This is a genomic window from Pseudomonas sp. G1002, assembly GCF_013385455.1.
Taxonomy (GTDB): Bacteria; Pseudomonadota; Gammaproteobacteria; order Pseudomonadales; family Pseudomonadaceae; genus Aquipseudomonas.
In genome coordinates, this window is sequence record NZ_JACAPY010000038.1 from 1 (window position 1) to 55,835 (window position 55,835).

Consider the following 55,835-nt stretch of genomic DNA (forward strand, 5'->3'; position numbering starts at 1 on the left):
GATGGCCCGTCGCGGCGGCCCGCGGAACCGGGCCGGAGTGCGGGCATGCCGAGCCTAAGCGAGGCACCGAGTGGTGGGGCAAAGACCTTTTGGTTACTTTTGGGGCGTTTGCCAAAAGTGACCCGCTGTAAGAGCGGAACCATAAGCGGCCGTTACCGCAGCAACGGATATGTACACGGTCCATTACAACCAACTCAAACCCCACACAACGAACGCAGCAACCCGGTATCCAGATGCCGCTCTACCAAGTCCGCCAACCGCTCAATATCCCGCTCCCGCAACCCGTGATAATCCACCTCCTGCACATCCTCCAACCCCGCCCACCGCAACAACGCACTACATGCAGCCGGCGTCTCAAACACCCCGTGCAGATAGGTCCCGAGAACCTGCCCATCCTCACTCTGAGCCCCATCCAGGCGCCCATCGTCCAACTGCACCGCAGCCCGCACCAAGCCAGCGCCACTGGTTACACCCGCGTGGATCTCATACCCACTCACCTCGGCCTCCTCCAGCAACAACCGCCCCCGCACGTTACGCAGCTGCTTCTCCTCCTCCAGGGTCGTACTGAACGCCAACAACCCCAGCCCAGCGCTAGAACCACAAGGCCCTTCCAACCCCAGCGGGTCGTGCACCTGCTCGCCGAGCATCTGCAACCCACCACAAATCCCCAGCACCTTCCCGCCATAACGCAGATGCCGAGCCACCGCCGTGTCCCACCCGTTGGCCCGCAAATACGCCAAATCACTGCGCACACTCTTCGAGCCCGGCAAAATAATCAGGTCCGCCGCAGGAATCGCCTGCCCCGGCCCCACAAACTGCAAATCCACCTGCGGGTGCAAGCGCAACGGATCAAAATCCGTGTGATTACTGATCCGCGGCAACACCGGCACCACCACCTTGAGCACCTGCGCCGCCTTGTCGATCTGGCGCTGGTCGATGCCGTCCTCGGCCTCCAGATGCAGATCCATCACATAGGGCAACACCCCCACCACCGGCTTGCCCGTGCGCGCTTCCAGCCAATCCAGCCCCGGCTGCAACAACGCAATATCCCCGCGAAACCGGTTGATGATGAAGCCTTTGACCCGCGCCTGCTCGGTCGGCGACAACAATTCCAGCGTACCCACCAGGTGCGCAAACACCCCGCCACGATTGATGTCGGCAATCAGCAGTACCGGGCAGTCCACTGCCTCGGCAAAGCCCATGTTGGCAATATCATTCGCCCGCAGGTTGATCTCGGCCGGTGAACCCGCACCCTCGACCATCACCACCGGATACGCCGCACTCAAGCGCGCATGGGAGGCAAGCACCGCCTGCATCGCGATGGCTTTGTAATCGTGATAGGCCACCGCATTCATGGTGGTCACGGCGCGCCCATGGATAATCACCTGGGAGCCCGTGTCACTGTTGGGCTTGAGCAATACCGGGTTCATGTCGGTATGGGGCGCCAAGTTCGCGGCCTGGGCCTGCACCGCCTGGGCCCGGCCGATCTCGCCGCCTTCGGCAGTCACGGCGCTGTTGAGCGCCATGTTCTGCGGTTTGAAGGGCACCACCGGTATGCCCTGGCGCACCAGCCAGCGGCAGAGTGCGGTCACCAGCGTGCTTTTGCCGGCGTCAGAGGTGGTGCCCTGCACCATCAAGGTACTCATGAGGCTTCCTTGTAGGCCTTCAGTGCCTGTTCCAGCCGCAACCAGTCGGCCTCGGTATCCGGCAGGCCGAAACGCAGGCTGCTGTTGTCGACAAACAAGCGCAGCAGAATGCCGCGCTGGGCCATGAATTCATGCAGCTGCTCAGCCCGGTCCGTGATCATCCACTGGAACAATGCGCAGCCGCCCTGGGGCCGCAAGTCGTGGCGTTCAAGCACATCAAACAGGCGCTGGCTGGCCGATTCGCAACGCAGCCGCTGTTGCGCATGGCCGGCCGTATCGCGCAGGCATACTTGCCCAAGCACCCGCGTCGGCCCGCTGACGGCCCACGGCCCCACCTGTTCGGCGAGCAGCTTGAGCAGCTTGCGCTCGGCCAGCACGAACCCCAGCCGCACTCCGGCCAGGCCGAAGAATTTGCCGAACGAGCGCAGCACGATCAGGCCGACTTGATGGGCCTGGCCCGCCAGGCTCAGTTGCGGGGTGATGTCCATGAAGGCTTCATCCACCACCAGCCAGCCGCCGCGTTGGGCCAGGCGAGCATGCCAGTCCAGCAGGCGTTGCGGCGTCAGGCTCAGGCCGGTGGGGTTGTTGGGGTTGACCACCACCAGCACGTCAAGGCTGTCGAGGAAGAAGTCAACTTCCTGCTCCAGCACTTCGCGCACGATGTAGCCGGCGCGACGCCAGGCTTCTGCGTGTTCGGCGTAACACGGCGACAGCACACCGACCTTGCCGGCCCGGCGCAGGCGCGGCAATAACTGGATCGCGGCCTGGGAGCCGGCCACCGGCAATACATGGGGCGTGCCGTAATATTCACAGGCAGCCTGCTCCAGGCCGTCATCGTTTTCAGGCAGGCGTGCCCAGGCCCGCAGCGGGATTTCCGGAATCGGAAACGGCCAGGGCGCCAGGCCGCTGGACAGGTCCAGCCAGTCTGCTTCTGGAATGCCGTACTGCATCGCCGCCTTGCGCAAGCGGCCACCGTGCTCAAGCATAAAACTCAGCCCCCACACACAGGATCAGCAACCACAGCCACACGCCGCGTTGCACCAGTTGCCAGCCACGCTCGATGGAATCCGCATCCGCCGGCGGGCCTTCGCCCAGTGGCGGGCGCTGGTGCAGCTCACCGTGATAAATCGCTGCACCGCCCAACTCCACGCCAAGGGCACCGGCACCCGCAGCCATCACCGGGCCGGCGTTGGGGCTGTCCCAGGTCGGGCCCTGGGTGCGCCAGCATTTGAGAGCCAGGCGGGTTTTGCCCAGCAGCGCGTAGGTCAACGCCACCAGGCGTGCCGGAATGTAGTTGAGCACGTCATCGATCTTTGCTGCGGCCCAGCCGAAACGCTCAAAGCGTTCATTGCGATAGCCCCACATGGCATCCAGGGTGTTGCTCAGGCGATAGAGCACCACGCCGGGCACGCCAGCGACCACAAACCAGAACAAGGCGGCAAATACCGCGTCGCTGCCGTTTTCCAGCACCGATTCGGTGGCTGCACGGGCGACTTCGGTGCGATCCAGCTCGCTGGTCTGGCGGCTCACCAGATAGCTGACACGCTTGCGGGCCTCGTCCAGATCATCACTGCGTAACGCTTGCGCCACCGGCAGCACGTGTTCGCCGAGGCTGCGCATGCCGAGGGCGCAATACAGCGCGAGGATTTCCAGGACCCAACCGATGTAAGGCGCCCACGAGAGGGCCGTGGCCAGCAGGGTCAGCGGCACCACCGCAATCACCCAGGCGGTAACGCCATGGCTGCGCCAGCCACGGCCGCCGGAGTTGAAACGCTGCTCGATACGCCCGGCAAAATTACCGAACGCCACCAGCGGATGCCAGCGCCTGGGCTCGCCCAGCAGCGCATCCAGCGCCACGGCAGCGACACTCAGCAAGGCCACACTCATTGACTCACTCCCCAAACATTCTCGTACAACATGTCACTCAGCGGCCGTGGTTCGGTCCAGCCTTCGAGCTGCAACATCGGTGCCGGGTAGAACTCGGCCACCGGGCCCAGGCACAACACGGCCAACGGCTTGGCACCGGGCGGCAGGCCCAGCAGATCGGCCAGGGCCTGGGGCTCGAACAGCGAGACCCAGCCCATGCCCAGCCCTTCGACACGAGCCGCCAGCCATAGATTCTGAATCGCACAGGACAACGATGCCATGTCCATTTCCGGCAAGGTGCGGCGCCCGAAGATATGCCGCTCGCGGTCGTCCATCAAGGCAGCCACCAGCACTTCGGCGCAGTCGTTGATGCCTTCGACCTTGAGCTTCATGAACTGGTCGGAGCGCTCGCCGAGAGCCTCGGCGGTGCGTACGCGTTCTTCTTCCACTAGCTGCTGGATCTGGCCGCGCAGGTTGCGGTCGCTGATGCGGATAAAACGCCAGGGCTGCATCAAGCCGACGCTCGGCGCCTGGTGCGCGGCTTGCAGCAGGCGATGGAGCAATTGCGGCGCCACGCTGCCACCGCTGAAGTGCCGCATGTCGCGGCGTTCGGCGATAGCGCGGTAGACGGCTTCGCGGTCGGCTTCCGGAAAGGCGTTGTCAGTCATGGCCTCTTCGCGAGCAAGCCCGCTCCCACATTGGATTGCGTTTCAACTCGGTCAAGTGTGGGAGCTGGCTTGCCTGCGATGGCGGTCTCAAGGCTTGGCGCAAACAAGGCAGCCACCGCCATCGGGTTGGACGGGAAGTAAAAGTGCACGTAGGAAGCCGTCATCCGGCCCTGACGATAAACCGCCTCGGCACCGCGCCCGCCATTCGGGCTCAGGCCCCGGGCAATCGGCTGCCACTCGGTGCTGGTCAGCGAGTGATGGTAGGTGTGACCGCGCAAGAGGCCTTCGGGCAGTTCGACGTTTTGCAGGGCCAGTGCCGCCAGACGCTTTTGCATCACGGCGTCGCCCTGGAGCAGGCCGACCAGTTCGGCACGGGTGCCGTCGACATCAGTGAGCGAGTCCAGCAGATAGAGCATGCCGCCGCATTCGGCCAGCAGTGGCTTGCCAGCAGCGTGGTGGGCGCGGATGGCGTCGAGCATCGCGGTATTTTCCGACAGCGCCTGGTGATGCAATTCCGGATAACCGCCGGGCAGGTAGAGGCTGTCAGCTTCGGGCAATGCGCGGTCACGAATCGGCGAGAAGAAGCGCAGCTCGGCGCCCATCGCTCGCAACAGGTCGAGGCTGGCGCCGTAGGTAAACGCGAAGGCTTCGTCGCGGGCCACGGCGATGCGCACGCCGGCCAGCAACGGTTGGGCCTCGATCACCTCGGGCGCAGCGAATTCCACCGGCGGTGGCAGCGCTACCTCACAGCTGCTGCCCAGGGCCTGGGCGGCGGCGTCGAGGCGCAGGTCGAGGTCGTTCAATTCGCTGGCCTGCACCAGGCCAAGGTGGCGGCTGGGCAATTCGATCCCGGTTTCCCGGGACAGTGCGCCGTACCAGCGCAGGCCTTCGGTCAGGCTGCCCTCAAGCAGTTGCGCATGGCGCAATGTGCCGACGCGGTTGGCCAGCACGCCGGCAAACGGCAGGTCCGGCTGGTAACGCGCCAGGCCCAATGCCAGGGCACCGAAGGTCTGGGCCATGGCCGTGCCATCGATGACCGCCAGTACCGGCACGCCAAAATGCCGCGCCAGGTCGGCGCTGGACGGCGTGCCGTCGAACAGGCCCATCACGCCTTCGATCAGGATCAGGTCGGCTTCCCCCGCCGCGTCCCACAGCAATCGGCGACTTTCCTGCTCGCCGACCATCCACATGTCCAATTGATAGACCGGCGCACCACTGGCGCGCTCGTGGATCATCGGGTCGAGAAAGTCCGGGCCGCATTTGAACACTCGCACCTTGCGCCCCAGGTTGCGGTGCAAACGGGCGAGCGCGGCGGTGACGGTGGTTTTGCCCTGGCCGGACGCCGGTGCGGCGATCAGCACAGCAGGACAGTGACGGGGCTGATTCAAAGTTCGATGCCTTTCTGCGCCTTGATACCCGCCTGGAACGCATGCTTGAGCATGCCCATTTCAGTTACGGTGTCGGCCATTTCGATCAATTCGGGTTTCGCGCCACGGCCGGTGACCAGCACGTGTTGCATCGGCGGGCGGGCCTGCAGGTCGCTGAGTACCTGGTCCAGGTCGAGGTAGCCGTGCTTGAGGGCGATATTCAGTTCATCCAGCACCACCAGGCCGATGGCCGGGTTCTGCAGCATTTCCCGGGAGACCGCCCAGGCGGCTTCGGCGGCCACGATGTCGCGGGCGCGGTCCTGGGTTTCCCAGGTAAAACCTTCGCCCATCACGTGGAAGCGCACCTGCTCGGGGAAACGGCGGAAGAACAGTTCTTCGCCAGTGCTGTTGCGGCCCTTGATGAACTGCACCACGCCACACTGCATGCCGTGGCCCATGGCCCGGGCCAGCATGCCAAAGGCCGAGCTGCTCTTGCCTTTGCCATTGCCGGTAAGCACCAGCAGCAACCCGCACTCGTTCGGTGAATTGGCAATGCGCTCGTCAATCACGGCTTTTTTGCGCAGCATGCGCGCCAGGTGGCGTTCGTCACGATCGGGGGATTCAGTCATGGCAGCTCTCCGTTGGGGCTGGACAAAAACGGCGGGCAGGAAAAAGACACATACAGACAGCCAAGCATCGCCCACCGTGATGCTGTTGGATGGATCAGGCCGGTCTCCGGGCTCATGAGTGGCATTGGATGCCGAAGGTGCGCCTTCCCATATCGCGGGCGATACAGTGGCTTAAGGCACCGTCTTGACTCATTTACCGTTGCGGGGGCAGCGCCGGGATCGTGGCAGCACTGTAGAAAAATGCGCTCACTCACCGGCTTCCCTGTTTCACTCAGTCGGCGCGTACGCCACAGAGCACCTGAAACAAGCCGCGAAGGTTAGTGGGTTGGGGGTGGAGCGTCAATTAAAGCCGGACATGCGCGTGAACCATCGGGCCGCTGCGTGCCTCTACCGCTACAGGTATTAAGGAGAAAACCATGCACAAGACCCGACTTGCCCTACTGATCATGCTCGCCGGCACCCTCGCCGCCTGCGGCGAAAGCTCTACCCTGCAAGTGTCCGACGGCACCGGGCCCTCGCCCAAACTGCCGGAACCGAATAAAACCCTGATCCCCACGGTGAATATCGCCCCGGCCATCGGCTGGCCCGAAGGCACCAAGCCAACGGCGGCGGCAGGCACTCAAGTAGCGGCGTTTGCCGAAGGCCTGGACCATCCGCGCTGGCTGTATGTGCTGCCCAATGGCGATGTGCTGGTGGCAGAAACCAATGCGCCGCCCAAACCGGACGATTCCAAGGGTATTCGTGGCTGGGTGATGGAGAAAGTCATGGGCCGCGCCGGGGCCGCCGTGCCGAGCCCCAACCGCATTACCCTGCTGCGGGACGCCGACCACGACGGCATAGCCGAAACCCGCACGGTGTTCCTGGAGAACCTGAACTCGCCGTTCGGCATGACACTGCTGGGCAGCGACCTGTATGTGGCCGATTCGGACAAGCTGCTGCGCTTCCCCTATCAGCCAGGCGAAACCTCGATCAAGGAAGCCGGAACCACGGTGACCGACTTGCCGGGCGGCAGCATCAACCATCACTGGACCAAGAACGTGGTCGCGAGCCAGGACGGCAGCAAGTTGTATGTCAGCGTGGGCTCCAACAGCAACGTCGCGGAAAACGGCCTGGAAGCCGAACAAGGCCGCGCCGCGATCTGGGAAGTGGACCGCGCCACCGGCCAGCACCGCATCTTCGCCTCCGGCCTGCGCAACCCCAACGGCATGGCCTGGGAACCGCAAAGCGGCAAGCTGTGGACGGCGGTCAATGAGCGCGATGAAATCGGCAGCGACCTGGTGCCGGACTACATCACCTCGGTCAAGGATGGCGCGTTCTATGGCTGGCCCTTCAGTTACTACGGGCAGCACGTGGATGTGCGGGTGAGTCCGCAGAACCCGGAACTGGTAGCCAAGGCGATTGCCCCGGACTACGCGGTGGGCCCGCACACAGCCTCCCTGGGACTGACCTTTGCCGAGGGCAGCAAGCTACCGGCACAATTCAGCAATGGCGCGTTTATCGGCCAGCATGGTTCGTGGAACCGCAAGCCACACAGTGGCTACAAGGTGATCTTCGTGCCGTTTGAAGGCGGCAAACCCAAAGGCCAGCCGGTGGATGTGCTGACCGGGTTCCTCAATAGCGATGAGAAAGCCATGGGCCGCCCGGTCGGCGTGGTGATCGACAAGCAGGGGGATTTGCTGGTGGCGGATGACGTGGGGAACAAGGTGTGGCGAGTGTCGGCGGCTAAATAGCCAGCTTCGCAAACACCGCAAAACAAATGTGGGAGCGGGCTTGCTCGCGAATGCAGTGTGTCAGTCAGCTTGTTGTCGACTGATCCACCGCATTCGCGAGCAAGCCCGCTCCCACATTTGGTTTCGTGTTTTCCTAGGGGTTTCGTGCCAGGTGCTCGGCTGGCAACACACGCTTGGCGCTCAGGTAGGCGTTTTGCCAATAGGCTTTGGACAGCGTGTCCAGCTTCACCGTACCGCCGGTTTGCGGCGCATGCACAAAGCGCCCTTCTCCCACGTAGATCCCGGCGTGGCTGACCTGCGAGCCGCCACCCGTGGCGAAGAAGATCAGGTCACCGGTCTGCAGGTTGTTTTCGCTCACGTCCTGGGCGCGCATCACGATCAGCTCGCGAGTGGTACGTGGCAAGGAGATGCCCGCCGCGTCACGGTAGACGAAACCGATCAAGCCACTGCAATCAAACCCCGAGTCCGGCGTATTGCCGCCCCAGCGATAAGGCGTGCCGACCAGGCCCAGCGCACGAAAAAGCACGTCTTCGGCCGCAGGCGAGAAACTTTGGGTGGCATAGGTGTTGAACACCGGCTTGGGCTTGACGGCCACGGGAGCAGGCGGAGGACGACTTGCGCAGGCGCTGAGCAGCGCGGCGCAAACGAGAAGAATTAGGCGGGCCGAGGTCGACATGGGCAGAACAATCCTGATCTGGATGCGGCTTTCGCTGCCGAACGTTGAAAAACAAAACGCGCAAGCAAAGCTCGCGCGATCAATTTACAACAATGTCCAGGGATTCTAGCGCTTACACGTCAAACTTCAAGTATCACTTTAACTTTACTTGCTAGCGGTAACGGTAGTCGGGGCCATCGCCAGGGCGCGCTTGGCTTCGATGAAGGTTTTGCTCCAGTAGCTGTCACCCAGGTTGTCGACTCGCACACCACCGCTGCGGCGGCTGCTGGAGTGGATAAACTGGTTGTCGCCCAGGTAGATACCGGCGTGGCTGACACGACCACGGCCAGCCGTACTAAAGAAAAGCAGATCACCGGGCTTGAGGTTGTTCCGCGCGACCAACGGTGCATCCACGTTGATCATTTCGCGGGTGGAACGCGGCAGGTTCATGCCGGCTTCTTCGCGGAACAGGTAGCCGATGAAACCGCTGCAGTCGAAACCGGCTTCAGAGGTACCGCCGAAACGGTAACGGGTACCGATCAGGGACATGCCGCGTTCGAGAATGCTGTCGGCCAGAACGGGAAGCTGGTAAGGCTTGGCGCCGGCGAAGTCGGCGAGTTCTTTTTCAGTTGCGATCTCTTCCTGATAAACAGTGGAAGACTGCGACGCAACGAATTTTGCCTGGGACTGCTGTACTGGTTTTTGCTGCTCAGCCACGTTTTGAGTGTGGGTGGCGCAACCAAACAACAGGGTAACGAGTGCGAGAGGCACGAGGGGTGCGAAGCGATTTAGCATGGGCACGACCGTGGCTGATGTGTAAAGAAGCCGAGACTATGCCTTCTATCACATCGATTTGCAAATTCAATCGTGATCTATGTGACTTCTTGTTTGGACTATGACATCTAAGCCCTTAACACCCTATGCCAGCCATTTGCGTGGCCAAAACGGCCCAAACGCAGGTTTTCTGGCGCCTGTAATTTGCCGAAAGCCCCGGTTTTAAAGGGCTGGCTACCAGCCCAGGGTTTCTTTGAGGAAGGGAATAGTCAGCTTGCGTTGGGCTTGCAAGGAAGCCTGGTCGAGCTGTTCGAGCAAGTCGAACAGTGCGCTCATGCTGCGTGTACCGCGAGTGAGAATAAAATGCCCGACTTCATCGGTCAGGTGCAACCCGCGGCGCGAAGCACGCAGTTGCAGGGCCCGCAGTTTGTCTTCGTCGGACAACGGGCGCATCTGGAAAATCAGCGCCAGGGTCAGCCGCGACTTCAAGTCCGCCAGCTTCACCGGCAGCTCACGTGGCGAGGTGGAGGCGGCAATCAACAAGCGCCGGCCGCTGTCACGCAAGCGGTTGAACAGATGGAACAGTGCCTCTTCCCAATCTGCCCGCCCCGCCACTGCCTGCAAATCGTCCAGGCAGACCAGTTCGTATTGTTCAAGGTTGTCGAGGATCTCGATACCGCGGTCCAGCAGCTCCGCCAGCGGCAGGTACACCGCCGGTTCACCCATCTGTTCGAAGCGCAGGCAAGCGGCCTGTAACAAGTGGGTACGCCCCACGCCGTGCTTGCCCCAGAGGTAGATCAAGCTTTCGGTCCACCCGGCGTCGGCTTCGCAGAGCCGCTCGACATAGCCGAGTGCAGCGGCATTGGCGCCTGGGTAGTAATTGATAAAGGTGGCGTCGTCACGCAGACGCACACCTAGGGGCAGCTGAATCGGTTTCATGCTGACTGAACGGTTCCAATCGAACCGTTAGTGACCTCTGTGTAAAGTTTGCAAAGTTTATACCCGTGACGCCGGGCGCACAATGCAGCAGACCACAAGCAAAATCAAAGGTTTGCGTTAACTTGTTGGATTTGGTGAGGAATGTTTGACGCAATGGCGAAACGCCAGAGCCGATAAATGACAAACCCGGCCTTGAGCCGGGTTTGTGATGCTGCGGTTATAACTCCGGTTCGTCGGTTCCGGCGTACATGTCCGAGTCCTTGTACAAGTCGTGCACATGGCGCACCAGCACCATGATCACCGCCGCCACCGGCAGCGCCAGCAGGATGCCGGTAAAGCCGAACAGCTCGCCGCCCGCCAGGATCGCAAAGATCACCGCCACCGGGTGCAGGCCGATCCGGTCGCCTACCAGCAATGGCGTCAGCACCATGCCTTCCAGGGCCTGGCCGACCATGAACACCGCGACAATCCCGAGCATCGGGTACAGGTCGCCGTGAAACTGGAACAACCCGGCCACCAGCGCCGCACCGATACCAATCACGAAGCCCATATAAGGCACGATGGCTGCCAGGCCGGCGATCAGGCCGATCAACAGCCCCAGTTCCAGGCCGATCGCCATCAACCCCGCCGCGTAGATGATCCCCAGCGCCAGCATCACCAGCAACTGGCCACGGACGAAGGCGCCGAGCACCTCATGACACTCCTCGGCCAGGGAGACAATGCGCTCCTCACGGTCGCGCGGCAGCAGGCCGCGGATCTTGGCCATCATGATGTCCCAGTCCCGCAGCAGGTAGAACGCCACGACCGGGATCAGCACCAGGTTGGTCAGCCAGCCAATCAGCGCCAGGCTCGACGCCGTCGCCTGGCTCAGCACCACGCCGACAATGTCGGTGGTCTGGCCCATGTGCTCGCTGATGGCCGCCTTGACCTTGTCGAACTTCCAGAAGCCGTCTGCCAACCCCAGCTTGGCCTGCGCCCACGGCATGGCCGTGTGTTGCAGCCAGTCGAGCATCTGCGGCGCCAGCTCATAGAGCTTGAACAACTGCTTGGCCAACATCGGCACCAGCACCAGGACCAGCGCCGTGATGATCAAGGTGAACAACGCAAACACCGCCACCACGCCCCAGGTACGTGACAGGCCGATCTTTTCCAGGCGATCCACCACCGGATCGAACAGGTAGGCCAGCAGTAACGCGACCAGGAACGGCGTCAGGATCGAATGCAGCAGGAACACAAAAACGCACAGCAGGACAATCCCGCCAAGCCACACCCAACGACGCGTATCCGCCATAAACCACTCCCTCTGTTATTTGCTTCCTGCTTCTATATAAGAAGGAAGAACACTTACCAATGAAAACGTAGCTGCGGCGTCGGCTCGACCGGTGCCGGTTGCGCGCCTTCTACCACCGGCTGCGGAGCCGGAGCTTCACCTGCCGGGATTTCCTGCAACTTGGCCAGGCTCAACTGGGTGCGCAGCTGCTCGGCGCTGCCATTCACCCGATAAACGATGCGAGTGCCGTCCACGCGCACTGGCTGGGCACCGAACGGTTCCAGCAGATGGCCGAGGGCGGCGTAATGCTCGAGATTCATGCCCTGCACTTCCAGCAACTGATCACTGGTGGCAGCGCCGGCCTTGACCGCAAAGCGTGGTGCCAGGCGTTCGCTGACGGCCAGCAGCACGGCGTCAGCCAATGCGGCAGTATCAGTGCCGGTGGCGGTGCCCTGCTCGCTTTTATCCCCCAGCCACAGGCGCCATTTGGCCGACCATTGGCCGCCGTCTTCGCGAGCATGCACCGCCAGCAAGGCATCGGCACCATAACGCTCGGACGCGGCGCGCAGCGGTGTGGCGTCAGGGCTTTCAAGATTCGGGGCGGTGGCGACGATCTGTTCGTCCAGGTCACCCAATGGCAGACGCAGCGGCAAACCACGGTGCTGGGCCGCGCGGCGCAGCGGCTGGGCGACAGCCTGGCCATCACCGACCAGGCTGCTGCCTTCGACGGAATCGTTCAGCCACCAACCGAGGATCGATGGCCGATTGCTGCCCCACAGCGCCAGGCCCGCGCCACGCAACGCGCGGTCGGTGCTGACCGGGTCGAAATCCACCTGCAGGCTTTCCGGCGGGCCGGCGTCGTAGCCATACTGACTGATGATTTGTTGCGGGTCTTTGCGGATCGCCGCCAGGCCCGGGCCATCGGCGGCCTTGGCGTCGCCGGTCAGGCGGATCACCAGGGTTTGCAGGGCACGCTGGGTCGCCTGGTCGCGCTCCTGGGGAGACTGACTGCTGACCGGCTCCAGCACTTGATAGAGACCATTGAGGGTTTCGGCATGACTCGCCAGGCTGACCAACGACAAGCAGCCCACAAAAAAATATTTACTCAGACCCATGAAAGAAGATTCCCGAACGGCAAATAAGCGGTTGGAACAGACCGCGTGAACACTGTTGAGCAAGGCTGTGACCACAGCGACCGGCAAAACATTCACAGGGTCTCGGCAAGTTTTTGTACTGTCATAACGATAGCGAGTTAAAGGCTATACCTTAATAGGGCCTGTGACCGACTCGATTAGCGATTTTTTTAACAGCTATTGCCCCTGCCCGTCGGCCCGAGGATGGCCGCTGCCCCTCAAGCCTGATAAAATCGCGCGCCTTCGCAGACCGTCAATGGCAGGCCGTGCTGAAACTTCAGGTTTCGGTACACCCGCCGCATTCGGTCGTTACCCCTGAATCCCCCCTAAAGGCCTGGATCATGAGCAAGCAACCCTCCCTGAGCTACAAGGACGCCGGTGTAGACATCGACGCCGGTGAAGCATTGGTCGAACGCATCAAGAGCGTCGCCAAGCGCACTGCGCGCCCCGAAGTCATGGGCGGCCTGGGCGGTTTTGGCGCCCTCTGCGAGATCCCGGCCGGCTACAAGCAGCCTGTATTGGTCTCCGGCACCGACGGTGTGGGCACCAAGCTGCGCCTGGCACTGAACCTGAACAAGCACGACAGCATCGGCATCGACCTGGTTGCCATGTGCGTGAACGACCTGGTGGTGTGCGGCGCCGAGCCGCTGTTCTTCCTTGACTACTACGCCACCGGCAAGCTCAACGTCGAGACCGCTACCCAGGTGGTCACCGGCATTGGCGCTGGCTGCGAACTGTCCGGCTGCTCCCTGGTCGGCGGCGAAACCGCTGAAATGCCAGGCATGTACGAAGGCGAAGACTACGACCTGGCCGGTTTCTGCGTCGGCGTTGTCGAAAAATCCGAAATCATCGACGGTTCCAAGGTGGCTGCCGGTGACGCCCTGCTGGCCCTACCATCGTCCGGCCCGCACTCCAACGGCTACTCGCTGATCCGCAAGATCATCGAAGTGTCCGGCGCCGACATCGAAACCATCCAGCTCGACGGCAAGCCCTTGACCGACCTGCTGATGGCCCCGACCCGCATTTACGTGAAGCCGTTGCTCAAGCTGATCAAGGACACCGGCGCGGTCAAGGCCATGGCCCACATCACCGGTGGCGGCCTGCTGGACAACATCCCGCGCGTACTGCCTAAAGGCGCCCAGGCGATTGTCGACGTGGCCAGCTGGCAGCGCCCGGCAGTCTTCGACTGGCTGCAAGAGAAAGGCAACGTCAACGAAACCGAGATGCACCGCGTGCTGAACTGCGGCGTGGGCATGGTCATCTGCGTGGCTCAAGAGCACGTTGAAAGCGCGCTGAACGTATTGCGTGAAGCCGGCGAACAGCCTTGGGTCATCGGCCAGATCGCTACCGCCCCTGAAGGCGCGGCTCAGGTTGAACTGAAGAACCTTAAGGCGCACTGATGCCTGCAACCTGTGATGTCGTGGTGCTGCTCTCCGGCACCGGCAGTAACTTGCAGGCCCTGATCGACAGCACGCACGCCGGCGACAGCCCGGTGCGCATCGCTGCGGTGATTTCCAACCGCAGCGACGCCTACGGCCTGCAACGCGCCAGGGACGCAGGTATCGACACCCGCTCCCTGGATCACAAGGCTTTCGAAGGCCGCGAGGCCTTCGACAGCGCCTTGATCGAACTGATCGACGCCTTCAACCCCAAACTCGTGGTACTGGCCGGCTTCATGCGCATTCTCAGCGCTGACTTCGTGCGTCACTACAACGGGCGTCTGCTGAATATCCACCCGTCCCTGCTGCCAAAATACAAAGGGTTACACACCCACCAGCGTGCCCTGGAGGCCGGCGACACCGAGCACGGCTGCAGCGTGCACTTTGTCACCGAGGAACTCGATGGCGGGCCTCTGGTCGTACAGGCAGTAGTTCCGGTAGAGTCTGCGGACTCTGCGCAGACGCTTGCGCAACGGGTTCACGCCCAGGAACACAGGATTTACCCGCTGGCTGTTCGCTGGTTCGCTGAGGGACGGTTGATTCTTGGCGACCACGGTGCATTATTGGACGGTCAGTTACTTGCGGCCAGCGGCCACTTGATTCGAACCTAGGAGACTTTATGCGTCGCGCCCTGCTCTTCGCTTTTGCGCTGTTCGCCTTGCCTGCCGTGCAAGCGGCAGACCTTCACCCTTTCTCCGCCAGCTACACCGCCGACTGGAAACAGTTGCCCATGAGTGGTTCGGCAGAACGCAGCCTGACCAAGAATGACAACGGCAGCTGGACCTTGAATTTCAAGGCTTCCATGATGATCGCCAGCCTGACTGAAACCAGCGTGATCCGCTTCGACAAAGACGCCCTGCAACCGGTGAGCTACACCTTCGAACGCGGTGGCCTGGGCAAGACGAAGAAGATCAACCTCGACTTCGATCAGACGGCCAAGAAAGTCACCGGCTTTGAAAACAAGGACCCGGTCAACGTGGCCCTTCAAAGCGGCATGCTCGACAAGTCGACCTACCAGTTGGCATTGCAGCGCGATGTGGCAGCCGGCAAGAAAAGCATGAGCTACAACGTCGTCGAAGGCACTGATGTCGATACCTACGACTTCCGCGTGATCGGCCCGGAAAAGGTCCAGACCAAAGCCGGCTCCATCGATGCGATCAAGGTCGAGCGCGTGCGTGACCCGACTCAAAGCAAGCGCATTACCCAAATGTGGTTTGCCAAGGACTGGGGCGGCATCCTGGTTGCCCTGCGCCAGGTCGAGACTGACGGCAAGGAATACAACATCATGCTGCAAGACGGTACCGTTGACGGCAAGGCTGTCAAAGGCAGCTGATCCTCTGCGCAATGAAAGAGCCTCGCGTACGCGGGGCTTTTTTTCGCCTGTCGCCTGACGCCAACATGAAACTTTTGTCATAAAACTCAGCGCCCTGCGACGCAATGTCGCGGTTTCCGTGGGCTCGCGGGATTACTCCAGTTTCTGTAAAGGTGTGTTGCAATTCCTGGTTATTTACTTAGCAAGCTAACAAATCATATAACAAAGGCCTGCGACGCCTTGCCGCAGATCAACCAGAGATTGGAGCAAGCAGATGACTGTAAAAGTAACTGAACGCGACGATGAACATATGTCCCATGAAGCAGTAGCCCACGGGATTCACATCTGGGATGTACACCAGCAAGACCTGCTGGTCGGCATGTTTCACGACGAGGCCGAAGCTCATAATTATAAAAACGAGCTCGAGACCCTTGAGATGAAACGCCAGGCGCAAAGCTCCTGAAACTCTGAAATCCTGTAGATAACCAGCCCCACGCAGCTGGAGTGTCTATAAACACAAACCCCGCCTTTTGAGCGGGGTTTGTGTTTTGGGGGTTGGGGGTTGGGATTTTGGGGGCGCTTCGCGCCCCAGCGGGAGCAAGCTCCCTCGCCACAGCAAGCTCCCTCGCCACAATGTGTGTTTCTAACGCATTACCACATCAGGTCATCAGGGATCTGGTAGGCGGCGTACGGATCATCCTCATCCGGCACCTGGCTTTCGGTCAGCACGTTCATCTGGACGATGCGCTCTGGCGCCCGCTCCTGGATCTTCAGCGCGGCTTCGCGCGGGATCACCTCGTAACCGCCACCGTGGTGCACGATCGCCAGGGAGCCGTTGCTCAGCTTGTTACGCATCAGCGTGTTGACCGACAGGCGCTTGACCTTCTTGTCGTCCACGAAGTTGTAGTAGTCCTCGGTGGTCAGCTTGGGCAGGCGCGAGGTTTCGATCAATTGCTTGACCTGCGCAACGCGGGCCTTAGCCTCGGCTTTTTCCTGCTGCTGACGGTTCAGCTCCTGGTCGCGCTTGACCTTTTCGGCATGCGCCTGGATGGCCAGGCGCGCCTGGCTATCGTCCGCTTCGGCCTGGCCTTTATGCACCAGGCGCTGCTGTTTCTGTTTCTCTTTGCCGACCTGCTTGGCCTGCTTTTGGTTGACCAGGCCTGCTTTGAGCAACTGGTCGCGAAGGGAAATGCTCATGGTGCTTACTCACTTGGGCAACGGCTCAGCCGCAGCTGGACAGATTCTTTTCCTGGCGTTTGGCTTCGCCCCACAGGGCGTCCAACTCTTCGAGGGTGCAATCTTCTATGGGACGGTGGGTCTCGCGCAATGCCTGTTCGATAAATCGGAAACGTCGTTCGAATTTAGCGTTGGCTAAACGCAAGGCTGCTTCCGGGTCGACCTGGAGGTGACGGGCCAGGTTGACCGCCGCAAACAGCAGGTCACCTACTTCATCGGCGATGGCTGCCGGGTCGTTATCGGCCATGGCTTCGAGCACTTCATCCAGCTCTTCGCGCACGTTATCCACCACGGGCAACGCGGCCGGCCAGTCGAAACCCACCTGCCCGGCACGCTTTTGCAATTTGGCTGCGCGGGAAAGCGCCGGCAAGGCCGTGGGCACATCATCCAGCAGGGATAACTGCTGTGGGACGTCGGACTTTTCCGCACGCTCCTCGGCCTTTATTTCTTCCCAACGCTGCTTGACCTGCTCCTCGCTCAGCTGCGGAATATCCAGCGGCGCGTACAAGTCTCCCGTGGGAAACACATGCGGGTGACGGCGAATCAACTTGCGGGTAATGCTGTCGATCACCCCGGCGAATTCGAAGCGCCCTTCTTCCCGCGCCAGCTGGCTGTAATACACCACCTGGAACAACAGGTCGCCCAACTCACCTTGCAGGTGATCAAAATCCCCGCGCTCGATCGCATCGGCGACTTCGTAGGCTTCTTCCAGGGTGTGGGGGACGATGGTGGCGTAGGTTTGCTTGATGTCCCACGGGCAACCGTATTGCGGGTCGCGCAGGCGGTTCATCAGGTGCAGCAGGTCTTCAAGTGAATACATCAGTCTCTTTCCGCAGAAGTGGGAACGCTGAGGATCAAATGTGGGAGCGGGCTTGCTCGCGAAGGCGTCGTGTCAGTTGCCTGATATTTGACAGACACATCGCCTTCGCGAGCAAGCCCGCTCCCACATTTCAGTCCGCGCTCATCCAGCTACTCATGGCGTGCGATTACGCCGGGTCTCAATGATGTTCGGCAACTGGGAAATACGCCCCAGCAACCGACCCAACGCGTCCAGCCCCGGAATCTCGATGGTCAGGGACATCAGCGCCGTGTTGTCCTCTTTGTTCGAGCGGGTGTTGACCGCCAGCACGTTGATCCGCTCATTGAGCAGCACCTGCGACACATCACGCAGCAGCCCGGAACGGTCGTAGGCACGAATGATGATGTCCACCGGATAGGTCAACACCGGCACCGGGCCCCAACTGACCTGGATGATCCGCTCCGGCTCGCGCCCGCCCAGTTGCAACACCGAGGCACAGTCCTGGCGGTGAATGCTCACCCCGCGGCCCTGAGTGATGTAACCGACGATGGCGTCGCCCGGCAATGGCTGGCAGCAGCCGGCCATTTGCGTCATCAGGTTGCCGACGCCCTGGATCTGGATATCGCCGCGCTTGCCCGGCTTGTAGCCGGTGGCCTTGCGTGGAATCAGTTCCAGCTGCTCGCTGCCCCGCTCCGGCTCAACCAGTTGCTGGGCCAGGTTGACCAACTGCGCCAGGCGCAGATCGCCGGCACCGAGGGCGGCGAACATGTCTTCGGCGATCTTCATGTTGGCCTTTTCGGCCAGCTTGTCGAAGTCCACCTGCGGCAGGCCCAGGCGTGCCAATTCGCGCTCGAGCAAGGTCTTGCCGGCGGCGACGTTCTGGTCGCGCGCCTGCAATTTGAACCAGTGGACGATCTTCGCCCGCGCCCTGGACGTGGTGATGTAGCCCAGGTTCGGGTTCAGCCAGTCGCGGCTCGGCGTACCGTGCTTGCTGGTAATGATCTCGACCTGTTCACCGGTCTGCAGGCTGTAGTTGAGCGGCACGATGCGCCCGTTGATCTTGGCGCCACGGCAGTTGTGGCCGATCTCGGTGTGCACCCGGTACGCAAAATCCAGCGGTGTGGCGCCCTTGGGCAGGTCGATCGCGTGGCCGTCGGGGGTGAAGATGTAGACCCGGTCAGGTTCGATATCTACCCGCAGCTGGTCGGCCAAACCGCCGATGTCGCCCAGCTCTTCGTGCCACTCCAGCACCTGGCGCAACCAGGAGATTTTCTCTTCGTACTGGTTCGACCCGGCCTTGACGTCGGTGCCCTTGTAGCGCCAGTGAGCGCATACGCCCAGCTCCGCCTCTTCGTGCATCGCGTGGGTGCGGATCTGTACTTCCAGCACCTTGCCCTCGGGGCCGATCACTGCCGTGTGCAATGAGCGGTAACCGTTTTCCTTGGGGTTGGCGATGTAGTCGTCGAATTCCTTGGGGATGTGCCGCCACAGCGTGTGCACGATACCCAGCGCGGTGTAGCAGTCGCGCATTTCCGGCACCAGCACACGCACGGCGCGCACGTCGTAGATCTGGCTGAAGGCCAGGCCCTTGCGCTGCATTTTGCGCCAGATGGAATAGATGTGTTTGGCCCGGCCGCTGATGTCGGCTTCAACCCCGGTGGCCTGCAATTCCGTGCGTAACTGGCTCATCACGTCGGCGATAAAGCGCTCACGGTCCAGCCGCCGCTCATGGAGCAGCGTGGCAATCTGTTTGTATTGATCGGGTTCGAGGTAACGGAAGGACAAGTCCTCCAGTTCCCACTTGATATGGCCGATGCCCAGGCGGTGGGCGAGCGGCGCGTAGATGTCGAACACCTCGCGGGCGACGCGGTTGCGCTTTTCGTCGTCGGCGGTTTTCACCGCCCGAATCGCGCAGGTACGCTCGGCCAGCTTGATCAAGGCGACGCGCACGTCGTCGACCATCGCCACCAGCATCTTGCGCAGGTTTTCCACCTGGCCCTGGGTGCCCAGCACCATCGACTGGCGCGGGCTGAGGCTGGCACTGATCGCCGCCATGCGCAGCACGCCGTCGATCAGCTTGGCCACCACGGTGCCGAAACGCTGGCTGATGGTGGGCAGCTGAATGTGCCCTTCGCGCACGCCGCGATACAGCACCGCCGCGATCAGCGAATCCTGATCGAGCTTGAGATCGGCGAGGATCTCGGCGATTTCCAACCCGGTGCGAAAGCTTGAAGTGCCTTCGGCCCACAGGTTCTTCGCCGCATTGTCTTGCTGTTCAGACTCACGAGCGAACTCGCAGGCTGCTTTCAAGGCTTCACGGTCCAGTGCCGGGTCGACACTGATGGCATGATCCAGCCATGCCTCGAGATTGATACTGCCGTCGGTGTTGATCGGCTGGTGTGCTCTCACCTGTACCATCTTGCTTACCTTCCCTACGACGCACCTTTTAGTGCGTCAAAATCATCGCTGACCTGCTTTACAAAAAAAGCTTGTGCACGCTCCCTGGCAGGTCACAGGCCCAGGAGATGCAGGCCAGTCGGATTAAACGGGCATCCTAGCCCGCTTCAAATAACGCCATGGCCTCGACATGGGCCGTCTGGGGAAACATGTCGAGGATCCCGGCACGTTTTAGCCGGTAGCCTTGCTTGACCAACTCGACCGTGTCCCGCGCCAGCGTTGCCGGATTGCAGGACACATACACCAGGCGATCAGCCCCCAGGGTAGCGAGCTTGCGCACAACCTCCAGGGCACCATCGCGGGGTGGGTCCAAGAGTACCGCAGAAAAGCCCTGTTTGGCCCATTCCGCGTCGGTCAAAGGCTGGGACAAATCGGCCTGAAAAAACTGAACATTATGCAAATTATTGCTGACGGCATTCTGTGCCGCCCGGTCCACCATGGCCTGCACCCCTTCCACCGCCACCACTTCCCGCACTTGGCGGGCCAGCGGCAAGGCGAAGTTGCCCAAGCCACAAAACAAATCCAGCACCCGCTCGTCGGGCTTCGGCGCCAGCCAATCCAGCGCCTGGGCGACCATCGCCTGGTTGACCCCGGCGTTGACCTGCACAAAGTCTCCCGGGCGGTACGCCAACTGCAAATCCCACGGTTCCAGACGATAGCCCAAGGCCTGGTCTGGTTCGACCGGTTGCGGCTGGCCCTCGCCATGCAGCCACAGTTGGGCTTCATGGAACGTGCAAAATTCCTGCAGGATCGTCAGGTCCGCTTCGGACAAGGGCGCCATGTGTCGCAACAACACGGCAATCGACGAACCACTGAATAATTCCACATGCCCCAATGCCTGAGGCTTGCTCAAGCGCCGCAGCATGTTGGGCAAACGCTGCATGATCGGTTGCAAGGCCTGTACCAGCACCGGGCAATCGTCGATGGCGACGATGTCCTGGCTGGCCACGGCACGAAAGCCGACTTCAAGTTTCTTCGCCTTGGCATCCCAGCGCACGGCCACGCGGGCGCGGCGACGATAGCCGAATTCCGGCCCGCTCAAAGGCGCGGCCCACTCCTGGGGTTCGACACCTGCCACACGGGATAATTGCTCGGCGAGCATGCGCTGTTTCAGGGCGAGTTGTTCGTCATGGGGCAAGTGTTGCAGGCTGCAACCGCCACAGCGGCCGGCGTGCACACAGGGTGCCGGACGGCGCAGTTCGCTGGCGGTAAATACGCGCTCGGTGCGCGCCTCGACCACTTTGCCGTGGGCGCCCAACACCCGCGCTTCCACCTCTTCACCGGCCAGCGCACCCACGACAAACCAGGTGCGGCCTTCAAAGAACACAATGCCACGGCCGTCGTTGGCCAGGCGCTCGATGGTCAGGCGCTGCTTCTTGCCTACGGGAATCTGTGGGGCCCGGCTGCCGCCCGTCGGTTGGAAGCGCAGGCCTCTCTCGTGCTTGGCCATCAGTTGGGCGCGTCGAAAATGCCGGTCGACAGGTAACGGTCGCCACGGTCACAGATGATCGCGACGATCACCGCGTTTTCCAACTCCTGGGACAAGCGCAACATCCCGGCCACGGCGCCACCGGACGACACGCCGCAGAAGATGCCTTCTTCACGGGCCAGGCGGCGGGTGGTGTCTTCGGCTTCACGCTGGGCCATGTCGATGATGCGATCGACGCGAGCCGCGTTGTAGATCTTCGGCAAGTACTCTTCGGGCCAACGACGGATCCCCGGGATCGCTGCGCCTTCCATCGGTTGCAGGCCGACGATCTGGATCTCGGGATTCTGCTCCTTGAGGTAGCGCGAATTGCCCATGATGGTGCCGGTGGTGCCCATCGAACTCACGAAGTGAGTGATGGTGCCCTGGGTCTGGCGCCAGATTTCCGGGCCAGTGGTGGTGTAATGCGCCTCGGGGTTGTCGCCGTTGGCGAACTGGTCCAGCACCAGGCCACGGCCTTCGGCAGCCATACGCTCGGCGAGGTCGCGGGCGCCTTCCATGCCTTCTTCCTGGGTGACCAGGATCAACTCGGCGCCGTAGGCGGTCATCGCCGCCTTGCGCTCGGCGCTGCCGTTGTCGGGCATGATCAGGACCATCTTGTAGCCCTTGATCGCCGCGGCCATGGCCAGGGCAATCCCGGTGTTACCGGAGGTGGCTTCGATCAGGGTGTCGCCGGGCTTGATCTGCCCACGCAACTCGGCGCGGGTGATCATCGACAACGCCGGGCGGTCCTTGACCGAGCCGGCCGGGTTGTTCCCTTCGAGCTTGAGCAACAAGGTATTGCTGGTGTTGCCCGGCAGGCGCTGCAAGCGGACCAGCGGGGTATTGCCGACGCAATCGGCGATGGTGGGGTACTGCAAGGTCATGGCGTATTCGCAATCCAGACTGCGGGGGCGACTATCATACCGGGAAAGGCTGGCGGGCCATATCACGCAAAGTGTGGTGCTTATCGCTTAATGGAATAAGTCAGGCGGGGCCGTGGTTTCTCTGGAACACTTCATCGCCCATCGCGGCAATCTGTCCTTCGATCAATGCCTCGAACGGTTTCAGCAGCGGCTCAAATGAGGTGGGCGCTTCAAGCACCTGCAACGCCTGCACGATGGCCTCCACCGTCGACAACGCCCCGGGCCCCGGTGCCTTGCGCAGCCGATAACGGGACACGGCGCCTTCCGCCAGCGTCACCCGAGGCAGCGCCGCCAATAAAGGATTGAGGTGCAGCAACTTGCGCGCCTTGCGCCAGGTACCGTCCGGCACCACCAACAGCAACGGTTCGTCGGATGGCGTATAGGCCTGCAAGGGTTGGGCATTTTCGTCCGGAAACAACAGACGCGCCTGATAACCCGGCGGATTCAACAACGCCTGCAAATCCTCAAACACCTCCCCCACCACCAACTGCGCATTCACCAAGCCCAGCGCCGCCAACCGCGCGGTATTCAAGGCGTGATTGACCTCACTCGGATGCTGCAACAGCAACACCCGGGTTCGGCTATCCAGCCGGGGAATCAGCGCGCACAGGCAGTGAGTGGTGGGCCGCAGGCAGCGGGAGCATTGGGGTCTGGACATGGGTTTTCAGGCCTGGTTGAGCTGGGCTTTGAGTAAATCGCGGAAGGTCTGGATCAGGGGTTCGCGGCTGCGGCCCCGGCGCATGATCATCGAGAACGGCGCCTGGTAACCAAAGGTTGCCGGCAGCAGTACCCGCAAATCCCCTTTGTCGGCCCAGGCCTGGGCGTAGTGCTCCGGGAGGTAGCCGATGTAGGCGCCGGACAGCACCAGGATCAATTGCGCCTCCATACTTTCCACCGTGGCGGCGCTGTGCTTGAAGCCGTGACGCGCCAGTTCGGCCTGGCTCCAGTAACCACGACCGACCATGCGTTGCTGGGTGATGACTTGTTCGGGAATGCGCCGCTCGTTGAACAATGGGTGACGGGTGCTGCAATACAGCCAGTGCTGTTCGCGGTACAGCGGCATATAGATCAGCCCGCTCATCCGGTTGGAAAACGCACCGATGGCCAGGTCCAGGCGATTATCCTGGACGCCGAGTTGCAACTCGTAAGGACTCATCACCGACAGGTGCAAATGCACCGCCGGGTGTTCCTGACTGTAGGCGCCGATCACTTCGGCAAACGGCAAGGCCTTGTCGCTGACGGTGGAGTCGAGTACGCCGAGTTTCAGGGTGCCGCGCAGTTCGCCTTTGAGCGCGGCGGCGTATTGCTCGAAGCCTTCCAGCTCGCCCAGCAGGCGCAGGGTTTCCTGATGGAACAACTCGCCCTTGCTGGTGAGGCTGAACCCGCCCCGCCCGCGATGGCACAGCACCAGGCCCAACGCGGCTTCCAGCTGGCTCATGTAAGTGCTGATGGCCGAGGTCGACAGGTTGAGTTCGTGCTGGGCATTGGCGAAACCCTGGTGCCGCACGACGCTGACGAAGATGCGCAGGAGTTTCAGGTCGGGCAAGGCGTTGGCCATGGGCTCTCCAGAGGCAAACATAAAACCTGTGGGAGCGGGCTTGCTCGCGAATGCGGTGGATCAATCGAACCCTCCGTGACTGAGACACCGTATTCGCGAGCAAGCCCGCTCCCACATTTGAACCGAGTTTACCTCAGGCATTAGTTTAGAAAAATCTGAACTAAGTATTTGCCCCTGCCGATTCTTCCCTTCCCATGCATTTCGCAGAATCGGCTTCTAATAAACAAAACGATGAGGCAATCCCGTGGACAAGATTTTCCACCAACCACTGGGCGGCAACGAAATGCCGCGCTTCGCCGGCATCGCCACCATGATGCGTCTTCCCCATCTGCAATCGGCCAAGGGCCTGGATGCCGCCTTCGTCGGCGTGCCCCTGGACATCGGCACCTCCCTGCGTGCCGGCACCCGTTTCGGGCCGCGGGAAATTCGCGCCGAATCGGTGATGATCCGCCCTTACAACATGGCCACCGGCGCCGCGCCGTTTGACTCGCTGTCGGTTGCCGACATCGGCGACGTGGCGATCAACACCTTCAACCTGCTGGACGCCGTGCGCATCATCGAAGAAGCCTACGACGAGATCCTCGAACACAATGTGATCCCGATGACCCTGGGCGGTGACCACACCATCACCCTGCCGATCCTGCGGGCGATCCACAAGAAACACGGCAAGGTCGGGCTGGTGCACATCGATGCCCACGCCGACGTCAACGACCACATGTTCGGCGAGAAAATCGCCCACGGCACCACCTTCCGCCGCGCGGTGGAAGAAGGCTTGCTGGATTGCGACCGCGTGGTGCAAATCGGCCTGCGCGCCCAGGGCTACACCGCCGAAGACTTCAACTGGAGCCGCAAACAGGGCTTCCGTGTGGTCCAGGCCGAAGAATGCTGGCATCACTCGCTGGCGCCCCTGATGGCTGAAGTGCGCGAGAAAGTCGGCGGTGGCCCGGTGTACCTGAGCTTCGATATCGACGGCATCGACCCAGCCTGGGCGCCCGGCACCGGCACCCCGGAAATCGGTGGCTTGACCACGATCCAGGCGATTGAAATCATCCGCGGCTGCCAAGGCCTGGATCTGATTGGTTGCGACCTGGTAGAAGTTTCGCCGCCGTACGACACCACCGGCAACACCTCGCTGCTGGGCGCCAACCTGCTGTACGAAATGCTCTGCGTATTGCCGGGCGTGGCGCACCGCTGATGAGCGCCCAGGCCGAGGTATTAAAAGCCGCGGCCGACCTGGTGTCGGCCTTCGCCCGCAATGATCGCGACGCCTACTTCGGTGCGTTCAGTGCCGATGCCAGCTTCGTGTTCTACACCCTCCCCCAGCCGCTGCTGAGTCGCGATGCCTACCAGGTGTTGTGGGACAGCTGGCGCCGGGACGAGGGATTTGAGGTGCTTTCCTGCACCTCAAGCAACGCTTTCGTCAGCCTGCACGGTGACGTCGCGGTATTTGTGCATGACGTGGCCACCGAGCTGCGCATGAACGGGGAGCAATTCTTTAGCCAGGAACGCGAGACCATTGTCTTCAAGCGGCAAGGGGATCGCACACAACAAAAAGAAGGCCTGTGGCTGGCCTGTCACGAACATTTGTCCGCTATGCCGGAAGGGCTGCCGCCCCATTAGCCAATGTGATCGGAGCAGATCATGAATAATAAAAACAACGAAAACAGTATTCGCAACATAGAAACCAACGGCGTCGAACAGATCCCGGACCACGAACGTACCGCCGGGCCGAAGGATTTGTTTCGCCTGATTTTCGGCGGTGCCAACACCTTCGCCACCGCCGTGCTGGGGAGCTTTCCGGTGCTGTTTGGCTTGTCGTTCCAGGCCGGCGTCTGGGCGATTGTGCTGGGCGTGCTGGTGGGTGCGGTGATCCTCGCCCCCATGGGTCTGTTCGGTCCGATCAATGGCACCAACAACGCCGTGTCTTCCGGTGCGCACTTTGGTGTGCACGGGCGGATTGTCGGCTCGTTCCTGTCGCTGCTGACCGCTATTGCGTTCTTCTCACTGTCGGTGTGGAGTTCAGGCGATGCGCTGGTGGGCGGTGCGAAACGTCTGGTGGGCTTGCCGGAAACCGACCTGACCCTGGGCCTGGCCTACGGCGTCTTCGCCATTCTCGTGCTGACGGTGTGCATCTACGGCTTTCGCTTCATGCTGTGGGTCAACCGCATCGCAGTGTGGGCGGCGAGCCTGCTGTTCCTGCTGGGGATCTTCGCCTTCGCGCCAGCTTTCGACAGCCACTTCGCCGGCACCGTTGCCCTCGGCCAGACCGGCTTCTGGGCGGCGTTTATCGGTGCAGCACTGGTGGCCATGAGCAACCCGATTTCCTTCGGCGCGTTCCTCGGCGACTGGTCGCGCTACATCCCGCGGGAAACCTCGAAGATGCGGATCATGCTGGCGGTGGTGTTCGCGCAGATCGCCACCTTGATCCCGTTCCTGTTCGGCCTGGCCACCGCGACCATTGTGGCGGTCAAGGCACCGGACTATATCGCGGCCAACAACTATGTCGGCGGCCTGCTGGCGGTGGCACCGAGCTGGTTCTTCCTGCCGGTGTGCCTGATCGCGGTGATCGGCGGCATGTCCACCGGCACCACCTCGCTGTATGGCACCGGCCTGGACATGTCCAGCGTGTTCCCGCGCCTGCTGTCCCGGGTCAAGGCGACGCTGCTGATCGGGGTGATGTCGATTGCCTTCATCTTTATCGGACGTTTCGCCGCCAACCTGGTGCAGAGCGTGTCGACCTTCGCCGTGCTGATCATCACCTGCACCACGCCGTGGATGGTGATGATGATCATCGGCCTGATCGTGCGCCGGGGTTACTACTGCCCGGATGACCTGCAAGTGTTCACTCGCGGCGAAACCGGCGGGCGCTACTGGTTCAGCCATGGCTGGAACTGGCGCGGCCTGGGGGCCTGGATCCCGAGTGCGCTGGTGGGCCTGTGCTTCGTCAACCTGCCGGGGCAGTTTGTCGGGCCGCTGGGCAACCTCGCCGACGGCATCGACATCAGCTTGCCGGTGACCCTGGGCCTGGCCTCGCTGGTGTACCTGACACTGCTTCGCGTGTTCCCTGAACCGGCTGCCGTCTACGGGCCGACTGTGGCGAGGGAGCCTGCTCCCGTTCGACTGCGCAGCAGTCGCGAGGCCGCCTGATGAATTGCATGGAATGGATTGGGGCTGCCGCGCAGCCCAGCGGGAGCAAGCTCCCTCGCCACACAGCCCCCTTTAGCCCCACATAAAAAAGATAATCGGAGACTCGCCGTCATGGCCTTAGATCTATTCGTCGTCCTCATCTACGCCGCCGGCATGCTGGTGCTCGGCTACTACGGCATGCGCCGCGCCAAGACCCATGAAGACTACCTGGTGGCCGGCCGCAACCTCGGCCCGACGCTGTACATGGGCACCATGGCCGCCACGGTGCTGGGCGGTGCGTCCACCGTCGGCACCGTGCGCCTGGGCTATGTACATGGTATTTCCGGTTTCTGGCTGTGCGCCGCGCTGGGCGCGGGGATCATTGCGCTGAACCTGTTCCTGGCCAAGCCGCTGCTGAAACTGAAAATCTTCACCGTGACCCAGGTCCTGGAGAAACGCTACAACCCCATGGCCCGCCAGGCCAGTGCGGTGATCATGCTGGCCTACGCGCTGATGATCGGCGTGACCTCGATCCTGGCCATCGGCACCGTGCTGCAAGTGTTGTTCGACCTGCCGTTCTGGATGTCGGTATTGGTAGGCGGTGGCGTGGTGGTGGTGTACTCGACCATTGGCGGCATGTGGTCGCTGACCCTGACCGACATCGTGCAGTTCGTGATCAAGACGGTCGGCCTGATGTTTATCCTGCTGCCAATCTGTCTGTACCGCGTCGGCGGTTGGGATGAATTGGTGGCCAAGCTGCCCGCGTCGAATTTCAGCTTCACTGAAATCGGCTGGGACACCATCATCACCTACTTCATGATCTACTTCTTCGGCATCCTGATCGGCCAGGACATCTGGCAACGGGTGTTCACCGCCCGTGACGAAAAGGTCGCCCAGTACGCAGGCACCTTCGCCGGTTTCTACTGCATCCTCTACGGCCTGGCCTGTGCGCTGATCGGCATGGCCGCCCACGTACTGATCCCGGACCTGGACAACGTCAACAATGCGTTCGCCGCCATCGTCAAAGTCTCGCTGCCCGACGGTATCCGCGGCCTGGTGATCGCCGCTGCACTGGCTGCGATGATGTCCACCGCCAGCGCCGGCTTGCTCGCCGCTTCCACCGTATTGACCGAAGACCTGCTGCCGCGCCTGCGTGGTGGCAAGCAGTCAAGCTTGAAGATCAACCGTCTGTTTACCTTGCTGACCGGTATCGCTGTGTTGGGTATCGCGCTGGTGGTGAGTGATGTGATCAGCGCACTGACCCTGGCGTACAACCTGTTGGTGGGCGGCATGTTGATCCCGCTGATCGGGGCGATTTTCTGGAAGCGTGCGACAACTTCCGGGGCGATCACCTCCATGACCCTGGGTTTTGTGACCGCGCTGGTGTTCATGATCAAGGATGGTTTGGACGCCAATACGCCGATCTACTACAGCCTGGGTGTGGGCCTGGTGAGTTTTGTGCTGGTGAGTTTGCTGTCCCGTCGTCCGGAGGCTGTTGCGGCTCGGGCGATCTGAACGAATAGTTGAAAGTAGCTTTCTTCAGCGGGTGCGACGTCGGATGTCGCACCCGTTTTTTTATTCCCACACTGCCGAAACCCCCGGCGCTCTGGCCTGGATGACTTCCTGGACCAAAGAAGCCCATACCAATCCCTGCGTGGTGCCCCCGGCATAAGTTGCCCCCGCGACAATGCGGTTGTAGGCGGACCAATGCACGATTGAAAGTCCATCTGCGGTGCCGGGCCTGGCACATTCGATTTGTTGCAAGTCGCCACGTTCGATCGCACGGCTGCAGGACTTTGGAAAGTGTCGAGAAACGGCAGCCAGGCACGCCGCCCGTATCTGCTCCTTGTACTGCGGCGTCGAATCGGGCGGCACCTGCCCGGCGGAGACAAGGATGCAGTTCCCGTCCAGGCGGCAATTCATGACGCCGATTGGCAGGTCGTACTGCAGCTTGAGTCCGCGCATGTCGACACCTTCATCATCAACGGCGCGCAGCTTGAAAAACCAGCCAATGATCGGGATGACCTCTGGCTCGTCCACCCCCATGGCCGTGACGACAAAGTGCTCTCTACTCAGATCGGCAATTTGGACCGGACTCAGGTGCCGTGGCAGGAACTCAACCCCTGAGCGCTGCAAAAGCGTCACCATCTCATCCATTAAATGGATAAATTCCAGATCGTAGCCCGACACCTCAATCGCCCGCCCGACCTCGGGAACTCCATACATTGCCTGGAATTGCAGCTGACTGATCTCTGCAAGCTCTCGCCCCGGCTTGCCACTCGGCCAAGGCCTGTTTTCAATATCCCATTGCTCGCGGATCGCGGCCTCCGTGCCACTGGAGTCGTCCACATAGGCTCGTACAATTCGCGATCGTGCAAATCGTGCCAGCGATGGGTTGTCGGCCAGGAATTTTTCAAACAGCTCGATGCCTGCGCGATTGCACTCAATGGCCAGGTACTGATTTGCGGGAGTCAGGTAATCGTTAGGCAGCGGTTTTGCAGTCGTCTCCGTTGCTGACAGATGACGCATGTTCACCTGCTTGTGACTGGCACCATCGCGCTGCTGATTTCCTCCGTAAACCGTGACCTGATAATTTGCCAGGCGGAACATCACGGCTTGGAGCAGCCCGTTGATACCTCTGCCGATGATCGACACACGCGGCGCACCGGCATCGGCTTGCCGAGAGGGGATCGCCAGTGAGTGTGCAAGCTTGCGCCGGACAAGGCCGCGCAAGGCCATCAAGCTCAGTTGCACCGAGACCGCATAGTCGAGGTCGCAATGGCAGGCTTCGGTGGTGGCCGCCTGTGTGGTCAGCGTCGCCGGCTTGTACCATGTGGAGACACTGCAGCCGAGCGCTTGTGTGCGCACCCGAAACGCATCCAGTGTCCTGGGGCCGTAGTCCAATATGAGCTGGATATCTTCGGAGACTGCCAGGGTCTGCAACGCATCGTCGCTAAAGACATCCGGCTTGGCGACACAGACAAGGCGAGCCTTTCTGTGCAGGCACTGAATGAGGGTCCGATCAATGCGATAAATGGATTCATCATTCAGGGATAAGCATAGGGCGACTGCATTGGCCCCCTCGAGTGCCTCAAGCCAGTCGTCAACCAATGAAACCCTACAATCGGAAGAGGCTTTCCCGAAACTGTCCGACACTCGATCGCGTCGATCCAACACCTTAATCCGAACATCCGGATCTCGAGCAAGCAACAACTTAACAAGCTCTTTCCCTACATTGCCGTATCCCAGTACACAGATGTCATGGGGCAAGGAGCCATCGGCCAGCGTCAGCCAGTGCGCAATATAGGCAGCAACATGCGGCGCATTGACCCCTGGCGTGTTAATCACTCGAACATTGTTGCGCTCGCACAGATCCAATCGGATCTTATCCAGACTTGTACCTCTGCGGACCAAACAGAGTTCGCCAAATGGGTGGGATATACGCCATTGGTTGATGACGTCGGCATCAATAACCTGGTCTGCGACAATGATCGTTGATGGGCGCAGCAGTGCAATCTGTATAAGCAGAGCCTGCTTGGTTAACGTCGGCGGGAAAAACACCACGTTGCTGGGTGCATCAGCTTTCCAGCCGCGCGATGCAGGGGCGATATGCAAGATGTTTTCGGTGGTGGCAATAAGTGACGCGGCGACTGGCGGAACGGAAGAGAACATCATGGTTTTGTCTCCAACAGTTCTGACTGGCTCATACTCCGGAGAGCGCAACTCAATGAAGTTGGGGGCTTGCAAGAACTGCAAACGCTACAAATCTTTTCGTGATGAAACTCAACCTACGCCTATCCTATTAATCAAATAAGCCCGTCGACTCTGACAAACAGGTAGTCCAATTCCGATACTTAATGGCAAAACTCGACTGACGCGCACACGTCCGGACTACCAATCGGTATTACCGTGGCATTGTTAAATTAAATAATTGAAGGATTATTCCGAAAGCAGGTGTCTTGAGAAAATCACCAAACCCCGGAAATGAAAACGTCCGGCCAAAGCCAGACGAAGAATTGAAGTACACAGCAACGGGTCATGATCAATCATGACTCCAATACATAGGCAAACCACCTGGCCGCGCCCAAACAAACATGCTTGAGCGCTTTCCAGGACTTACCTGCGACGCGGGCGACGCTGCTCGTCATCGGTGCGGATTGGCACCGGTTGCAGCGGTGGCTCGATCAAGCCGAGTGCGACGCCGAGGTCGTGCAGCCAGTTTTGCAGTTTCTCTTTCATGGTGCCCCCTTGGGGTAATGCCGAGCGGCTGGAATTCTGTGGCCGCTTCCTACAGATAGTAGTCTTAAGTCTTACGTATTGCTTGAACGAAACCACAACGAACTATTACTGAATTGATCAAAATCCTGACGGATCGTTCAAGCAATCGCTCGGGTTTCGGTTTCCGGTAGCACCTTGCCCTCCTGCTGCAGGTCAATCCACGCATTGAGGTTAGCGCCGAGCATGCCCTTGCGCCACATCAACCAGGTGGTGGCGCTGGCAAAAGGCTCGGCCAGCGGATGAATGGACACGCTGTCCTTGCCCGGCAGGCTGTCGAGCATCGATTCCGACATCAACGCCACGCCGGAACCGGCGATTACACAGGCCAGCATGCCCTGGTAGGACTCGATCTCGATGGCCCGGCCCATGGCCACGCGATCGTGGGAAAACCAGGCTTCCAGGCGCGCCCGATAAGAACAACTGCGTCGGAAAGTGAACACCGAACGGCCGGCAACATCCTGCGGCCCACGCACCGGCGGATGATCCGCCTCGCAGATCAGCAGCAGGCGCTCTTCGCACAGCGGCACGCCGTCGAGGGTGGCCAGGGTCAACGGCCCATCCACCAATGCGGCGTCCAGGCGCCCGGTGATCAAGCCTTCCAGCAGTTCACCGCTGGGAGCTGACTGCACCTGCAGGTTCACCATCGGATACGCCTTGTGGTAACGCGCCAGCAGCTTGGGCAAATGAATCGCCGCCGTGCTGTACATGCTGCCGAGCACAAAGTCTCCAGCCGGTTGCCCGCCCTGCACCGCGCCATGGGCTTCGTCATGCAGGGCCAGCAGGCGCGCACTGTAGTCCAGCAGCACTTTGCCTGCAGGAGAAAGCTGCAAGCGCTGGCGCTCGCGCACGAACAGTTCGACGCCCAGTTGTTCTTCCATCTGTTTAAGCCGGGTCGACAGGTTGGACGGCACCCGGTGCAAGCGCTCAGCGGCACGGGTGATGGAGCCTTCCTCGGCCACGGCCTGGAAAATCCGCAATTGACTGAATTCCATCACCATTCTCCAAAACTGAACAAGTTACTCACTATTATTCATTTTTAAAGAAAGTCAATCCGCTTTAGCCTGATGGTCACTCGCTGCTCCCAGGAAAAACCACCATGTCACCGCTGATCCGCTTACTCGCCAGCTTTATCGCCCTGATGATGGCCATGGGCATAGGTCGATTCGCGCTCACCCCGCAAATGCCGCATTTGCTCAGTGAAGGGCAGATCAACCTGACCGGCGCCGGCCTGATTGCGGCGGCCAACTACCTGGGTTATTTCGTCGGTGCGGTGGATTCGATCTTTGCCCGCAGCCATCATCATGTACGCGGGCGTTTGTACGGTGGGCTGTGGCTGTGTGTGCTGCTGACCCTGGCGTCGTACTGGGCCCACGGGTTCTGGCCGCATCTGTTGTTGCGCTTTGGTACCGGTGTAGCCAGTGCCTGGGCGCTGGTGATGATTACCAGCCTGAGCCAGCCGCTGGCCATTGCGGCCGGGCGCCCACGCCTGGGTGCGCTGGTATTTGCGGGGCCGGGGCTGGGAATTCTGTTGACCGGGTTGCTGGCGCTGGGCTCCAACCTGTTGGGGCAAGACTCTGCAACCTTGTGGCTGGTGTATGGGGTAGTCGCCCTGGTCATGCTGCTGGCAATCCTGCCGTTCCTGCCCAAGCCTTCCGCTGCCGACTCGCCCGTTGCCAGCCACACCGACGTGGCCAGCAACGGCAGCATCACACACCTGTGCTGGATCTACGTGTTGTATGGCCTTGGCTACATCATCCCGGCGACATTCCTGTCACAGATGGCCAGCGCGCAATTCAAGGGCGCCTGGCAAGCAGACCTGTTCTGGCCCTGCTTTGGCCTGGCTGCCGCGATTGGCGTGGTGGCGGCAAGTTTGCGCCGCAAGGACCCGGACACTACCCGTCGCTGGCTGATGACAACCCTTTGGCTGCAAGCGGCCGGCGTGTTTGCCTGCCTGCTGGGCAACGGTTGGGGGCTGGCGCTGGGGGTGTTGCTGTGCGGTGGGCCATTCCTGGCGTGCATGCAACTGGTGATGGCGCGCTTGCGTGAGGTCGCCCCCCACGGCTACCAGCGCAGCACCGGGTTGCTGACCGCCAGCTTTGCGATCGGCCAATTGAGCGGTCCGTTGCTGGCGTCGGTGAGCAGCCACCTCAGCGGCGGCCTGCAACCGGCGCTGGTGGTAGCAGGCGCCGGTTTGTTGGTGGCCGGATCGGTACTGGTCAGCCGGCAACCATCGACACAGGCGCGCGAACCTGTTCACGCCGCGCCAACACCAGGAAAAACAGCCCACCCAGGAAGCAGCCGGTAAACCAGGCGAAATTGGCCATTCCCTGCAGCACCGGGGTGAAGGTAATCGCGACGCCCACCAGCGTCGCGGGCACCAGCGCCTTGACCGCCGTCCAGTTCACGCCGCCGTCAAAGTAGTAACGCCCGCTCGGGCTGTCATCGAACAGCGCATCCACGTCGATCTTCTGTTTTTTGATCAGGTAGAAATCCACCAGCAGAATCCCGAACAACGGCCCGATAAACGCGGCGAGGATATCGAGGGTGTAGTGGATCATCAGCGGGTTGTTGAACAGGTTCCATGGGGTGATGAAGATCGAGGCCACCGCCGCAATCATTCCACCGGCACGCCAGCTGATTTTGCTCGGTGCCACGTTGGCGAAGTCAAAGGCCGGCGAGACGAAGTTGGCCACGATGTTGATGCCGATAGTCGCGGTGACAAAGGCGAACGCCCCCAGCAACACAGCCATGTCATTGTCGATGCGCGAAACGGTGGCAATCGGGTCGTGGAGCATTTCGCCGAACACCGGCAAGGTGCCCGAGACGATCACCACGGTGACCAGGGAGAACGCCAGGAAATTTACCGGCAAGCCCCAGAAATTTCCGCGACGCACGTCTTTCATCGTGCGGCAGTAGCGGCTGAAATCACCGAAGTTCAAGGTCGGCCCGGAAAAGTACGACACCACCAACGCGGTTGCCACGATGATTTGGCCAAACGCCTGCCAGCCTGAGAGGGATTTTTCCGCCAGGGTGAAGCTGATATTGGCCCAGCCAGCCTTCCAGACGATCCAGCCTGCCAGAGCAAACATCACCGCATAGACCACAGGCCCCGCCCAGTCGATGAAACGACGGATGGACTCCATGCCCGCCCAGAACACCAGCGCCTGGAGCGTCCACAGGCTGAGGAAACCGAACCAGCCCAGGTACGACAGGCCGGCAAAGTGCGGCTCTGCGTATACCGCCATCTGTGGGAAAAAGCGCAGCACCACGATGATCAATGCACTGGACGCCAGGTATGTCTGGATCCCGTACCAGGCCACTGCGATCAACCCACGAATCACCGCCGGGATATTCGCCCCGAATACCCCAAAGGCCAACCGGCAGATTACCGGGTACGGCACTGCCGCCTGCTGGCTCGGCTTGGCCACCAGGTTGGCGATCAATTGCACAATACAAATCCCGGCGAGCAAGGCGATCAATACCTGCCAACTGGCCAGCCCCAGGGCGAACAGGCTGGCGGCGAATACGTAGCCGCCGACGCTGTGCACGTCGCTCATCCAGAAGGCGAAGATGTTGTACCAGTTCCATTTTTGCGGCAGCGGTCCCAGGTCCTGGTTGTACAGGCGCGGGCTGTAGCCTTTGGGCAATTGTTCGGTCATCGCAGGGCTCCTCGTAAATACCGGCCTGCCACCCGCGACGGGAGTGCGTACGGGAGGCGGCATGGTTTGTATACGAGTTGTTGAGCAGAATGCGTGCCAATGCAATAAAACTCGGCACAATCCCCCGTGGAGCTTGGCTCTTCAGGAGGCGTAGAGACGATTGAACGGTGGTGATTCGCTCAGGGATGGTGCAGGGCAATCCTGTACACAATCAATTGTGCACCCTGCGCGCACATTGATAGCCCACGGTGCAGCAAACGGCAGTCAGGAAGGTGCCCCAGGCGATGTCCATGAAGGCCAAACCGGCCGACCAGCCCTGCAGGGTTGCCCAATTGCTCAGGTCATAGGTGCCGTAGGCTACCAATCCCAGGAGTGCACCAAGCCGCGCGGCACGCTGCCAGCCGCCGCTCGCCAACGCAGGCAGCACGACAAGCACCACACAACCGAATACATAGAGGAGATAGAACGCCACGGCTGGGAACAGGCGCGGCTGATCAAGCATCAACGGACCGAGCAGCGCTTTGTAGGTCGGGCCCATGAGGACACCGAGCCACAGGCCGTCAAGCATCAGAAAGGCAAGCAACGTACCGAGGTAGGCGAAAAGCGTTTTTCTGGACATTAAGGCGGCCTTCTGCAGGAGCAAGCGTGCTCCTACAGAAGAGCAAACCGCGATCAGCTTAGTTCAATGCGATCCGCGTGGATCACAATCTGACCCTGCTTGTAGAGGGCGCCGATGGCCTTCTTGAAGTTGCCTTTGCTGACACCGAACAAACTGCTGATCAGTGCCGGGTCGCTTTTATCGCTGACCGGCAAGGTGCCGTTGTTGTCGCGCAACTTGGCGAGGATCTTCGAGTTCAGGCTGGAGGCCGCTTCTTCACCCACAGGCTGCAGGCTCAGGCTGATATTGCCGTCGGCGCGGATTTCCTTGATGAAGCCTTTCTCTTCCTTGCCCGGGCGCAGGAACTTGAACACTTCGTTCTTGTGGATCAGGCCCCAGTGCTTGTTGTTGATGATGGCCTTGAAGCCCATGTCGGTGGCTTCGGCCACCAGCAAGTCAACTTCCTGGCCGACCTTGTAGGTGGCCGGAGTCTTGTCCAGGTAGCGGTCAAGGCGCGCGGTGGCAGTGATGCGCTTGGTGTGTTTGTCGAGGTAGACGTGTACCACGCAATACTCACCGGCGGTCAGCTGGCGCTTTTCTTCGGAGTAAGGCAGCAGCAGATCCTTGGGCAGGCCCCAATCGAGGAATACACCGATACTGTTGACTTCAACCACTTTCAGACTGGCAAATTCACCCACCTGTACTTTTGGTTTTTCGGTGGTCGCGATAAGTTTGTCATCGCTGTCCAGATAAATGAAAACGTTGAGCCAGTCTTCATCTTCACTGGGAATATCTTTGGGGATATATCGGTTGGGCAAGAGGATTTCGCCCTCTTGATCACCATCCAGGTACAAACCAAAGTTAGTGTGTTTAACCACTTGCAAGCTGTTGTAGCGCCCGACTAAAGCCATCTCAAATACCCTCATTGCGTGGGCGGCATTCTACCCGAGTTGACGACGGCGGTCCCGCGTACCGGCGTACAGGCCTGAAAAATCATGGGTTTGCCGAGAAGCGCCCCGCTCGTCAGGTCATCGGGCTGAATCCGGCCAGTACCCACGGCCGGATTTCCTCGAGGGATTCGAGTTAAAACAGCAAGTTAGGTTAGTATTTCACTTAATAATCCAGGCGAATCATAAACCCTGCGTATATTTCAGGGGGATATTTGCCAAGCAATTGTCAAGCATTTCATGTACGATGCATGGCCAAGTTAATTCTCTACAGGTTAGTGGCCGCCATGCGCGTAAAAGCATCCAACAGCAAAGCAAAGCCAGCTCCCGCCGTTGAAACCAGCGAATCGATCAACAGCCAAATTGCTGCATTCCTCAAGCAGGGCGGCGAAATCCAGCAGATTGCCAAAGGCGTAAGCGGCCAGACTTTCGGCCCGTCCAAGCAGATCACCCTGGGTAAAAAGTAAGACTCGCGCATTACACCTGGTCCCTATGCGCTTTGCCTTTCAAGGCGCTAGGACTAGAGCCCGCACTACCCCCTGATACACCCCTTTATTACGCCAATCGACGAACGGGCCTCATCTGCGAACCATCGCCGGTATGCTTGCACACGTCTAGATCGGGCATTTGCCTGATATTTCCCGTTACTGCTCCTCGCTTTTCATGGAGTGAAGCATGCTCAAATCCTGCATATTTCTGGCCGGTGCCCTGTTGGCCAGCCCCCTCGCCGAAGCGCAGGTTTTCCAGCGTGAATTGGGTGATTTCGACCTGAAATTGGGCACGACACCCAGCCGAAGCATGGCTCAAGGCCTGGTAAAGCCCACGGCGCCCGGGAGCGACTCGTTCCATGGCGGCCTGGACCTGAGCCACGGCAGCGGCCTGTACCTCGGCCAATTCTCACCGAGCATGGGCATTTCCCCGACCAGCAACCTGGAAGTCGACTCCTACCTGGGTTTCAAACGCCCCTTCGACCAGACCCTGGGTTATGAACTGGGGATGATTCACTACAGCTATCCCAAGCTGAGCCCCCTCGACAGCCAGGAGTTCTACGGCGGCCTGACCTTGCTGGGCAATCGCTTCGGCGCCTCCTTCAGCAACGACCCGGACCGGCAGGACAGCACCCTGTTCGCCGACCTCGGCGGCACCAAGCCGTTCGGCATCGGCGTCAGCATGAAATACACCACCCACCAGCTCGGCACCCCGGTCTCGGTGGCCGATGGCAGCTCGATCCGCAGCTTCAGCGACTGGTCGGTACAATTTTCCAGGCCATGGATGGGCGTCGACCTGAACCTGATCTACAGCGACTCCAGCCTCAGCGGCGGCGATTGCTCGGCCTACTCCGGACACAACTCGCAATGCGACGGGCTGTTGACCCTGAAGGCCGAGCGGGCGTTTTATTGATGGGCTGAACTGTCGCTGCCCCGACGGGTTCAGATGCAATACTCTCGTCTGCGCAAGGACTCGCTCATGCTGCGTCGGTTAAAATTTCTGGTGATGTTGCTAACCCTCAGCCTGGTGCTTGCCGGCTGCAATCGGGTGGGCCTGGCCTATCGCAATCTGGATGTGATCATCCCCTGGACCCTCAGCGACTACCTGGAAATGAACGCCGGGCAGAAGAGCTGGTTCAACGACACACTCAAGGAACACCTGGCCTGGCATTGCACCACCCAGTTGCCGGGCTACCTGGACTGGCTCGATCGCCTTCAACAGATGGTCGACACCAACCAGGTGACCGACGCCGCCCTGCAAACCCGTACCGCCGAAGCCAAGCAAGCCATTGCCGAGAGCGCCCGGGCGATCACGCCGTCCGCCGTCCAGCTACTGCAGGGGCTGGACGACCAGCAAGTACAGGATATGGAGCAAGCGTTCGCCAAGGACCTGCGCAAGCGTCAGGACGAATACCTGAAACCGCCCCTCGAGCAGCAGATCAAGGAACGCGCCGAGCGCATGAATAAGCGCCTCGATGCGTGGCTCGGGCCGTTAAGTGCCAGCCAGCAGAATCGCGTCACCGCCTGGTCGATCGCCTTGGGTGAGCAGAACCAACAATGGATTGGCAACCGCGCCCACTGGCAAACACTATTTATCGCAGCCGTCAAAGACCGCCACAGCAGCGATTTCCCACAGAAGATCGAGCAACTGCTGGTGAACCGCGAAAGCCTGTGGACGCCGGAATATCGCCAAGCCTACGCCCAGACCGAAGCCGCTGCCCGCAGCCTGATCGTCGACCTGATGGCGGAAAGCACCGTGCAACAACGCCAGAAGCTGACACAAAAGATCGACAAGGTGCGCAGCGACTTCAAGGCACTTAAATGCCTGAAGGCTGGCACCCCATAGTCATCAGGCAATCTGTGGTTTGGAAGCCAGTTCATCAAACGTCGCCGGATCCAGCGCATCCGCCTGCTCGTCCAGCACCTGACGCGGGTGATTATCACCGGGGATACAGCTGTCGATCAGGCTCAGCAACTGTGAGCCGCGCTGGGTCAATTTGAAGTTCTCACCATTGCCGCACTCTTCCTCTGACCGCGACTCAATAAAGCCGTGCTTGAACAACAACGCCTCGTAATCCGCCGCGAGCTTTTTAAACTCATCGAGATTACCGATGGGCTCTCCGGCGGCGGCCCTTTTAGTCGCTTCTTCCTCGGCGTATTTGCGTGGGGCGAAGCTGGCGCCACCGTTCTGTACCTCATGCAACAGTCGTTCGATCAAATCCCAATCGTAAGTCGTCATCCTGATTCCTCCTGAAGGCACACGAAATAGGCCCTTCAAAGGTGTGACATGCCGGACCCGTCGTCCGTTCAGCCTAGCGGACGGACGCGATTTCGCTGAACTTTTCAGTGCTCACGGCCCTCAACCGTTCATCACCGCCATGGAGGTCCGAATCATGAAAACCCTGCTGAATATGGCCGTCGCCGCCACGCTGCTTGCCGCCCTGCCCGCCTGGGCCTGCACGCCGGAAGAAGCCACCGCCAAACGTGAGCAACTGGCCAAGAAGGTGACCGAGCTCACCCAACAGAATCCAGAGAAGGCCAAGGAGATCAACGAAGAACTGCAGAACATGAAGCTGGAAACCGCCAGCGCAGACCTGCCCGACAAGTGCCAACTGATCGACCAGCGCCTCACGGAACTCAATGAGGCGACCGACAAAACTAAAAACTGAGGCGAAAAAAAACCGGACATTGTCCGGTTTTTTTATGGCTCAAGCCTTACTCGGCAGCCGGTGCTTCCGGCTTGCGGCGCTTCAGAGGCGCCATGCCGTCCTTGCTGACCAACGACAGGTTGTCGGTCTTTGGACGGTTGGCAATCTTGCGCTTGGTCGGCGACTTGGCACCGGCCTTCTTCTTGTCGCCCTTGGCGTCGACCTTTTTCTTCTTCACGCCAACGGCCTTGCCCGATGCCTTGACCTTCTTCGGCCCGCCGTAGGTGCCTTTGACTTCCTTGATGGTGCGGCGCTCGAACGACTGCTTCAAGTAGCGCTCGATGCTCGACATCAGGTTCCAGTCGCCATGGCAGATCAGCGAGATCGCCAGGCCATCGTTGCCGGCACGCCCGGTACGACCGATACGGTGCACGTATTCGTCGCCGCTGCGGGGCATATCAAAGTTGATCACCATGTCCAGGCCATCCACGTCCAGGCCGCGGGCGGCAACGTCGGTGGCGACCAGGATCTTCACGCCGCCTTGCTTGAGGCGGTCGATGGCCAGCTTGCGGTCCTTCTGGTCTTTCTCACCGTGCAGGACGAACGCCTTGTACTCCTGAGCCACCAGGCGACCGTAGATGCGGTCGGCCATGGCCCGGGTGTTGGTGAACACGATAGCCTTCTGATAGGTCTCGTTGGCCAGCAACCAGTTGAGGATCTGCTCTTTGTGCACGTTGTGGTCAGCAGTGATGATCTGCTGACGGGTGGTCGAGTTCAGGTCGCTGACGTTGTTGACCTGCAGGTGCTCAGGGTTGTTCAGGACCTTGGCGACCATGTCGCGCAGGGTCGAACCACCGGTGGTGGCCGAGAACAGCATGGTCTGCTGGCGGTTGACGCACTCTTGCACCAGGCGCTGCACGTCGTCGGCAAAGCCCATGTCGAGCATGCGGTCGGCTTCGTCGAGCACCAGGACTTCAACTTCCTTGAGGTCCAGGTTGCCGGCGTTCAGTTGTTCGATCATCCGGCCCGGGGTGCCGATCAGGATGTCCGGCACCTTGCGCAGCATGGCGGCCTGGACCTTGAAGTCTTCGCCGCCGGTGATCAGGCCGGACTTGATGAAAGTGAACTGCGAGAAGCGCTCCACTTCCTTCAAGGTCTGCTGGGCCAGTTCGCGGGTCGGCAGCAGGATCAGGGTCTTGATGCTGACACGGACTTTCGCCGGGCCGATCAGACGGTTAAGGATCGGCAGGACGAAAGCGGCAGTCTTGCCACTCCCGGTTTGAGCCGTCACCCGCAGGTCACGCCCTTCGAGCGCGAGCGGGATGGCCGCTGCTTGCACAGGCGTTGGCTCGACAAATTTAAGCTCGGCCACGGCTTTGAGCAGGCGTTCGTGCAGGGCGAATTGGGAAAACACGGGTGCTACCTCGAAGAAATACAAAAAAACAGCTGCATAGGGTAACGGTTTCGGGCGCTCAGGCCGAGTTTCTTTACGCGAACTGGGTTAATCAGGCGCTTTTTTGTCAGGGGATTTGTCCACAACCACAACTTTGACGTACTTAAATGCTCTAATCGGCCCGTCACGTCTTACAGAAGAATCGCGTTTACCCATGGATATCAAACAGCTCTGGCTCAACGTCAAAGACCTTTGGGGCACCCTCGACGAACACCCGCTGCTGCATTCCAGCCTCGCGCTGATGGTGTTGCTGGTAGTGGCATTGCTGCTCGGACGAGTGGCCCGCTACCTCATCCTGCACGCCGTCAAGCTGCTGGGCCGGCAACCCGCGCTGTACTGGCTCAATGACCTGCGGCACAACAAAGTCTTCCATCGCCTGGCACAGATGACGCCGTCACTGGTGATCCAGTTCGGCCTGTACCTGGTGCCGGACCTGAGCAAGACCGCCACCCTGTTCATCGGCAATGTCGCCCTGGCGTTCACCATTCTGTTCATGGTGCTGGCGATCAGTGCACTGCTCAACGCCCTGCTGGACATCTATGCCCGCACCGAACACGCCCGCACCCGCTCGATCAAGGGCTATGTGCAGTTGGCGAAGATGGTGCTGTTCGTGTTTGGCGCAATCATCATCGTCGCCACGTTGATCGACCGCTCGCCACTGCTGCTGCTTTCCGGTTTGGGTGCGATGTCGGCGGTGATTCTGTTGGTCTACAAGGACACCCTGCTGTCGTTCGTCGCCAGTGTGCAACTGACCAGCAACGACATGCTGCGGGTCGGCGACTGGATCGAAATGCCCCAGGTCGGCGCCGACGGTGACGTGGTCGACATCACCCTGCACACCGTCAAAGTGCAGAACTTCGACAAGACCATCGTCTCGATTCCCACCTGGCGCCTGATGTCCGAGTCGTTCAAGAACTGGCGCGGCATGCAGGCCTCCGGTGGCCGGCGGATCAAGCGCAGCCTGTATATCGACGCCAGCGGCGTGCGTTTCATCCGCGACGACGAAGAGCTGAAGCTCACCCAGGTACACCTGCTGACCGACTACATGAGCCGCAAGAAGGCCGAGCTCAAGGCCTGGAACGAAGCCCAGGGCAATGTCGCGGCGATGTCCGCCAACCGCCGACGCATGACCAATATCGGCACCTTCCGCGCGTATGCCCTGGCCTATCTGAAAAGCCATCCGGAGATCCAGCCGAACATGACCTGCATGGTGCGGCAGATGCAGACCACCGCCCAGGGCATTCCGCTGGAGATCTACTGCTTCACCCGCACCACCGCGTGGGCCGACTACGAGCGGATCCAGGGCGATATCTTCGACTACCTGCTGGCGGTGCTGCCGGAATTTGGTTTGAGCCTGTACCAGCAGCCGAGCGGCGGTGACTTGCGGGCGGGGATGTTGCCGGCGGTGCTGGGGGCCAGTCACCTGCCCCCGGCGGAAAAGGCAGTGATGTAACAACAAAAAACGGCACAACCCGAGTTGTGCCGTTTTTTTTGCGTTGGACCTTACTTGACCTGACGCTGCGGCGCGCCGTGAACCATGGTGTAGGCGTAATCCACGCCCATGCCGTAAGCGCCGCTGTGCTCCTGTACCAGGCCCATCACCGCGTCGTAGGTTTCCTTGTGAGCCCAGTCACGCTGGTATTCCAACAGCACTTGCTGCCAGGTGACCGGTACCGCGCCCGCCTGAATCATCCGTTGCACCGACATGTCATGCGCTTCTTTGCTGGTGCCGCCGGAGGCGTCGGTGACGATGTACACCTCGTAGCCTTCGGCCAGGGCTTCCAGGGCCGGGAAGTTCAGGCACACCTCGGTCCACAGGGCCGCCATGATCAGCTTCTTGCGCCCGGTGGCCTTCACCGCGGCCACCAGCGCCTTGTCTTCCCAGGAGTTCATCGAAGTGCGCTCAATTGGCTGCTGGTCCGGGAACACGTCCAGCAGTTCCGGCCAGATGTAGCCGCTGAAGCTCTTGGTCTCAACCGAGGTCAGGATGGTCGGCACGTTGAAGATCCTGGCCGCCTTGGCCAGCGCCACCGTGTTGTTCTTCAGGGTCTGGCGATCGATCGACTGCACGCCAAAGGCCATCTGCGGCTGGTGGTCGATCAGGATCAGGGTGGAGTTGGCTGGGTTGAGCAATTCGCGAATAGACATGGTGACTTCCTTTTAATGGTTTCGATTCGGTTAGGGGTGCGTTCAGCGCCGCTGTGAAGCTTGGCTGGCGGCTTGGAAGTAACTTTATGGGATGGATAAAATCGAGACAATTACCTAAAATCGAGAATCATTGATTCTAAAAAAGGGACAATCATGGACCGTATCGAATGCATGCGGGCGTTTGTCGTCACGGTCGGCGAGAACGGCTTCGCGGCCGCCGCGCGAGCCATGGACGTACCGCGCTCAAAAGTCAGCAAACAGATTCAGGCGCTGGAAGAAGCCATAGGCGTGCAACTGCTTCAGCGCACCACCCGCAGCCTGCATTTGACGGAGGCCGGGGCCGAGTATTTTGAAGCTGCGCGTGAAGTACTGGCCGCCCTGGACGAAGCCGAACAGCGGGCCCGGGATGGTATCGGTGAGCTACGGGGCGTGTTGCGGGTCAATGCGCCGATGTCGTTCGGGCTGCATCGCCTGGGGCGGTTGATTCCGCTGTTCCATGAACAGCATCCGCATATCGAGCTGCAACTGGTGCTCAGCGACCAACAGGTCGACCCGGTACGCGGTGGTTTCGACGTGACCATCCGCATCGCCAGCATGCCCGACTCAACGATGATCGCCCGCCAGTTGGCACCTGCGCCACGGATCATGGTGGCTGCGCCAGCCTACCTGGCACGCGCGGGCATACCGCAGACCCCGCAAGACCTGCGCCAGCACCAGTGCCTCAATTATGGGTATCTGCAAAGCGGCGTCAGCCTGCAATTGAGCAAGGGCCAGGAAACCCAGCGGGTCAACGTTACCGGCCCTCTGCACGCCAACAACGGCGACCTGCTGGCCCAGGCGGCAGAGGCCGGGATGGGCATCGCGCTGTTGCCGGACTTTATCGTCGAAGACGCCCTGAGCGCCGGGCGCCTGGTGCCGGTGCTCTGCGAATGGCAGGCGCCGGCAATCACCATCAATGCGGTTTATTCGTCAGCGCGACGCGTGCCGCAAAAGACCCGCGCATTCATTGATTTTTTGCTGACGCAATTGGCGCCGACGACCGCAGGCCCAGCCGGCTGATCCACACCGCCCCGAGAATCACCAACCCGCCCAGCAGCAACCTGCCTAACGGTTCATGCTGATTCCAGATCAGCAAGTTCAGCAACAACCCCACCGGCACATGCAGGTTGTTCATCACCGCCAATGTGCCACCGTTGACCAGGCAAGCGCCCTTGTTCCACCAGTACATGCCCAGTGCCGTGCTGACCAGCCCGAGGAATACCAGCACGCCCCACTGCAACGGCGCTTCCGGCAGGTAGTTGGCCTTGCCGAACATCAGGAACGCCGGCAACGCCACCGCCAACGCGCCGAGGTAGAAGTAGCCAAAGCGCCGGTAATGCGGCAGATCGCTCGGATGACGGGCCACCAGATGCTTATAAAGCACCTGCCCGGCGGCGTAGGTGAAGTTGGCCAGTTGCAGCAGCAGGAAGCCCATGAAGAAGTTCGGGGTGATCTGGTCGAAGCGAATCACCGCTGCCCCCGCCACCGCCACCAGTGCGGCCACCAGCGCCCACGGGTTGAAGCGGCGGTTCAGGGCGTCTTCGATCAAGGTCACGTGCAACGGTGTCAGGATGGTGAACAGCAACACCTCCGGCACCGTCAGTACGCGAAAGCTCAGGTACAGGCACACGTAGGTCACGCCGAACTGCAGTGCGCCGATCAACAGCATGCCGCGTATGAACGCCGGCTCCACCGAGCGCCAGCGGGTCAGCGGGATAAACACCAGCCCGGCCAACAGTACACGCACCAGCACCGCGAAATAACTGTCGACGTGACCGGCCAGGTATTCGCCGATCAAGCTGAAGGAAAACGCCTGGATCAGCGTCACAACAAGTAGATAGCCCATGCTCGCCTCATTTTGAATGGGCGCGACATTAGCGGTTTTCCGCGCGTTACGAAACTCAAGGCAAAAAAAACCCGACCTCGCTAAAAGCGTCAGTCGGGCGGGAGCACTCAGGAGCAAAAAGTGCAAAGGGAGGTTCGATACGCGTACTTGAAGGGTTGCGTGGAGCTATCTAAACAGCAGGCGATTATCTGACGATTAACATCTCACGCCACTTGGGCCAACAACGCCTTGGCCTGGTTCAAACCCTTCTCCTGGAAATCACCGCCCAGGTTCACACCCTCGGCATGAATGAACGCGACGTCATGGATGCCGATAAAGCCCATGACCTGACGCAGGTAGGGTTCCTGGTGGTCGGTGCTGCCACCGGCGTGGATGCCGCCGCGGGCGGTCAGCACAAAGGCACGCTTGTCGGTCAACAGGCCTTGGGGCCCGGTGGCGGTGTATTTGAAGGTCACACCGGCACGCAGCACATGGTCGAGCCAGGCTTTGAGGGTGCTGGGAATCGCGAAGTTGTACATCGGCGCGGCCATGACCAATACATCGGCGGCCAGCAGCTCATCGGTCAGTTCGTTGGAGCGGTCCAGGGAGGCCTGTTCAACCGTGCTGCGCTGCTCGGCAGGTTTCATCCAGCCGCCCAACAGATTGGCATCCAGGTGCGGAACCGGGTTGATGGCGAGGTCTCGTACGGTGATCTGATCAGCCGGGTGGGCGACTTTCCATTGGCTGATGAATTGTTGGGTCAGCTGGCGGGAGATTGAGTCCTGCTGACGGGCGCTGCTTTCGATGATCAGAACACGGGCCATGATTATGTAAGCTCCATCGGTGAATGCTGTAAGGCGATGGAGTAAAGGTTAGACAGGGTCCGTTCGATTAAAAAGCGTAAAAAACTGCTATAACCCATCTAGAAATTTGTTTATAAGCGGAGTATTGCTGTACGCAAGCTCCGCTTTTGCCTTATTTCGGTGCGCAGGTCAGCTGGATACGCATCTTGATGATGGCACGGCTGAAATTGGCCGTGGTGTTGGTGGTTTTCCCTGCCGCGACCGTGACCTTGCGCGTACGCGGGGCTTCCGGACCATTGGTAAAGCGTACCTTGCACTCCGCGTCATTGGGGCCGTAGTTGGTGAGTTGGATCGAACTGATATTGCTGTCGACGTCTGACGCGCTGTAATCGATCTTCACGCCCTGAATGTCTTTCGTCACATCGGTACTGAATGCAAACGCACTCAACGGCAGCAACGCCAGCAGCACACAACAGAATTTTCTCATTCGGCAGTCTCCAATAAGGACCGCCAGCTTAGGACAAGAGGAGCTCATCTTGAAAGCGCCCCGCGTTACCCTTGATCAATGGCGCACCTTGCAAGCCGTGGTCGACCATGGCGGCTTCGCCCAGGCGGCCGAAGCGCTGCACCGCTCGCAATCCTCGGTGAGCTACACCGTGGCCCGCATGCAGGATCAGCTCGGCGTGCCGCTGCTGCGCATTGACGGGCGCAAGGCCGTGCTCACCGAAGCCGGTGAAGTGCTGCTGCGCCGCTCCCGGCAACTGGTGAAAAACGCCAGCCAACTGGAAGACCTGGCCCACCATATGGAACAAGGCTGGGAAGCCGAGGTGCGGCTGGTGGTCGATGCCGCTTACCCCAACGCCCGCCTGGTGCGCGCCCTCACTGCCTTTATGCCGCAAAGCCGTGGCTGCCGGGTGCGTTTGCGCGAAGAGGTGTTGTCCGGCGTCGAAGAGCTGTTGATGGACGGCATGGCCGACCTCGCCATCAGCGGGTTCATCATTCCCGGTTACCTCGGTACGGAAATGAGCGACGTCGAATTTGTCGCCGTGGCCCACCCCGAACATCCGCTGCATCAATTGCACCGCGAACTGAGCTTCCAGGATCTGGAAAGCCACATGCAGGTGGTGATCCGCGACTCCGGCCGCCAGCAGCCACGGGACGTCGGCTGGCTCGGCGCCGAGCAGCGCTGGACCGTCGGCAGCCTGCCCACCGCCGCCACCTTCGTCAGCAGCGGCCTGGGCTTCGCCTGGCTGCCGCGACACCTGATCGAACGCGAACTCAAGGAAGGCCTGCTCAAGCTACTGCCCCTGGAACGGGGTGGCAGCCGCAACCCGACCTTCTATCTTTACTCGAACAAGGACAAACCCCTGGGCCCGGCCACGCAGATTCTCGTCGAGTTGCTGCGCACCTTCGACACTGCACCACTGGACGCGCCATTCGCCGCACCGCAGCAAGCCTGAACAAGGAGTTCACGTGGCCTATTTCGAACATGAAGGTTGCACCCTGCATTACGAGGAATATGGCCACGGCGCGCCGCTGATCCTGATCCACGGCCTGGGCTCCAGTTGCCTGGACTGGGAACTGCAAGTGCCCGTGCTGTCCCAACACTATCGCCTGGTGGTGGTGGATGTGCGCGGTCACGGCCGCTCCGACAAACCCCGTGAGCGCTACAGCATCGCCGGCTTCACCGCCGACCTGGTGGCCTTGATCGAACACCTGCATTTGCCGCCGGCCCACGTGGTCGGCCTGTCCATGGGCGGCATGATCGCCTTTCAACTGGCAGTGGATGAGCCGCAAATGCTCAAGAGCCTGTGCATCGTCAACAGTGCGCCCCAGGTCAAGGTTCGCAGCGCCAGCGACTATTGGCAGTGGGCCAAGCGCTGGAGCCTGGCGCGCATCCTCAGCCTGAACACTATCGGCAAGGCCCTGGGCAGCCTGCTGTTTCCCAAGCCCGAACAGGCCGAACTGCGGCGCAAGATGGCCGAACGCTGGGCAAAAAACGACAAACGTGCTTACCTCGCCAGCTTCGATGCGATTGTTGGCTGGGGCGTACAGGAACAACTTTCGAAAATATCCTGTCCAACCCTGGTCATCAGCGCCGACCACGACTACACCCCCGTGGCGCAAAAAGAAATCTATGTAAAACTGCTGCCTGATGCGCGGCTGGTGGTGATCGAGGATTCCCGCCATGCCACGCCGCTGGACCAACCCGAACGCTTCAACAACACCCTGCTCGATTTTCTCAAGACAGTCGAAACCACAACCCAGGATCACTGACCCATGCTGAAAAAAATCGCCTTCTTTGCCGGTTCCGTACTGTTCGCTGCCAACCTGATGGCGGCCGAACCCGCCAAGGCACCCCACGTCTTGATCACCACCACCAATGGCGACATCGAGATCGAACTGGACCCGGTCAAAGCCCCGATCAGTACCAAGAACTTCCTGGCCTATGTCGACAAGGGCTTCTACACCAACACCATTTTTCACCGGGTAATCCCGGGCTTCATGGTGCAGGGCGGTGGTTTTACCCAGCAAATGTCGCAAAAGCCGACCGAAGCACCGATCAAGAACGAAGCCAGCAACGGCCTGCATAACGTGCGCGGCACCCTGTCGATGGCGCGTACCAACGACCCGAACTCCGCCACCAGCCAATTCTTCATCAACGTTGCGGACAATGCCTTCCTCGACCCGGGCCGTGATGCCGGTTACGCGGTGTTCGCCAAAGTGGTCAAGGGCATGGACGTGGTCGACATCATCGTCAACTCGCAGACCACCACCAAGCAGGGCATGCAGAACGTGCCAATCGATCCTGTCCTGATCAAGTCGGCCAAGCGCATCGACTGAAGGCTACAGGGAGTTTCGCGCGAGGCCCGCAAGGCGTCGCGCGCATTTGAACAGGAGAGCCCGCCGCGCGGGCGTCAGACCTAATGCTCTATCGTCGTTTTGAACAACTGATCGACATCTTCCGCGAACCTCCCAGCGCGGCCCCTCCAGACAAAGTCCTACCCTTCTACGTCTATTACCTGCGCCAGGTATGGCCAAGCTTTGCCGCCTTGCTGGTGGTGGGCCTGATCGGCGCGCTGATCGAAGTGGCGCTGTTCAGCTACCTGAGCCGCATCATCGACCTGGCCCAGGGCACGCCGCCCGCCAACTTCTTCCAGATCCACGCCACCGAGCTGATCTGGATGGCCGTGGTCGCCCTGCTGTTGCGCCCGATCTTCGGCGCCCTGCATGACCTGCTGGTGCACCAGACCATCAGCCCCGGCATGACCAGCCTGATCCGCTGGCAAAACCACAGCTATGTGCTCAAACAGAGCCTGAACTTCTTCCAGAACGATTTCGCCGGGCGCATTGCCCAGCGCATCATGCAAACCGGCAACTCCCTGCGCGACTCCGCAGTGGCCGCCGTGGACGCGATCTGGCACGTGGCGATCTACGCCATCAGCGCCCTGGCGCTGTTCGCCGAAGCCGACTGGCGCCTGATGATCCCGCTGATCACCTGGATCGTCGCCTACAGCCTGGCCCTGCGGTACTTCGTGCCACGCGTCAAGGAGCGCTCGGTCATCTCCTCCGAGGCACGCTCAAAACTGATGGGGCGGATCGTCGACGGCTACACCAACATCACCACCTTGAAGCTGTTCGCTCATACCAATTTCGAGCAGAACTACGCCAGGGAAGCCATTGTCGAGCAGACCGAGAAAACCCAGTTGGCCAGCCGCGTCGTGACCAGCATGGACATCGTGATTACCACCATGAACGGCCTGCTGATTGTCACCACCACCGGCCTTGCCCTGTGGCTGTGGACCCAATCCCTGATTTCGGTGGGCGCCATCGCCCTGGCCACCGGCCTGGTGATTCGTATCGTCAACATGTCCGGCTGGATCATGTGGGTGGTCAACGGCATTTTCGAAAACATCGGCATGGTCCAGGACGGCCTGAAAACCATCGCCCAGCCGCTGGCAGTGACCGACCGGGAAAATGCCCCGCGCCTGGAAGTGCCCCATGGCGAGGTGCGGTTCGATCAGGTGGATTTCCACTACGGCAAGAAGAGCGGGATCATCAGCGGCTTGAACCTGGCGATTGAACCGGGTGAAAAGATCGGCCTGATCGGTCCGTCCGGCGCGGGCAAATCCACCCTGGTCAACCTGCTGTTGCGCCTGTACGACCTGCAAGGCGGCCGTATCCTGATCGACGGCCAGAACATCGCCGACGTCGCCCAGGAAACCCTGCGCGAACAGATCGGCATGATCACCCAGGACACCTCGCTGCTGCACCGCTCGATCCGCGACAACTTGCTGTATGGCAAGCCGGACGCCACCGACGAAGAGCTTTGGGCCGCCGTGCACAAGGCCCGCGCCGACGAGTTCATCCCATTGCTGTCGGACGCCGAGGGCCGCACCGGCCTCGACGCCCACGTCGGTGAACGCGGGGTGAAACTCTCCGGCGGGCAACGCCAGCGCATCGCCATCGCCCGGGTACTGCTCAAGGACGCGCCGATCCTGATCATGGACGAAGCCACCTCCGCGCTGGATTCGGAAGTCGAAGCGGCGATCCAGGAAAGCCTGGAAACCCTGATGCAGGGCAAGACAGTGATCGCCATCGCCCACCGGCTTTCCACCATTGCCAGAATGGACAGGCTGGTGGTGCTGGAAAAAGGCCAGATCGCCGAGACCGGCAGCCATGCCGAATTGCTCGCACACGGCGGTTTGTATGCGCGATTGTGGCAACACCAGACCGGTGGCTTCGTCGGAATAGACTGATTCCGTTGGTTAACTGCAACCTCAATTCCGAACAATTCTGACAGTTTTCTCTATCCCGCTGGTCTTGCGACACAATCCTGCTGTACTCCAATCAGGCCCCAGGAGGGCCCTGATTTAAGGCAGCAGGGATGCATCACAGACCCGTTAATCAGATAGAGCAATCTATTAAGGATGTGTTCATGTCACTGTTCAAACGTTCCGTTACGGAAGGACTGGGTACGTTTTGGCTGGTGTTGGGTGGCTGCGGCAGTGCGGTACTGGCCGCATCGTCCCCAGTCGGGATCGGTGTGCTCGGTGTGGCCCTGGCGTTCGGGCTCACGGTGCTGACCATGGCATTTGCCATCGGGCACATCAGCGGTTGTCACCTGAACCCTGCAGTGTCGGTGGGGCTGGTAGTGGGCGGAAGATTTCCGGCCAGGGAGTTACCGGCGTACATCGTGTCCCAGGTAATCGGCGGCGTCGTTGCCGCTGCATTGTTGTACTTCATAGCCAGCGGCAAGCCGGGGTTCGAACTGGCTTCGGGCCTGGCCAGCAACGGCTACGGCGAGCACTCACCTGGTGGTTATTCGATGGCAGCGGGGTTTGTGTGCGAGCTGGTGATGACGGCGATGTTCGTGTTGATCATCCTCGGCGCCACCGACCGCCGTGTGCCGACGGGCTTCGCGCCCATTGCCATTGGCCTGGCGCTGACGCTGATCCACCTGATCTCGATCCCGGTCACCAACACCTCGGTCAACCCGGCCCGCAGTACCGGCCCGGCGCTGATTGTCGGCGGTTGGGCGCTCCAGCAGTTGTGGATGTTCTGGCTGGCGCCGATCCTCGGTGCAGTGGTCGGCGGCATTACCTATCGATGGCTGGGCGCGGAAAAAACCGCCTGAGCCAGACAGGTTCAGCCCTGCCGATAAGGCAGGGCTGCCCTCGCCTCCTCGGCATATGCCAGGATCCCCACGCTTTCGCGCTCCAGGAAATCCGCCACGGCGGTCTTCAATCCCGGGTGTCGCAGGTAATGCCAGGAGTGCGTGATCACCGGCTCAAACCCGCGAATCAACTTGTGCTCGCCCTGGGCGCCGGCGTCGAAACGCTGCAGGCCATGGGCAATCGCGTAATCCATGCCTTGGTAGAAGCAAGTCTCGAAATGCAGCCGGTCGAACTCGGCCAGGCAGCCCCAGTAACGCCCATAAAAGCTGTCGCCGCCGATCAGGCTGAAGGCCATGGCCACCGGCCGTGAACCTTGCTTGGCCAGCACCACGCGAATCGCCTCGGGCATGCGCTCGGCCAGCAGGCTGAAAAAATTCCGGGACAGGTAGGGCGATTGTCGGCGTATGGCGTAGGTATTGGCGTAACAGGCGTAGACAAAATCCCACTGTGCCTCGCTCAACTCATGGCCTTGCAGCCACTCGAAATCGATGCCCTGCCCCGCCACTTGCTCGCGCTCCTTGCGCATCTGTTTACGCTTGCGCGAACTCAGGGCGTCGAGAAAGTCCTGGAAGTCGCGGTAGCCGCGGTTTTGCCAATGAAACTGGCAGCCCAGGCGTTGCAGCCAGCCCGGCTGCCGGGCCAGTGCGGTGTCTGCGAGGGCGTCGGTAAAGTTGATATGGGCGCTGGAAAGGCCTTCGATTTCCAGGTAACCGGGCAGGCTTTTAAGCAATTCGAAACCGTCCTCGGCGCTGGCGGCCAACAGGCGCGGGCCGCTGACCGGGCTGAAGGGCACGGCCGTCAGCAATTTCGGGTAGTAGTCGATGCCCGCCCGCTCGCAAGCATCGGCCCAACCGTGGTCGAACACGTACTCGCCATAGGAATGCCATTTGCGATAGCTGGGCAACGCGGCAATCAGCCGTCCACCTTCATAATGCAGCAAATGCTCGGGCTGCCAGCCGGAGTGCGGGCCGATGCTGGCGCTGTCTTCCAGGGCACTGAGGAACGCATGGCGCAGAAACGGCTGATCGACGGGGACCAACGCGTTCCATTCATCGGGCGCAATCTCGGACAGGTTATTCAAACGTTGTAACGGCATCCCATTCCCCGACGGTCACGGCTTTGTGTAGGAGCGAGCGTGCTCGCGATGATCGTTAACGACAACGCGACCATTCTGACAGAACGCGGTGATCTCGGGTTCTTCGCGAGCAAGCTCGCGCCTACAGGACACGGCGCAAAAAAAAGCCCCGCCAAACGGCGGGGCAAACCAAATGAGGAGCGCTTTGACGGATGAGGAAAGAGCGCTTTGGAGCGGTATTACAGGTTGCCTAGAACACGTATTGCACGCGGGCCACGATGGCGTCGCCGCTGTCGTCGCCATTGGCGTTCTGGATCTTGTCAGTGCTGACCTTGAGGTAGTTGGCAGACACCTTCACCGCTTCGTTGGCGTACCAGTTGACACCGATGGTGTTCAGGCTTGCCTTGGCGTCACCCACTTCACGGGTCGCGCTGTTACGCACTACGTTTTTGTCGTCAACGCTGATGTTGTCGTAGCGGTAGAACACTTCCCACGCACCGAACTGCTTGTTCTGCGGCTTGATGGTGTCGAACTTGGCGCCGTCGAGTTTGTAGACCCGGGACTCGCCGGTCAGCGTGTAGGCCACCTGGCCGTAGAACCCCGTGGCCTTCACGTCCTGATAAGCGCTGCTGTCGGCCTTCATCTTGCGGTTCAGGTATTCGGCCTGCAGGGACAGCGGACCGCGGGCGAAGGCAAATTCGCCGCCGAACACCGTGTCGGTGTCGTAGGCGTCGTTCGCGGTCAGGTTGCCGGAGTCCAGCCCTACACCGCCGCCGAAGGTCGCACGGTTGCCGTTGGCCCCGGCATCGTTACCGCCGTTGGTGGCAACGCCACGAGCGTCCAGGCGAGGACGGATCCGCGAGTCGAACGAGGTGTCCTTCAGGTCACGCACCGCCACGTCCACACCCAGGTGCAAGACGTTGCCGCTGTCGTGCATCGGCGCAAACACGGCACGGCCGTTGAACTGCTTCACGCCTTTGCCGTCCTTGTCGTTGATGTCCTTGGACGACACGCTGGAGGACAGGTAGGCCATGTCAGCCACCACGGCGCTGACCTGCAGGCCCACGCCGTTCTCGTGGGAGTTGATCCAGTCGGCGACTTCATAACCGAGGTTACGCTCGATGGCGGTCACCCATTTGGAACTGGTGGCTTTTTCCAGGCCGAAGTCCTGGTCGAAACGACCCGCGCGGATCACCACTGGCTTGAAGCCTACGTACGAGAAGGACGCTTCGTCGAAGTAGCCATCATCGGCATTGCCGGAGTTGTGGGAAAAGTCGTAGTTGATCTGGTATTTCCAGTCCTTGTACACCGTGCCGCCCAATTCGAGGTAGGCACGTCGGAAGTATGTGGCGTCAGCCGAGTTGCCATTCTTGGTGTAAAAGCCATCAAACGTGCCGTAATCGGCCTGCAAACGACCACCCAGCTTGAAGCTGAAATTCTGGTCGGTGGTTGCAACCTCAAGGCCGCCCTTGGTTTTGACAACGATATCGGCACCGTCAGTAGTGACAGTACCGGCGAAAGCCTGGGCGGTGACGGCCAGGGCCAAGGCGCTGGCCGCGAAACCGGCGAAGTGCTTGCGGATCATCGAAGAATTCCCCTAATTGATGGTCTTGTGCATTGGTAAAACACGCGGTTTAGAGCCGCTGGTGTTGGGGGGCGATCTTGGCGAGGGGATATTTCAGCTGGGTTGCCGGAACATAAAGATTTTGTTACTCGGGAACTTTTTAATAGCCATTCGAAATAAGCCAGAGCCTACGGAAATCAAGGCTCCAGCCCTGAAAACTGGTAAAACTGGCAGATGATACAAAATGTAAAAACACCTGATAAAAATGAAATATTTTTCATCCTGGTTGTTTTTTGAGCAAAAAAAAAGCCCGCATCTTTTATCGATGCGGGCTTCGTTTAAGTGTGAAAAGTGATGGATATTATTGGTCGCGGGAGCGCTCGGCGGCCAGGCGTTCGGCCAACGCATCAACATCGGCGATAGGCGGCTCGGGCAGGATCTTCAGCGTCGCCTGCATCAAGCGCATCTGCCGGATAAAGCGCCGGCAGTTGGGGCAGAACATCAGGTGATGGCGCACCAGCAGGCGCTCGCGAAAGGTCAGTTGCCCATCGAGATAGTCACTGGAACGTGCCACTTGTTCCTTACAGGTCAACATTCGCCGGTTTCCTCAAAATGCTCCACCGTGGCGAAGACTTTAAGCCGTGCTCGATGCAACAGCACACGAACATTGGAGAGCGATAGCGTCAGAAGATTACAAATCTCCTCCAACTCCAGCCCCTGGCGCTCACGCAGCAGCAGTACGCTGCTTTGCAGTTCGGAAAGACTGGCCAGCGTGTGCTCCAGGCAATTACGCAGTTCGTCTTCGGTAAGCAGCGCTTCGGGCGTGTCCTGATGCCAGGCAAACGGCGCGACCGCCCAGTGGCCATCGTCGGGCACAAAGCGATCATCACCGATGGTGCCATGGGGCGCCGGCAAGTCATCGAGCAGTACTTCCCGGCGGTTTTGCTTGTAGCGGCCCTTTGCCGAGTTGGCAGTGATGGTCAGCAGCCAGGTCTTGAGGCTGGAACGCCCCTCGAACTTCGCCAGGTTACGCACCACCGACAGCCAGGCGTCCTGCACCACCTCATCGGCATGGCGCTGGCCAACGATGGCATAGGCCACGGCACGCATCGCGCTCTGGTAGGTGGTGACCAACTCCTTGTAGGCCCGCTGCTCACCCTTGAGCAATCGTTCAAGCAGGTGCGCGTCGTCCGCTGCTGCCATTCAAGACCTCGATTTCAAAACATGATCAGCGTTTGCGCAGGATCACGCTACCAATCGAATACCCTGCGCCAAACGAGCTAAGCACAGCCACAGCGCCCTTGGGCAAGTCGTCCTGGTAGGTGTGGAACGCAATCACCGAACCCGCCGAACTGGTGTTGGCGTAAGTATCGAGGATCACCGGCGCCTCTTCCACAGAAGCCTCGCGGCCCAGCAGTTTCTTGACGATCAGGTGGTTCATGCTGAGGTTGGCCTGGTGCAGCCAGAAACGCTTCACATCGCCGACATTCAGCTGGTTTTCCGACAGGTGCTTGCCGATCAACTCGGCGACCATCGGGCAGACATCACGGAAGACTTTGCGGCCTTCCTGCACGAACAGCTTGTCCGGGGCACCAATCCCCTCTTCCGCCGCGCGGTTGAGGAAGCCGAAGTTATTG

At 60.6% G+C, this 55,835-nt stretch carries 57 protein-coding genes and 1 riboswitch (1 of these 58 running past the window's edge); of the genes, 22 read left to right on the forward strand and 35 right to left on the reverse strand.

Going from position 1 to position 55,835, the window contains the following annotated elements:
• Positions 1-194: 194 nt before the first annotated feature.
• Genes HX801_RS24885 through cobO form a run of 6 tightly spaced genes read right to left on the reverse strand, consistent with a single transcriptional unit; the run spans position 195 to position 6,176 of the window.
• Positions 195-1,646: a cobyric acid synthase gene (locus HX801_RS24885; protein ID WP_177022925.1), complete on the reverse strand. Its 1,452-nt coding sequence runs from the start codon at positions 1,644-1,646 to the stop codon at positions 195-197.
• Positions 1,643-2,632, reverse strand: a complete 990-nt coding sequence (gene cobD / locus HX801_RS24890; RefSeq protein ID WP_003210755.1) for a threonine-phosphate decarboxylase CobD — start codon at positions 2,630-2,632, stop codon at positions 1,643-1,645. The genes HX801_RS24885 and cobD overlap by 4 nt, the downstream gene beginning before the upstream one ends.
• Entirely contained in the window at positions 2,625-3,533 is a 909-nt protein-coding gene (gene cbiB / locus HX801_RS24895) for an adenosylcobinamide-phosphate synthase CbiB (RefSeq protein ID WP_087694822.1), read from the reverse strand. Before cbiB ends, cobD begins: the two co-directional genes overlap by 8 nt.
• Positions 3,530-4,180 (reverse strand): 5,6-dimethylbenzimidazole synthase, encoded by a 651-nt coding sequence (bluB, locus tag HX801_RS24900; protein ID WP_003210753.1) that lies wholly within the window; start codon positions 4,178-4,180, stop codon positions 3,530-3,532. The genes cbiB and bluB overlap by 4 nt, the downstream gene beginning before the upstream one ends.
• Positions 4,177-5,568, reverse strand: coding sequence for a cobyrinate a,c-diamide synthase (locus tag HX801_RS24905; protein ID WP_177022926.1), 1,392 nt, complete (start codon positions 5,566-5,568; stop codon positions 4,177-4,179). Before HX801_RS24905 ends, bluB begins: the two co-directional genes overlap by 4 nt.
• Positions 5,565-6,176: a cob(I)yrinic acid a,c-diamide adenosyltransferase gene (gene cobO / locus HX801_RS24910; RefSeq protein WP_003210751.1), complete on the reverse strand. Its 612-nt coding sequence runs from the start codon at positions 6,174-6,176 to the stop codon at positions 5,565-5,567. Before cobO ends, HX801_RS24905 begins: the two co-directional genes overlap by 4 nt.
• Before the next feature lie 79 nt (positions 6,177-6,255).
• A riboswitch (cobalamin riboswitch) is annotated at positions 6,256-6,493 on the reverse strand.
• Positions 6,494-6,592: 99 nt separating this feature from the next.
• On the opposite strand from cobO, the gene HX801_RS24915 reads away from it, so the two are divergent.
• The gene (locus HX801_RS24915; protein ID WP_177022927.1) at positions 6,593-7,906 is read left to right on the forward strand and encodes a sorbosone dehydrogenase family protein; all 1,314 of its coding nucleotides are present in this window, start codon (positions 6,593-6,595) and stop codon (positions 7,904-7,906) included.
• A gap of 133 nt (positions 7,907-8,039) precedes the next feature.
• On the opposite strand, the gene HX801_RS24920 is transcribed toward HX801_RS24915, so the two are convergent.
• From HX801_RS24920 to HX801_RS24940, 5 genes are all read right to left on the reverse strand, one after another.
• Positions 8,040-8,582: a C40 family peptidase gene (locus HX801_RS24920; protein WP_003210749.1), complete on the reverse strand. Its 543-nt coding sequence runs from the start codon at positions 8,580-8,582 to the stop codon at positions 8,040-8,042.
• A gap of 144 nt (positions 8,583-8,726) precedes the next feature.
• Positions 8,727-9,356 (reverse strand): C40 family peptidase, encoded by a 630-nt coding sequence (locus HX801_RS24925; RefSeq protein ID WP_003210748.1) that lies wholly within the window; start codon positions 9,354-9,356, stop codon positions 8,727-8,729.
• 213 nt (positions 9,357-9,569) lie between these two features.
• Positions 9,570-10,274 carry a DnaA regulatory inactivator Hda gene (gene hda, locus HX801_RS24930; RefSeq protein ID WP_003210747.1) on the reverse strand — a complete coding sequence of 235 codons (705 nt, stop codon included), beginning with the start codon at positions 10,272-10,274 and terminating at the stop codon, positions 9,570-9,572.
• 217 nt (positions 10,275-10,491) lie between these two features.
• Positions 10,492-11,565, reverse strand: coding sequence for an AI-2E family transporter (locus HX801_RS24935; RefSeq protein ID WP_003210746.1), 1,074 nt, complete (start codon positions 11,563-11,565; stop codon positions 10,492-10,494).
• Positions 11,566-11,618: 53 nt separating this feature from the next.
• Positions 11,619-12,659 (reverse strand): DUF2066 domain-containing protein, encoded by a 1,041-nt coding sequence (locus HX801_RS24940; RefSeq protein WP_003210745.1) that lies wholly within the window; start codon positions 12,657-12,659, stop codon positions 11,619-11,621.
• Positions 12,660-13,018: 359 nt separating this feature from the next.
• On the opposite strand from HX801_RS24940, the gene purM reads away from it, so the two are divergent.
• The 4 genes from purM (at position 13,019) to HX801_RS24960 (ending at position 15,891) form a co-directional block, all read left to right on the forward strand.
• Entirely contained in the window at positions 13,019-14,077 is a 1,059-nt protein-coding gene (gene purM, locus HX801_RS24945; protein WP_008438191.1) for a phosphoribosylformylglycinamidine cyclo-ligase, read from the forward strand.
• Complete coding sequence (purN, locus tag HX801_RS24950; protein WP_177022928.1) at positions 14,077-14,727, forward strand: phosphoribosylglycinamide formyltransferase; 651 nt, start codon at positions 14,077-14,079, stop codon at positions 14,725-14,727. The genes purM and purN overlap by 1 nt, the downstream gene beginning before the upstream one ends.
• Positions 14,728-14,735: 8 nt before the next feature.
• Positions 14,736-15,449 carry a DUF3108 domain-containing protein gene (locus tag HX801_RS24955; protein WP_003210742.1) on the forward strand — a complete coding sequence of 238 codons (714 nt, stop codon included), beginning with the start codon at positions 14,736-14,738 and terminating at the stop codon, positions 15,447-15,449.
• Between the two features lie 253 nt (positions 15,450-15,702).
• Entirely contained in the window at positions 15,703-15,891 is a 189-nt protein-coding gene (locus tag HX801_RS24960; RefSeq protein WP_003210741.1) for a hypothetical protein, read from the forward strand.
• A 188-nt stretch (positions 15,892-16,079) separates the two neighbouring features.
• On the opposite strand, the gene HX801_RS24965 is transcribed toward HX801_RS24960, so the two are convergent.
• The 7 genes from HX801_RS24965 to HX801_RS24995 form a co-directional block, all read right to left on the reverse strand.
• Complete coding sequence (locus HX801_RS24965) at positions 16,080-16,625, reverse strand: DUF2058 domain-containing protein (protein WP_003210740.1); 546 nt, start codon at positions 16,623-16,625, stop codon at positions 16,080-16,082.
• Between the two features lie 25 nt (positions 16,626-16,650).
• Positions 16,651-17,484, reverse strand: a complete 834-nt coding sequence (gene mazG, locus HX801_RS24970; RefSeq protein WP_008438185.1) for a nucleoside triphosphate pyrophosphohydrolase — start codon at positions 17,482-17,484, stop codon at positions 16,651-16,653.
• Positions 17,485-17,637: 153 nt separating this feature from the next.
• Positions 17,638-19,881 carry a GTP diphosphokinase gene (relA, locus tag HX801_RS24975; RefSeq protein WP_008438176.1) on the reverse strand — a complete coding sequence of 748 codons (2,244 nt, stop codon included), beginning with the start codon at positions 19,879-19,881 and terminating at the stop codon, positions 17,638-17,640.
• A gap of 136 nt (positions 19,882-20,017) precedes the next feature.
• Positions 20,018-21,370: a 23S rRNA (uracil(1939)-C(5))-methyltransferase RlmD gene (gene rlmD / locus HX801_RS24980; RefSeq protein ID WP_008438175.1), complete on the reverse strand. Its 1,353-nt coding sequence runs from the start codon at positions 21,368-21,370 to the stop codon at positions 20,018-20,020.
• Entirely contained in the window at positions 21,370-22,272 is a 903-nt protein-coding gene (cysM, locus tag HX801_RS24985) for a cysteine synthase CysM (protein WP_003210736.1), read from the reverse strand. Before cysM ends, rlmD begins: the two co-directional genes overlap by 1 nt.
• Before the next feature lie 100 nt (positions 22,273-22,372).
• The gene (locus HX801_RS24990) at positions 22,373-22,969 is read right to left on the reverse strand and encodes a tRNA-uridine aminocarboxypropyltransferase (protein ID WP_003210735.1); all 597 of its coding nucleotides are present in this window, start codon (positions 22,967-22,969) and stop codon (positions 22,373-22,375) included.
• A gap of 6 nt (positions 22,970-22,975) precedes the next feature.
• A complete protein-coding gene (locus HX801_RS24995) occupies positions 22,976-23,869 on the reverse strand; it encodes a LysR family transcriptional regulator (protein WP_003210734.1) in 894 nt (297 codons plus the stop codon).
• A 244-nt stretch (positions 23,870-24,113) separates the two neighbouring features.
• Here HX801_RS24995 and speB point away from each other — a divergent pair, with 244 nt between their 5' ends.
• The 4 genes from speB (at position 24,114) to HX801_RS25015 (ending at position 28,510) form a co-directional block, all read left to right on the forward strand.
• Positions 24,114-25,064 (forward strand): agmatinase, encoded by a 951-nt coding sequence (gene speB, locus HX801_RS25000; protein ID WP_003210733.1) that lies wholly within the window; start codon positions 24,114-24,116, stop codon positions 25,062-25,064.
• Positions 25,064-25,489, forward strand: a complete 426-nt coding sequence (locus HX801_RS25005) for a nuclear transport factor 2 family protein (protein WP_003210732.1) — start codon at positions 25,064-25,066, stop codon at positions 25,487-25,489. The genes speB and HX801_RS25005 overlap by 1 nt, the downstream gene beginning before the upstream one ends.
• 21 nt (positions 25,490-25,510) lie before the next feature.
• Positions 25,511-27,016, forward strand: a complete 1,506-nt coding sequence (locus HX801_RS25010; protein WP_003210731.1) for a cytosine permease — start codon at positions 25,511-25,513, stop codon at positions 27,014-27,016.
• Positions 27,017-27,127: 111 nt separating this feature from the next.
• Entirely contained in the window at positions 27,128-28,510 is a 1,383-nt protein-coding gene (locus HX801_RS25015; RefSeq protein WP_003210730.1) for a sodium:solute symporter, read from the forward strand.
• Positions 28,511-28,570: 60 nt separating this feature from the next.
• On the opposite strand, the gene HX801_RS25020 is transcribed toward HX801_RS25015, so the two are convergent.
• The 3 genes from HX801_RS25020 to HX801_RS25025 form a co-directional block, all read right to left on the reverse strand.
• Positions 28,571-30,670 carry an FAD-dependent oxidoreductase gene (locus HX801_RS25020; protein ID WP_177022929.1) on the reverse strand — a complete coding sequence of 700 codons (2,100 nt, stop codon included), beginning with the start codon at positions 30,668-30,670 and terminating at the stop codon, positions 28,571-28,573.
• Between the two features lie 441 nt (positions 30,671-31,111).
• Positions 31,112-31,234, reverse strand: coding sequence for a PA1414 family protein (locus tag HX801_RS32110; protein ID WP_003210728.1), 123 nt, complete (start codon positions 31,232-31,234; stop codon positions 31,112-31,114).
• 137 nt (positions 31,235-31,371) lie between these two features.
• Positions 31,372-32,265 (reverse strand): LysR family transcriptional regulator, encoded by an 894-nt coding sequence (locus HX801_RS25025; protein ID WP_003210727.1) that lies wholly within the window; start codon positions 32,263-32,265, stop codon positions 31,372-31,374.
• Positions 32,266-32,369: 104 nt separating this feature from the next.
• Between HX801_RS25025 and HX801_RS25030 the strand changes: the two genes are divergently transcribed.
• Positions 32,370-33,578 (forward strand): MFS transporter, encoded by a 1,209-nt coding sequence (locus HX801_RS25030; RefSeq protein WP_177022930.1) that lies wholly within the window; start codon positions 32,370-32,372, stop codon positions 33,576-33,578.
• On the opposite strand, the gene HX801_RS25035 is transcribed toward HX801_RS25030, so the two are convergent.
• From HX801_RS25035 to HX801_RS25045, 3 genes are all read right to left on the reverse strand, one after another.
• Positions 33,490-34,932: an NCS1 family nucleobase:cation symporter-1 gene (locus HX801_RS25035; RefSeq protein WP_087694816.1), complete on the reverse strand. Its 1,443-nt coding sequence runs from the start codon at positions 34,930-34,932 to the stop codon at positions 33,490-33,492. The two genes, HX801_RS25030 and HX801_RS25035, sit on opposite strands and share 89 nt — an antisense overlap.
• Before the next feature lie 211 nt (positions 34,933-35,143).
• Entirely contained in the window at positions 35,144-35,551 is a 408-nt protein-coding gene (locus HX801_RS25040; protein ID WP_008438163.1) for a DUF2177 family protein, read from the reverse strand.
• Positions 35,552-35,604: 53 nt separating this feature from the next.
• Complete coding sequence (locus tag HX801_RS25045) at positions 35,605-36,441, reverse strand: S1 RNA-binding domain-containing protein (RefSeq protein ID WP_008438162.1); 837 nt, start codon at positions 36,439-36,441, stop codon at positions 35,605-35,607.
• A gap of 323 nt (positions 36,442-36,764) precedes the next feature.
• On the opposite strand from HX801_RS25045, the gene HX801_RS25050 reads away from it, so the two are divergent.
• The 3 genes from HX801_RS25050 to HX801_RS25060 all read left to right on the forward strand — a co-directional run bounded on the left by HX801_RS25050 (position 36,765) and on the right by HX801_RS25060 (position 38,811).
• Positions 36,765-36,944, forward strand: a complete 180-nt coding sequence (locus HX801_RS25050; RefSeq protein ID WP_003210722.1) for a hypothetical protein — start codon at positions 36,765-36,767, stop codon at positions 36,942-36,944.
• Between the two features lie 208 nt (positions 36,945-37,152).
• Positions 37,153-37,878, forward strand: a complete 726-nt coding sequence (locus HX801_RS25055; protein ID WP_003210721.1) for a TorF family putative porin — start codon at positions 37,153-37,155, stop codon at positions 37,876-37,878.
• A gap of 66 nt (positions 37,879-37,944) precedes the next feature.
• The gene (locus tag HX801_RS25060; protein ID WP_177022931.1) at positions 37,945-38,811 is read left to right on the forward strand and encodes a DUF6279 family lipoprotein; all 867 of its coding nucleotides are present in this window, start codon (positions 37,945-37,947) and stop codon (positions 38,809-38,811) included.
• Between the two features lie 3 nt (positions 38,812-38,814).
• Here the strand turns inward: HX801_RS25060 and HX801_RS25065 are convergent, their stop codons facing one another.
• Positions 38,815-39,204, reverse strand: coding sequence for a hypothetical protein (locus HX801_RS25065; RefSeq protein WP_003210719.1), 390 nt, complete (start codon positions 39,202-39,204; stop codon positions 38,815-38,817).
• Positions 39,205-39,358: 154 nt separating this feature from the next.
• Between HX801_RS25065 and HX801_RS25070 the strand changes: the two genes are divergently transcribed.
• On the forward strand, positions 39,359-39,634 hold the full coding sequence (locus HX801_RS25070) for a hypothetical protein (protein WP_102368338.1): 276 nt from the start codon (positions 39,359-39,361) through the stop codon (positions 39,632-39,634).
• Between the two features lie 46 nt (positions 39,635-39,680).
• Here the strand turns inward: HX801_RS25070 and HX801_RS25075 are convergent, their stop codons facing one another.
• Entirely contained in the window at positions 39,681-41,027 is a 1,347-nt protein-coding gene (locus HX801_RS25075) for a DEAD/DEAH box helicase (protein ID WP_063034035.1), read from the reverse strand.
• A 193-nt stretch (positions 41,028-41,220) separates the two neighbouring features.
• Between HX801_RS25075 and HX801_RS25080 the strand changes: the two genes are divergently transcribed.
• A complete protein-coding gene (locus HX801_RS25080; RefSeq protein ID WP_177022932.1) occupies positions 41,221-42,519 on the forward strand; it encodes a mechanosensitive ion channel family protein in 1,299 nt (432 codons plus the stop codon).
• Between the two features lie 50 nt (positions 42,520-42,569).
• Here the strand turns inward: HX801_RS25080 and HX801_RS25085 are convergent, their stop codons facing one another.
• Positions 42,570-43,214: a hydrolase gene (locus HX801_RS25085; protein WP_003210715.1), complete on the reverse strand. Its 645-nt coding sequence runs from the start codon at positions 43,212-43,214 to the stop codon at positions 42,570-42,572.
• Between the two features lie 153 nt (positions 43,215-43,367).
• Between HX801_RS25085 and HX801_RS25090 the strand changes: the two genes are divergently transcribed.
• On the forward strand, positions 43,368-44,273 hold the full coding sequence (locus HX801_RS25090) for a LysR family transcriptional regulator (RefSeq protein WP_032899700.1): 906 nt from the start codon (positions 43,368-43,370) through the stop codon (positions 44,271-44,273).
• Here HX801_RS25090 and HX801_RS25095 read toward each other — a convergent pair.
• The 3 genes from HX801_RS25095 to HX801_RS25105 all read right to left on the reverse strand — a co-directional run bounded on the left by HX801_RS25095 (position 44,218) and on the right by HX801_RS25105 (position 46,368).
• A complete protein-coding gene (locus HX801_RS25095; protein ID WP_177022933.1) occupies positions 44,218-45,099 on the reverse strand; it encodes a carboxylate/amino acid/amine transporter in 882 nt (293 codons plus the stop codon). The two genes, HX801_RS25090 and HX801_RS25095, sit on opposite strands and share 56 nt — an antisense overlap.
• A 203-nt stretch (positions 45,100-45,302) precedes the next feature.
• Positions 45,303-45,902, reverse strand: a complete 600-nt coding sequence (locus HX801_RS25100) for an FMN-dependent NADH-azoreductase (protein ID WP_177022934.1) — start codon at positions 45,900-45,902, stop codon at positions 45,303-45,305.
• A 151-nt stretch (positions 45,903-46,053) separates the two neighbouring features.
• Positions 46,054-46,368 (reverse strand): hypothetical protein, encoded by a 315-nt coding sequence (locus HX801_RS25105; RefSeq protein WP_032899698.1) that lies wholly within the window; start codon positions 46,366-46,368, stop codon positions 46,054-46,056.
• Between the two features lie 49 nt (positions 46,369-46,417).
• On the opposite strand from HX801_RS25105, the gene HX801_RS25110 reads away from it, so the two are divergent.
• The 5 genes from HX801_RS25110 to aqpZ all read left to right on the forward strand — a co-directional run bounded on the left by HX801_RS25110 (position 46,418) and on the right by aqpZ (position 51,519).
• Positions 46,418-47,341, forward strand: coding sequence for a LysR family transcriptional regulator (locus tag HX801_RS25110; protein ID WP_003210710.1), 924 nt, complete (start codon positions 46,418-46,420; stop codon positions 47,339-47,341).
• Positions 47,342-47,354: 13 nt separating this feature from the next.
• Positions 47,355-48,158 (forward strand): alpha/beta fold hydrolase, encoded by an 804-nt coding sequence (locus tag HX801_RS25115; protein WP_087692557.1) that lies wholly within the window; start codon positions 47,355-47,357, stop codon positions 48,156-48,158.
• A gap of 3 nt (positions 48,159-48,161) precedes the next feature.
• Positions 48,162-48,725 carry a peptidylprolyl isomerase A gene (locus HX801_RS25120; protein ID WP_003210708.1) on the forward strand — a complete coding sequence of 188 codons (564 nt, stop codon included), beginning with the start codon at positions 48,162-48,164 and terminating at the stop codon, positions 48,723-48,725.
• An 83-nt stretch (positions 48,726-48,808) separates the two neighbouring features.
• Positions 48,809-50,641 (forward strand): ABC transporter ATP-binding protein, encoded by a 1,833-nt coding sequence (locus HX801_RS25125; RefSeq protein ID WP_177022935.1) that lies wholly within the window; start codon positions 48,809-48,811, stop codon positions 50,639-50,641.
• Between the two features lie 179 nt (positions 50,642-50,820).
• Positions 50,821-51,519, forward strand: a complete 699-nt coding sequence (gene aqpZ, locus HX801_RS25130; RefSeq protein ID WP_008437990.1) for an aquaporin Z — start codon at positions 50,821-50,823, stop codon at positions 51,517-51,519.
• A gap of 11 nt (positions 51,520-51,530) precedes the next feature.
• On the opposite strand, the gene HX801_RS25135 is transcribed toward aqpZ, so the two are convergent.
• Positions 51,531-52,655, reverse strand: a complete 1,125-nt coding sequence (locus HX801_RS25135; protein ID WP_177022936.1) for a GNAT family N-acetyltransferase — start codon at positions 52,653-52,655, stop codon at positions 51,531-51,533.
• A 39-nt stretch (positions 52,656-52,694) separates the two neighbouring features.
• Here HX801_RS25135 and HX801_RS32115 point away from each other — a divergent pair, with 39 nt between their 5' ends.
• A complete protein-coding gene (locus HX801_RS32115; RefSeq protein ID WP_157222855.1) occupies positions 52,695-52,850 on the forward strand; it encodes a hypothetical protein in 156 nt (51 codons plus the stop codon).
• Between the two features lie 34 nt (positions 52,851-52,884).
• Here the strand turns inward: HX801_RS32115 and HX801_RS25145 are convergent, their stop codons facing one another.
• The 4 genes from HX801_RS25145 to HX801_RS25160 form a co-directional block, all read right to left on the reverse strand.
• Positions 52,885-54,219, reverse strand: coding sequence for an OprO/OprP family phosphate-selective porin (locus HX801_RS25145; RefSeq protein WP_177022937.1), 1,335 nt, complete (start codon positions 54,217-54,219; stop codon positions 52,885-52,887).
• Between the two features lie 340 nt (positions 54,220-54,559).
• Complete coding sequence (locus HX801_RS25150) at positions 54,560-54,793, reverse strand: anti-sigma factor (protein WP_003210701.1); 234 nt, start codon at positions 54,791-54,793, stop codon at positions 54,560-54,562.
• Complete coding sequence (locus HX801_RS25155; protein WP_008437987.1) at positions 54,787-55,401, reverse strand: RNA polymerase sigma factor; 615 nt, start codon at positions 55,399-55,401, stop codon at positions 54,787-54,789. The genes HX801_RS25150 and HX801_RS25155 overlap by 7 nt, the downstream gene beginning before the upstream one ends.
• Before the next feature lie 25 nt (positions 55,402-55,426).
• A protein-coding gene (locus HX801_RS25160; protein WP_003210699.1) for a beta-ketoacyl-ACP synthase III crosses the window boundary here: on the reverse strand, positions 55,427-55,835 show its 3' portion. It continues 713 nt past the right edge of the window; the window shows 409 of its 1,122 coding nt (coding positions 714-1,122); its start codon lies off the right edge, out of view; its stop codon occupies positions 55,427-55,429.

Excerpts from the sequence above, each read along its gene's own strand:
- HX801_RS24885 (WP_177022925.1), bottom strand. The coding sequence starts at position 1,646 with ATGAGTACCTTGATGGTGCAGGGCACCACCTCTGACGCCGGCAAAAGC.
- cobD (WP_003210755.1), bottom strand. The coding sequence starts at position 2,632 with ATGCTTGAGCACGGTGGCCGCTTGCGCAAGGCGGCGATGCAGTACGGC.
- cbiB (WP_087694822.1), bottom strand. The coding sequence starts at position 3,533 with ATGAGTGTGGCCTTGCTGAGTGTCGCTGCCGTGGCGCTGGATGCGCTG.
- bluB (WP_003210753.1), bottom strand. The coding sequence starts at position 4,180 with ATGACTGACAACGCCTTTCCGGAAGCCGACCGCGAAGCCGTCTACCGC.
- cobO (WP_003210751.1), bottom strand. The coding sequence starts at position 6,176 with ATGACTGAATCCCCCGATCGTGACGAACGCCACCTGGCGCGCATGCTG.
- HX801_RS24915 (WP_177022927.1), top strand. The coding sequence starts at position 6,593 with ATGCACAAGACCCGACTTGCCCTACTGATCATGCTCGCCGGCACCCTC.
- HX801_RS24920 (WP_003210749.1), bottom strand. The coding sequence starts at position 8,582 with ATGTCGACCTCGGCCCGCCTAATTCTTCTCGTTTGCGCCGCGCTGCTC.
- HX801_RS24925 (WP_003210748.1), bottom strand. The coding sequence starts at position 9,356 with ATGCTAAATCGCTTCGCACCCCTCGTGCCTCTCGCACTCGTTACCCTG.
- hda (WP_003210747.1), bottom strand. The coding sequence starts at position 10,274 with ATGAAACCGATTCAGCTGCCCCTAGGTGTGCGTCTGCGTGACGACGCC.
- HX801_RS24935 (WP_003210746.1), bottom strand. The coding sequence starts at position 11,565 with ATGGCGGATACGCGTCGTTGGGTGTGGCTTGGCGGGATTGTCCTGCTG.
- HX801_RS24940 (WP_003210745.1), bottom strand. The coding sequence starts at position 12,659 with ATGGGTCTGAGTAAATATTTTTTTGTGGGCTGCTTGTCGTTGGTCAGC.
- purM (WP_008438191.1), top strand. The coding sequence starts at position 13,019 with ATGAGCAAGCAACCCTCCCTGAGCTACAAGGACGCCGGTGTAGACATC.
- purN (WP_177022928.1), top strand. The coding sequence starts at position 14,077 with ATGCCTGCAACCTGTGATGTCGTGGTGCTGCTCTCCGGCACCGGCAGT.
- HX801_RS24955 (WP_003210742.1), top strand. The coding sequence starts at position 14,736 with ATGCGTCGCGCCCTGCTCTTCGCTTTTGCGCTGTTCGCCTTGCCTGCC.
- HX801_RS24960 (WP_003210741.1), top strand. The coding sequence starts at position 15,703 with ATGACTGTAAAAGTAACTGAACGCGACGATGAACATATGTCCCATGAA.
- HX801_RS24965 (WP_003210740.1), bottom strand. The coding sequence starts at position 16,625 with ATGAGCATTTCCCTTCGCGACCAGTTGCTCAAAGCAGGCCTGGTCAAC.
- mazG (WP_008438185.1), bottom strand. The coding sequence starts at position 17,484 with ATGTATTCACTTGAAGACCTGCTGCACCTGATGAACCGCCTGCGCGAC.
- relA (WP_008438176.1), bottom strand. The coding sequence starts at position 19,881 with ATGGTACAGGTGAGAGCACACCAGCCGATCAACACCGACGGCAGTATC.
- rlmD (WP_008438175.1), bottom strand. The coding sequence starts at position 21,370 with ATGGCCAAGCACGAGAGAGGCCTGCGCTTCCAACCGACGGGCGGCAGC.
- cysM (WP_003210736.1), bottom strand. The coding sequence starts at position 22,272 with ATGACCTTGCAGTACCCCACCATCGCCGATTGCGTCGGCAATACCCCG.
- HX801_RS24990 (WP_003210735.1), bottom strand. The coding sequence starts at position 22,969 with ATGTCCAGACCCCAATGCTCCCGCTGCCTGCGGCCCACCACTCACTGC.
- HX801_RS24995 (WP_003210734.1), bottom strand. The coding sequence starts at position 23,869 with ATGGCCAACGCCTTGCCCGACCTGAAACTCCTGCGCATCTTCGTCAGC.
- HX801_RS25005 (WP_003210732.1), top strand. The coding sequence starts at position 25,064 with ATGAGCGCCCAGGCCGAGGTATTAAAAGCCGCGGCCGACCTGGTGTCG.
- HX801_RS25010 (WP_003210731.1), top strand. The coding sequence starts at position 25,511 with ATGAATAATAAAAACAACGAAAACAGTATTCGCAACATAGAAACCAAC.
- HX801_RS25015 (WP_003210730.1), top strand. The coding sequence starts at position 27,128 with ATGGCCTTAGATCTATTCGTCGTCCTCATCTACGCCGCCGGCATGCTG.
- HX801_RS25020 (WP_177022929.1), bottom strand. The coding sequence starts at position 30,670 with ATGATGTTCTCTTCCGTTCCGCCAGTCGCCGCGTCACTTATTGCCACC.
- HX801_RS32110 (WP_003210728.1), bottom strand. The coding sequence starts at position 31,234 with ATGAAAGAGAAACTGCAAAACTGGCTGCACGACCTCGGCGTCGCACTC.
- HX801_RS25025 (WP_003210727.1), bottom strand. The coding sequence starts at position 32,265 with ATGGAATTCAGTCAATTGCGGATTTTCCAGGCCGTGGCCGAGGAAGGC.
- HX801_RS25030 (WP_177022930.1), top strand. The coding sequence starts at position 32,370 with ATGTCACCGCTGATCCGCTTACTCGCCAGCTTTATCGCCCTGATGATG.
- HX801_RS25035 (WP_087694816.1), bottom strand. The coding sequence starts at position 34,932 with ATGACCGAACAATTGCCCAAAGGCTACAGCCCGCGCCTGTACAACCAG.
- HX801_RS25040 (WP_008438163.1), bottom strand. The coding sequence starts at position 35,551 with ATGTCCAGAAAAACGCTTTTCGCCTACCTCGGTACGTTGCTTGCCTTT.
- HX801_RS25045 (WP_008438162.1), bottom strand. The coding sequence starts at position 36,441 with ATGGCTTTAGTCGGGCGCTACAACAGCTTGCAAGTGGTTAAACACACT.
- HX801_RS25050 (WP_003210722.1), top strand. The coding sequence starts at position 36,765 with ATGCGCGTAAAAGCATCCAACAGCAAAGCAAAGCCAGCTCCCGCCGTT.
- HX801_RS25055 (WP_003210721.1), top strand. The coding sequence starts at position 37,153 with ATGCTCAAATCCTGCATATTTCTGGCCGGTGCCCTGTTGGCCAGCCCC.
- HX801_RS25060 (WP_177022931.1), top strand. The coding sequence starts at position 37,945 with ATGCTGCGTCGGTTAAAATTTCTGGTGATGTTGCTAACCCTCAGCCTG.
- HX801_RS25065 (WP_003210719.1), bottom strand. The coding sequence starts at position 39,204 with ATGACGACTTACGATTGGGATTTGATCGAACGACTGTTGCATGAGGTA.
- HX801_RS25070 (WP_102368338.1), top strand. The coding sequence starts at position 39,359 with ATGAAAACCCTGCTGAATATGGCCGTCGCCGCCACGCTGCTTGCCGCC.
- HX801_RS25080 (WP_177022932.1), top strand. The coding sequence starts at position 41,221 with ATGGATATCAAACAGCTCTGGCTCAACGTCAAAGACCTTTGGGGCACC.
- HX801_RS25085 (WP_003210715.1), bottom strand. The coding sequence starts at position 43,214 with ATGTCTATTCGCGAATTGCTCAACCCAGCCAACTCCACCCTGATCCTG.
- HX801_RS25090 (WP_032899700.1), top strand. The coding sequence starts at position 43,368 with ATGGACCGTATCGAATGCATGCGGGCGTTTGTCGTCACGGTCGGCGAG.
- HX801_RS25095 (WP_177022933.1), bottom strand. The coding sequence starts at position 45,099 with ATGGGCTATCTACTTGTTGTGACGCTGATCCAGGCGTTTTCCTTCAGC.
- HX801_RS25100 (WP_177022934.1), bottom strand. The coding sequence starts at position 45,902 with ATGGCCCGTGTTCTGATCATCGAAAGCAGCGCCCGTCAGCAGGACTCA.
- HX801_RS25105 (WP_032899698.1), bottom strand. The coding sequence starts at position 46,368 with ATGAGAAAATTCTGTTGTGTGCTGCTGGCGTTGCTGCCGTTGAGTGCG.
- HX801_RS25120 (WP_003210708.1), top strand. The coding sequence starts at position 48,162 with ATGCTGAAAAAAATCGCCTTCTTTGCCGGTTCCGTACTGTTCGCTGCC.
- HX801_RS25125 (WP_177022935.1), top strand. The coding sequence starts at position 48,809 with ATGCTCTATCGTCGTTTTGAACAACTGATCGACATCTTCCGCGAACCT.
- aqpZ (WP_008437990.1), top strand. The coding sequence starts at position 50,821 with ATGTCACTGTTCAAACGTTCCGTTACGGAAGGACTGGGTACGTTTTGG.
- HX801_RS25135 (WP_177022936.1), bottom strand. The coding sequence starts at position 52,655 with ATGCCGTTACAACGTTTGAATAACCTGTCCGAGATTGCGCCCGATGAA.
- HX801_RS25145 (WP_177022937.1), bottom strand. The coding sequence starts at position 54,219 with ATGATCCGCAAGCACTTCGCCGGTTTCGCGGCCAGCGCCTTGGCCCTG.
- HX801_RS25150 (WP_003210701.1), bottom strand. The coding sequence starts at position 54,793 with ATGTTGACCTGTAAGGAACAAGTGGCACGTTCCAGTGACTATCTCGAT.
- HX801_RS25155 (WP_008437987.1), bottom strand. The coding sequence starts at position 55,401 with ATGGCAGCAGCGGACGACGCGCACCTGCTTGAACGATTGCTCAAGGGT.